This window comes from Acidovorax sp. GW835-FHT14B10 (genome assembly GCF_058793725.1).
In genome coordinates this window covers 1-43,860 of the sequence record NZ_JBXAGC010000033.1, presented here as the reverse complement: position 1 = coordinate 43,860, position 43,860 = coordinate 1, and the positions used below count along the sequence as shown (strand labels likewise).

42 protein-coding genes, 1 tRNA gene, 1 pseudogene and 2 riboswitches are annotated in these 43,860 nt (G+C 66.3%); of the genes and pseudogenes, 24 read left to right on the top strand and 20 right to left on the bottom strand.

Annotation, left to right across the window (positions count from 1 at the left end):
• Positions 1-205 precede the first annotated feature (205 nt).
• Complete coding sequence (locus tag AC1Q5S_RS19470; protein WP_492239264.1) at positions 206-1,237, top strand: integron integrase; 1,032 nt, start codon at positions 206-208, stop codon at positions 1,235-1,237.
• A gap of 70 nt (positions 1,238-1,307) precedes the next feature.
• Here AC1Q5S_RS19470 and gcvP read toward each other — a convergent pair whose 3' ends face one another.
• The 6 genes from gcvP to AC1Q5S_RS19440 form a co-directional block, all read right to left on the bottom strand.
• A complete protein-coding gene (gcvP, locus tag AC1Q5S_RS19465) occupies positions 1,308-4,196 on the bottom strand; it encodes an aminomethyl-transferring glycine dehydrogenase (protein WP_422206065.1) in 2,889 nt (962 codons plus the stop codon).
• 27 nt (positions 4,197-4,223) lie between these two features.
• Positions 4,224-4,598 carry a glycine cleavage system protein GcvH gene (gene gcvH, locus AC1Q5S_RS19460; protein WP_303838412.1) on the bottom strand — a complete coding sequence of 125 codons (375 nt, stop codon included), beginning with the start codon at positions 4,596-4,598 and terminating at the stop codon, positions 4,224-4,226.
• Between the two features lie 207 nt (positions 4,599-4,805).
• A complete protein-coding gene (gene gcvT, locus AC1Q5S_RS19455) occupies positions 4,806-5,939 on the bottom strand; it encodes a glycine cleavage system aminomethyltransferase GcvT (protein WP_422206063.1) in 1,134 nt (377 codons plus the stop codon).
• Positions 5,940-5,983: 44 nt separating this feature from the next.
• Positions 5,984-6,106: riboswitch (glycine riboswitch) on the bottom strand.
• A 13-nt stretch (positions 6,107-6,119) separates the two neighbouring features.
• Positions 6,120-6,218, bottom strand: a riboswitch (glycine riboswitch).
• Between the two features lie 10 nt (positions 6,219-6,228).
• A complete protein-coding gene (locus AC1Q5S_RS19450; RefSeq protein ID WP_422206061.1) occupies positions 6,229-7,506 on the bottom strand; it encodes a TRAP transporter large permease in 1,278 nt (425 codons plus the stop codon).
• A complete protein-coding gene (locus AC1Q5S_RS19445) occupies positions 7,503-7,997 on the bottom strand; it encodes a TRAP transporter small permease (RefSeq protein WP_422206059.1) in 495 nt (164 codons plus the stop codon). Before AC1Q5S_RS19445 ends, AC1Q5S_RS19450 begins: the two co-directional genes overlap by 4 nt.
• Positions 7,998-8,066: 69 nt before the next feature.
• Positions 8,067-9,038: a TRAP transporter substrate-binding protein gene (locus AC1Q5S_RS19440; RefSeq protein ID WP_303836831.1), complete on the bottom strand. Its 972-nt coding sequence runs from the start codon at positions 9,036-9,038 to the stop codon at positions 8,067-8,069.
• Positions 9,039-9,442: 404 nt separating this feature from the next.
• Between AC1Q5S_RS19440 and AC1Q5S_RS19435 the strand changes: the two genes are divergently transcribed.
• Entirely contained in the window at positions 9,443-9,898 is a 456-nt protein-coding gene (locus AC1Q5S_RS19435; protein ID WP_092698227.1) for an Lrp/AsnC family transcriptional regulator, read from the top strand.
• A gap of 64 nt (positions 9,899-9,962) precedes the next feature.
• Here AC1Q5S_RS19435 and AC1Q5S_RS19430 read toward each other — a convergent pair whose 3' ends face one another.
• The gene (locus AC1Q5S_RS19430; protein ID WP_492239263.1) at positions 9,963-10,250 is read right to left on the bottom strand and encodes a hypothetical protein; all 288 of its coding nucleotides are present in this window, start codon (positions 10,248-10,250) and stop codon (positions 9,963-9,965) included.
• Positions 10,251-10,310: 60 nt separating this feature from the next.
• Between AC1Q5S_RS19430 and AC1Q5S_RS19425 the strand changes: the two genes are divergently transcribed.
• Entirely contained in the window at positions 10,311-10,469 is a 159-nt protein-coding gene (locus AC1Q5S_RS19425) for a hypothetical protein (RefSeq protein WP_492239262.1), read from the top strand.
• A 29-nt stretch (positions 10,470-10,498) separates the two neighbouring features.
• On the opposite strand, the gene AC1Q5S_RS19420 is transcribed toward AC1Q5S_RS19425, so the two are convergent.
• The 4 genes from AC1Q5S_RS19420 to AC1Q5S_RS19405 form a co-directional block, all read right to left on the bottom strand.
• Complete coding sequence (locus tag AC1Q5S_RS19420; protein WP_092698223.1) at positions 10,499-11,293, bottom strand: ABC transporter ATP-binding protein; 795 nt, start codon at positions 11,291-11,293, stop codon at positions 10,499-10,501.
• 22 nt (positions 11,294-11,315) lie between these two features.
• Entirely contained in the window at positions 11,316-12,206 is an 891-nt protein-coding gene (locus tag AC1Q5S_RS19415; protein ID WP_303836838.1) for an ABC transporter permease, read from the bottom strand.
• A gap of 104 nt (positions 12,207-12,310) precedes the next feature.
• Positions 12,311-13,276 carry an ABC transporter substrate-binding protein gene (locus AC1Q5S_RS19410; protein WP_492239261.1) on the bottom strand — a complete coding sequence of 322 codons (966 nt, stop codon included), beginning with the start codon at positions 13,274-13,276 and terminating at the stop codon, positions 12,311-12,313.
• Positions 13,277-13,498: 222 nt separating this feature from the next.
• Entirely contained in the window at positions 13,499-15,205 is a 1,707-nt protein-coding gene (locus AC1Q5S_RS19405; protein ID WP_303836841.1) for an electron transfer flavoprotein-ubiquinone oxidoreductase, read from the bottom strand.
• Positions 15,206-15,354: 149 nt separating this feature from the next.
• Between AC1Q5S_RS19405 and AC1Q5S_RS19400 the strand changes: the two genes are divergently transcribed.
• Together AC1Q5S_RS19400 and AC1Q5S_RS19395 are read left to right on the top strand one after the other, a co-directional pair.
• Positions 15,355-16,137: an SDR family oxidoreductase gene (locus tag AC1Q5S_RS19400; RefSeq protein ID WP_303836843.1), complete on the top strand. Its 783-nt coding sequence runs from the start codon at positions 15,355-15,357 to the stop codon at positions 16,135-16,137.
• Positions 16,134-16,559, top strand: coding sequence for an acyl-CoA thioesterase (locus AC1Q5S_RS19395; RefSeq protein WP_492239260.1), 426 nt, complete (start codon positions 16,134-16,136; stop codon positions 16,557-16,559). Before AC1Q5S_RS19400 ends, AC1Q5S_RS19395 begins: the two co-directional genes overlap by 4 nt.
• Positions 16,560-16,643: 84 nt before the next feature.
• Here the strand turns inward: AC1Q5S_RS19395 and AC1Q5S_RS19390 are convergent, their stop codons facing one another.
• Positions 16,644-17,216 carry a peroxidase-related enzyme gene (locus AC1Q5S_RS19390; protein ID WP_303836845.1) on the bottom strand — a complete coding sequence of 191 codons (573 nt, stop codon included), beginning with the start codon at positions 17,214-17,216 and terminating at the stop codon, positions 16,644-16,646.
• Between the two features lie 61 nt (positions 17,217-17,277).
• Positions 17,278-18,069: an IclR family transcriptional regulator gene (locus AC1Q5S_RS19385; RefSeq protein ID WP_492239265.1), complete on the bottom strand. Its 792-nt coding sequence runs from the start codon at positions 18,067-18,069 to the stop codon at positions 17,278-17,280.
• Positions 18,070-18,225: 156 nt separating this feature from the next.
• On the opposite strand from AC1Q5S_RS19385, the gene AC1Q5S_RS19380 reads away from it, so the two are divergent.
• From AC1Q5S_RS19380 to AC1Q5S_RS19330, 11 genes are all read left to right on the top strand, one after another.
• Positions 18,226-19,233: a tripartite tricarboxylate transporter substrate binding protein gene (locus AC1Q5S_RS19380; protein WP_492239259.1), complete on the top strand. Its 1,008-nt coding sequence runs from the start codon at positions 18,226-18,228 to the stop codon at positions 19,231-19,233.
• Positions 19,234-19,287: 54 nt separating this feature from the next.
• Entirely contained in the window at positions 19,288-20,247 is a 960-nt protein-coding gene (locus AC1Q5S_RS19375) for an amidohydrolase family protein (protein ID WP_422206046.1), read from the top strand.
• 10 nt (positions 20,248-20,257) lie between these two features.
• A complete protein-coding gene (locus AC1Q5S_RS19370) occupies positions 20,258-21,280 on the top strand; it encodes a Bug family tripartite tricarboxylate transporter substrate binding protein (protein ID WP_303836851.1) in 1,023 nt (340 codons plus the stop codon).
• 53 nt (positions 21,281-21,333) lie between these two features.
• Positions 21,334-22,020 carry an RraA family protein gene (locus AC1Q5S_RS19365; protein WP_303836853.1) on the top strand — a complete coding sequence of 229 codons (687 nt, stop codon included), beginning with the start codon at positions 21,334-21,336 and terminating at the stop codon, positions 22,018-22,020.
• Entirely contained in the window at positions 22,017-22,955 is a 939-nt protein-coding gene (locus AC1Q5S_RS19360) for an NAD(P)-dependent oxidoreductase (protein WP_422206044.1), read from the top strand. The genes AC1Q5S_RS19365 and AC1Q5S_RS19360 overlap by 4 nt, the downstream gene beginning before the upstream one ends.
• Positions 22,956-23,064: 109 nt before the next feature.
• Positions 23,065-23,988 (top strand): Bug family tripartite tricarboxylate transporter substrate binding protein, encoded by a 924-nt coding sequence (locus AC1Q5S_RS19355; protein ID WP_422206042.1) that lies wholly within the window; start codon positions 23,065-23,067, stop codon positions 23,986-23,988.
• 89 nt (positions 23,989-24,077) lie between these two features.
• On the top strand, positions 24,078-25,034 hold the full coding sequence (locus AC1Q5S_RS19350; protein ID WP_422206040.1) for a tripartite tricarboxylate transporter substrate binding protein: 957 nt from the start codon (positions 24,078-24,080) through the stop codon (positions 25,032-25,034).
• 4 nt (positions 25,035-25,038) lie between these two features.
• Entirely contained in the window at positions 25,039-25,941 is a 903-nt protein-coding gene (locus tag AC1Q5S_RS19345) for an amidohydrolase family protein (RefSeq protein ID WP_492239258.1), read from the top strand.
• A 17-nt stretch (positions 25,942-25,958) separates the two neighbouring features.
• Positions 25,959-26,891 carry an SMP-30/gluconolactonase/LRE family protein gene (locus AC1Q5S_RS19340; protein WP_492239257.1) on the top strand — a complete coding sequence of 311 codons (933 nt, stop codon included), beginning with the start codon at positions 25,959-25,961 and terminating at the stop codon, positions 26,889-26,891.
• A gap of 169 nt (positions 26,892-27,060) precedes the next feature.
• The gene (katG, locus tag AC1Q5S_RS19335) at positions 27,061-29,220 is read left to right on the top strand and encodes a catalase/peroxidase HPI (protein ID WP_492239256.1); all 2,160 of its coding nucleotides are present in this window, start codon (positions 27,061-27,063) and stop codon (positions 29,218-29,220) included.
• Between the two features lie 121 nt (positions 29,221-29,341).
• The gene (locus tag AC1Q5S_RS19330) at positions 29,342-29,734 is read left to right on the top strand and encodes a carboxymuconolactone decarboxylase family protein (RefSeq protein ID WP_492239255.1); all 393 of its coding nucleotides are present in this window, start codon (positions 29,342-29,344) and stop codon (positions 29,732-29,734) included.
• Between the two features lie 141 nt (positions 29,735-29,875).
• On the opposite strand, the gene AC1Q5S_RS19325 is transcribed toward AC1Q5S_RS19330, so the two are convergent.
• Complete coding sequence (locus AC1Q5S_RS19325; RefSeq protein WP_287879849.1) at positions 29,876-30,421, bottom strand: PAS and helix-turn-helix domain-containing protein; 546 nt, start codon at positions 30,419-30,421, stop codon at positions 29,876-29,878.
• 76 nt (positions 30,422-30,497) lie between these two features.
• Between AC1Q5S_RS19325 and AC1Q5S_RS19320 the strand changes: the two genes are divergently transcribed.
• From AC1Q5S_RS19320 to AC1Q5S_RS19295, 6 genes are all read left to right on the top strand, one after another.
• A complete protein-coding gene (locus tag AC1Q5S_RS19320) occupies positions 30,498-31,199 on the top strand; it encodes a CoA transferase subunit A (protein ID WP_303837159.1) in 702 nt (233 codons plus the stop codon).
• A 67-nt stretch (positions 31,200-31,266) separates the two neighbouring features.
• Positions 31,267-31,905, top strand: coding sequence for a 3-oxoacid CoA-transferase subunit B (locus tag AC1Q5S_RS19315; protein WP_492239254.1), 639 nt, complete (start codon positions 31,267-31,269; stop codon positions 31,903-31,905).
• Between the two features lie 92 nt (positions 31,906-31,997).
• Positions 31,998-32,195, top strand: coding sequence for a hypothetical protein (locus AC1Q5S_RS19310; protein ID WP_492239253.1), 198 nt, complete (start codon positions 31,998-32,000; stop codon positions 32,193-32,195).
• Between the two features lie 119 nt (positions 32,196-32,314).
• A complete protein-coding gene (gene imuA, locus AC1Q5S_RS19305; RefSeq protein WP_492239252.1) occupies positions 32,315-33,172 on the top strand; it encodes a translesion DNA synthesis-associated protein ImuA in 858 nt (285 codons plus the stop codon).
• Positions 33,135-34,643 (top strand): Y-family DNA polymerase, encoded by a 1,509-nt coding sequence (locus AC1Q5S_RS19300; RefSeq protein WP_422206021.1) that lies wholly within the window; start codon positions 33,135-33,137, stop codon positions 34,641-34,643. The genes imuA and AC1Q5S_RS19300 overlap by 38 nt, the downstream gene beginning before the upstream one ends.
• 4 nt (positions 34,644-34,647) lie before the next feature.
• Complete coding sequence (locus AC1Q5S_RS19295; protein ID WP_492239251.1) at positions 34,648-37,872, top strand: error-prone DNA polymerase; 3,225 nt, start codon at positions 34,648-34,650, stop codon at positions 37,870-37,872.
• A 146-nt stretch (positions 37,873-38,018) separates the two neighbouring features.
• Here AC1Q5S_RS19295 and AC1Q5S_RS19290 read toward each other — a convergent pair whose 3' ends face one another.
• Positions 38,019-40,178 carry an AsmA family protein gene (locus AC1Q5S_RS19290; RefSeq protein WP_492239250.1) on the bottom strand — a complete coding sequence of 720 codons (2,160 nt, stop codon included), beginning with the start codon at positions 40,176-40,178 and terminating at the stop codon, positions 38,019-38,021.
• A gap of 102 nt (positions 40,179-40,280) precedes the next feature.
• Between AC1Q5S_RS19290 and AC1Q5S_RS19285 the strand changes: the two genes are divergently transcribed.
• Positions 40,281-41,195: a pseudouridine synthase gene (locus tag AC1Q5S_RS19285; protein ID WP_492239249.1), complete on the top strand. Its 915-nt coding sequence runs from the start codon at positions 40,281-40,283 to the stop codon at positions 41,193-41,195.
• Between the two features lie 119 nt (positions 41,196-41,314).
• Here the strand turns inward: AC1Q5S_RS19285 and AC1Q5S_RS19280 are convergent.
• From AC1Q5S_RS19280 to AC1Q5S_RS19265, 4 genes and pseudogenes are all read right to left on the bottom strand, one after another.
• Positions 41,315-41,388: transfer RNA gene (locus tag AC1Q5S_RS19280), tRNA-Gly, on the bottom strand.
• Between the two features lie 171 nt (positions 41,389-41,559).
• A complete protein-coding gene (locus tag AC1Q5S_RS19275; RefSeq protein WP_422206013.1) occupies positions 41,560-41,778 on the bottom strand; it encodes a DUF1059 domain-containing protein in 219 nt (72 codons plus the stop codon).
• A gap of 11 nt (positions 41,779-41,789) precedes the next feature.
• Positions 41,790-42,021 (bottom strand): annotated as a pseudogene (locus tag AC1Q5S_RS19270) (SAM-dependent methyltransferase); the annotation flags it as partial.
• Between the two features lie 135 nt (positions 42,022-42,156).
• Entirely contained in the window at positions 42,157-42,447 is a 291-nt protein-coding gene (locus tag AC1Q5S_RS19265) for a hypothetical protein (protein WP_492239248.1), read from the bottom strand.
• Between the two features lie 21 nt (positions 42,448-42,468).
• Here AC1Q5S_RS19265 and AC1Q5S_RS19260 point away from each other — a divergent pair, with 21 nt between their 5' ends.
• Positions 42,469-42,975 (top strand): helix-turn-helix transcriptional regulator, encoded by a 507-nt coding sequence (locus AC1Q5S_RS19260; protein WP_492239247.1) that lies wholly within the window; start codon positions 42,469-42,471, stop codon positions 42,973-42,975.
• A 39-nt stretch (positions 42,976-43,014) separates the two neighbouring features.
• On the opposite strand, the gene AC1Q5S_RS19255 is transcribed toward AC1Q5S_RS19260, so the two are convergent.
• Positions 43,015-43,860: aldehyde dehydrogenase family protein (locus AC1Q5S_RS19255; RefSeq protein ID WP_492239246.1), on the bottom strand; the 846-nt coding region annotated here is incomplete at its 5' end.

The following is a 43,860-nucleotide window of genomic DNA, read 5'->3' as shown; positions in this document are numbered from 1 at the left end:
GTCGTCATAATCTGGTCGTCCTGCCTGGGGGAATTTGGGGTGGCCAAGGGTGGGGGAATTTGACCTGGCCATCGGGGTATTGATGCCCAACTAGAAATAGACGACACAAATGGTAACCCGATCAGTCCGCCAAGACAACCACGGAACGTTCAGCCTAACGTAAACCCCATCATCCAGAAAATTAGCCAAACCTAAAATTTCGCGGATGACAGAGCGCCCCGGTCAACCCCCACAGCCCGCCAGCGACCCCGCTGCACCCCGACCGCTCAAGTTGCTGGAGCGCATGCGCATTCACCTGCGCACGCGGCATTACAGCATTCGTACCGAAGAGGCGTATATCGACTGGGCGCGGCGTTTTATCGTGTTCCACGGCAAGCGCCACCCGCAAGAGATGGGTGCGGCCGAGGTGGAGGCGTTTTTGAGCCATTTGGCGATTGATAGGCAGGTTTCTGCCTCCACGCAAAACCAGGCCAAGGCGGCGCTACTGTATTTGTACAAGCAGGTGCTGGAGACGGATTTGCCCTGGCTCAATGAGGTGGTTCAAGCCAAAACACCCAAGCGCCTACCAGTGGTGCTGACGCCCACAGAGGTGCGCGAGCTATTGCTGCACATGGATGGCACCACGGGCCTGATTGCGCAGTTGCTCTATGGCACGGGCATGCGCCTGTTGGAGGCGCTGCGCCTTCGCGTGAAGGATGTGGAGTTTGCCCGCCGCGAAATCGTGGTGCGCGAGGGCAAGGGCAACAAGGACCGCGTGACGGTGCTGCCTGAGAACTTGATAGCGCCCATGCAGGCGCAATTGCAAAAGGCCCGCGTCTTGCACGAAAAGGACTTGGCTGCTGGTTTGGGCCGGGTGTATCTGCCACATGCGCTGGCCGTCAAATACCCCCAGGCGGATCAGAGCTGGGCCTGGCAATGGGTGTTCCCGTCGCCGGTGCGCTCGGTCGATCCGCGCCCCGATGCCCGCACGGGCGAGCTACTGGAGCGGCGCCACCATGTGTACCCCGAATCGGTGCAGCGCGCCGTGCGCGAGGCGGCGCGGCGTACGCAGATCGCCAAGCCGGTGTCGCCCCATGTGCTGCGGCATTCGTTTGCCACGCATTTGCTGCAGGCGGGGTATGACATTCGCACCGTGCAAGAGCTGCTGGGCCATGCCGATGTGAGCACCACCATGATTTACACGCATGTGCTTAACAAGGGCGGGCGCGGCATTTTGAGCCCGCTCGACGCCTTGTAAAACACAAAGGCCCGTCACCGGGCCTTTGTTTTCATATAACAGCGCCATCACAGCGCTGCACCATCATGCTTTACGCGTAGTCGCTCACCGGGATGCAGCTGCACGACAGGTTGCGGTCACCCCAGACGTTGTCCACGCGGCCCACGGGCGCCCAGTACTTGCTGCTGCGCAGGGCGGCCACCGGGTAGGCGGCGGCTTCGCGGGTGTAGGGGCGGGTCCATTCGCTGCCCAGCAGGCTTTCGGCCGTGTGCGGGGCATTCTTGAGCGGGTTGTTGTCCTGCGGCCAGGCGCCGGATTCGATCTGGCGGATTTCGTTCCGGATGGCGATCATCGCGTCGATGAAGCGGTCGATCTCGAACAGCGTCTCGCTCTCGGTCGGCTCCACCATCAGCGTGTTGGGCACTGGGAAGGAGAGCGTGGGCGCGTGAAAGCCGTAGTCGATCAGGCGCTTGGCCACGTCCTCGGCCATCACGCCGCTGGTGTCCTTGAGGCCACGCAGGTCCAGGATGCACTCGTGGGCCACATGGCCATTGGCGCTCGCGTACAGCGTGGGGTAGTGGTCCTTGAGGCGCGCGCTGATGTAGTTGGCCGAGAGGATGGCAGCTTCGGTGGCGGCCTGCAGGCCTTCGGCGCCCATCATGCGGCAGTACATCCAGCTGATGGGCAGCACGGCGGCATTGCCCAGGGGCGCAGCCGACACGGCACCGACGCCACCGGCCACGCCGGCCGTGGCATGGCCGGGCAGGTAGGGCACGAGGTCTTCCACCACGCAGACGGGGCCCACGCCGGGGCCGCCACCGCCGTGGGGGATGCAGAAGGTCTTGTGCAGGTTCAGGTGGCTCACGTCGCCGCCGAACTCGCCGGGCGCGGCCACGCCCACCATGGCATTCATGTTGGCGCCGTCCACGTAGACGCGGCCGCCGTGGCGGTGCACCAGCGCGCACAGCTCCTTGACCTGCGTCTCGAACACGCCATGCGTGCTGGGGTAGGTGATCATCACGCAGGCCAGGTGCGCGCTGTACTGCTTGCACTTGGCCTCCAGGTCGGCCATGTCCACATTGCCGTTGGCATCGCAGGCCGTCACCACCACCTGCATGCCGGCCATCTGGGCGCTGGCCGGGTTGGTGCCGTGCGCGCTGGCCGGGATCAGGCAGATGTGGCGGTGGCTGCCGCCTTGGGCTTCATGGTAGGCCTTGATGGCCAGCAGCCCGGCGTATTCGCCCTGGCTGCCCGCGTTGGGCTGCAGGCTGATGCCGGCGTAGCCCGTGGCCTGGCAGAGCCAGGCGCGCAGCTGCTCGTCCAGCTCCTTGTAGCCCTGGAGCTGGTCAGCGGGGGCAAACGGGTGCACGTTGGCGAACTCGGGCCAGGTGATGGGGATCATCTCGCTGGTGGCGTTGAGCTTCATGGTGCAGGAGCCCAGCGGGATCATGCTGCGGTCCAGCGCCAGGTCCTTGTCGGACAGCTGGCGGATGTAGCGCAGCATGCCGGTCTCGCTGTGGTGGGTGTTGAACACCGGGTGCGTGAGGTAGCTGCTGGTGCGGCGCAGTTCGGCGGGGATCAGCGGCTCCACGCCTTTCTCGAACGCGTCAAACGTGGGCAGTGTCTGGCCATCCTTGGCGAAGATGTTCCACAGCAGCTCGATGTCGGCGCGCGTGGTGGTCTCGTCCAGCGAGATGCACAGGTAGTTTTCGAAGTAAACCCGCAGGTTGGCACCCATGGATACTGCGCGAGCGGCTATGGATTGGGTAGCGCCATCGGTTTTCAGCGAGAGGGTGTCGAACGCGGCTTGCGGGCGCACGGGTGCTCCCAGCTGCTCCAGCCCTTTCGCCAGGATGGCCGTGTAGCTGGCCACGCGCCGGGCAATGCGCTGCAGGCCCTCGGGACCGTGGTAGACGGCGTACATGCTGGAGATCACGGCCGGCAGCACCTGGGCCGTGCAGATGTTGGAGGTGGCCTTTTCGCGGCGGATGTGCTGCTCGCGCGTCTGCAGGGCCAGGCGGTAGGCGGGCTTGCCATGCACGTCCACGCTCACGCCGACCAGGCGGCCGGGCAGGGAGCGCTTGAACTCGTCGCGGCAGGCCATGTAGGCGGCGTGCGGGCCACCGGCACCCATGGGCATGCCAAAGCGTTGCGTGGTGCCCACCACGATGTCGGCGCCCCATTCACCGGGCGGGGTGATCAGCGTGAGGGCCAGCAGGTCGGCGGCTGCGATGAAGGCGGCCTGTTTGGCATGGGCTTTTTCCACGTCGGCGCGCAGGTCGTCGATGCGGCCGCTGGTGGCGGGGTACTGGGCCAGCACGGCGAAATAGTCGCCATCGAGCGCGGCATTCCACTCCTCGGCCGAGTTGGCCAGACGCACCTCGATGCCCAGCGGTTTGGCGCGGGTCTGGATCACCTCGATGGTCTGCGGGTGCGCGTCACCGGCCACCACGAACACGTTGCTCTTGGATTTGACCGAGCGCTTGGCCAGCGTCATGGCCTCGGCGGCGGCCGTGGCCTCGTCGAGCATGGAGGCGTTGGCGATCGGCATGGCCGTGAGGTCGCAGACCATGGTCTGGAAATTGACCAGGGCTTCCATGCGGCCCTGCGAAATCTCCGCCTGGTAGGGCGTGTAGGCCGTGTACCAGGCGGGGTTTTCCAGGATGTTGCGCAGGATGACGCCGGGAATGTGCGTGTCGTAATAACCCTGGCCGATGAAGCTCTTCAAGACCTTGTTTTTGGATGCAATCGCCTTGAGTTCGGCCAGCGCAGCGCTTTCCGTGACCGGCAGCGGCAGGTCCATGGCGCGGCTGCGGGCAATGGAGCGCGGCACGATGGAGTCGATGAGGGCGCGGCGCGAGGCCTCGCCGATCACCGACAGCATGTGCGCTTCGTCGGCCGCGTCGATACCGATGTGGCGGGGCAGGAATTCGGTGGCGTTTTCAAGCGCGCCGAGCGGCAGGGCGGATTGCATCAACATGGGGCAGTCTCGAAGAAGGAAACAGGGTCAGGCGTTCTTGGCGAACTCGGTGTAGTCGGTTTCGCTGAGCAACGCGTCGAGCTGGCTGGCATCGCTGAGCTTGACCTTGAAGAACCAGCCCGCATTGAGCGGGTCGGAGTTGGCCAGCGAGGGGTCGGCACGCAGGGCTTCGTTCACTTCGACGATCTCGCCCGAGACCGGCATGTACACATCGGCCGCGGCTTTGACCGACTCGACCACGCCCGCCACGTCGCCCTGGGCAAACGTGGTGCCCACGGCGGGCAGGTCGACAAACACCACATCGCCCAGGGCATCCTGGGCATGCACGGTGATACCGACCACGGCCGAATTCGTGTCGGCGGCGTTGATCCATTCGTGGTCTTTGGAGAATTTGACGGTCATGGGAAAGCTCCTCAAGCAACTAAAAAAAGAAAGGAATCTGCAATGTAAGCGGATTAGCGAAGCCAGCGGCTACATGCCAAACTGCGGCCTTCGCTCTGTGCGCGGGCGCATACCAGTGCCACCGCGCAAGGGCCGCCCCGCCGCGCTGGAGGCGTCCCCCTTCCAGGGGGAAGGCGCCGCAGGTGACTCAGGGGGTAGGTCATTCCGTCAGCCGCGGAAGTAATTGGCAGGCACAAAAGGCATGGCGCGCACTTCCATGGGCACGGCCTTGCCGCGCACCATGGCATTCACCCGCGTGCCGATGGCGGCAAAGGCGGGAGCCACATAGCCCATGGCCACGGGTTCGTTCACCGTGGGGCCCAGCAGGCCGCTGGTCACTTCGCCAATCTTCTGGCCGTCGGTGCTCTGCAACTCGGTGTGCTCGCGCACGGGCACGCGCTCCAGCGCGACCAGGCCGACGCGTTTGCGCGCGAGGCTGGCGGGGTTGTCGAGCTGCGCCAGCACCTTGTCGGCCCCTGGGAAGCCGCCCGCGCGCGCGCCGCCGGTGCGGCGCACCTTCTGGATGGCCCAGTTGAGTGCCGCTTCGGGCGGGGTGGTGGTGGTGTCGAGGTCGTTGCCGTACAGGCACAGGCCGGCTTCCAGGCGCAGCGAGTTGCGCGCGCCCAGGCCGATGGGCTTGACTTCGGGCTGGGCCAGCAGGGCGCGTGCCAGGGTCTCGGCCTGGGCGGCGGGCACCGAGATCTCGAAGCCGTCTTCACCCGTGTAGCCGCTGCGGGTCACGAAGCAGTCGCAGCCTGCGATGGAAAAATCGCCACCCGTCATGAACACCAGCTTTTCAATGCCCGGAGCCAGGCGCGACAGGGCGGTGACGGCCTGGGGGCCCTGCAGCGCCAGGAGCGCGTGGTCGGGCATGGGCACGACGTCGCAGCGCTGACCGATGCGGGCCTGGATGTGCGCCATGTCACCCACCTTGCAGGCGCCGTTGACGATGACAAAGAGTTCGTTGTCGGCCACGCGGAAGAACATCAGGTCGTCGATGATGCCGCCCTCGTCGTTGAGCAGCAGGCCGTAGCGCTGCTTGCCCACGGGCAGGTCGATCACATCGACGGGCACCAGGCTCTCGAACGCGGCGGCGGCATCGGGGCCGACGAGCTTCAGCTGGCCCATGTGCGATACATCGAACAGCCCGGCGGCCTGGCGTGTGTGCAGGTGCTCGGCCATCAGGCCTGCAGGGTACTGCACGGGCATGGAATAGCTGGCAAACGGCACCATGCGGGCGCCCAGTTCAATGTGCAGGGCGTTCAGGGGCGTGGCGAGCAGGGCGGTGGCAGGTGCGGACATAAGAGCTCCAGGGCAAATGGGGGGCGTGGCACGAATGCCACGCGATTTGCCCTGCTGTCCGCTTTACCTGAGAGATTCACCGCGGCGCCCTGGCTGGCCGCGCGGCTTGCTCCTTCGGTGGATGGCCTGCACCTGCAGTGCGGACATCTCTCTCCAGCAAGGGAACGCCCGCATCGCTGCGGGCGGCTGCCAGTCCTTTTGCCTGAGCGTTCGGCTGCTGCCTGCGCCTTCGGCGGCCCTTTTGCATGGTGCTGCGGGGCTCTCTCCTGACAATCGGGCGATTCTACCGTTACTTGGCGTACACCAGATCGCGCAGGAACAGCGAAAGCGAGGGCATGTAAGTGATGACCATCAGGCATACCAGGATCACGCCGACGAACGGCAGCAGATGCTTGACGATGCGGTCCAGCGAGATGCGCGCCACCGTGCAGGCCGCAAACAGGTTCACGCCAAAGGGCGGCGTGATCATGCCCAAAGCGAGGTTCACCACCATGATCAGGCCGAAGTGCACCGGGTCCACGCCGAAGTGCATGGCCACGGGTGCCAGGATGGGCGCCAGCACGATGATGGCCGCGCTGGTCTCGATGAACATGCCGATCAAGAACAGCGCGGCGTTCACGCCCAGTAAGAACAGGGCAGGGGATTGCAGCACCGCCTCCAGCCAGCGGCCAATGGCATCGGGCACGCCGGCGCGCGTGATGAGGAAGGCAAACAGCCCGGCGTTGGCAATGATGAACATGATCACCGCCGACGAGAGGGCCGACTTGCGCAGGATGGCGAAGAGGTCCGCCAGGCGGATCTCGCGGTAGATCACCACGCCCACCACCAGCGCATAGAACACGGCCACGGCCGAGGCCTCGGTGGGCGTGAACACGCCGCCATAGATGCCGCCCAGGATGATCACGGGCATCAGCAGCGCCCAGCCGGCTTGCAGCGTGGCACGGCCCATGGGCATGCGGCCGTCGCCATCGTTCTTGCCCCAGCCCTTCCACTTGCAGTACCCCCACACGAAAAGCATCAGTGCGGTACTGATCAGCAGGCCGGGGCCAAAGCCGGCGATGAACAGCTCGCCAATCGACACCTCGGCACTCACGCCGTACAGGATGAGCGGAATGGAAGGCGGGATGATCACGCCCAGCTCGGCGCTGGTGGCCTGCAGGGCGGCCGCGTAGCTGGTGGGGTAGCCGTGCTTGATGAGCGCCGGGACCAGGATGGCGCCAATGGCGAACGTGGTGGCCACCGACGAGCCCGACACGGCGGCAAAGATCATGCAGGTGAGCACGCAGGTCATGGGCAGGCCACCCTGCACGCCGCCCACGATGCTCTTGGCGAATTCGACCAGGCGGCGCGAGATGCCGCCGGTTTCCATGAGGTTGCCCGCCAGGATGAAGAAGGGAATGGCGGCCAGCGGAAACTTGTTGATCGAGGCGAACATCTCCTTGACGGAAATGAGCATGTTCGCGTTGGACGCCTGGATGCCCAGGATGGACGCAAGGCCGATGGAAACGGCCACGGAAACGGTGAGTGCAAAGCACAGCACCATGGTGGAAATCATCACGGCGCTCATTGGGCTGTCTCCAGTTCCATGCGCAGGGGGTCGATGAGGTTGCCGATGATGCCGACGACGCAGAAAAGGCCGCCCACCGGCATGGCCAGATAGGCCCAGAACATCGAAACCGACTCCAGCCCGGCCATGCTCTGCACGCCGCCGCGCTGGGCGTAGTCCCAACCCCACCAGACGATGACGCCGATCAGTGCCAGCGCGGCCAGCGCCACCACCCAGTCGAGCACGCGGCGAATGCGTGGCGGGCTCCAGCGGTACAGCACGTCCACGCTCACCATCGCCCCCTGGCGGAAGGCCGCGGGGATGGCCAGAAACACCATCCAGATCAGGCTGAAGCGGATCAGCACCTCGGTCCATTCGGCGGGCTGCTCGAACACGAAGCGCATCAAAATCTGGAACATACCCAGCGTGGACGCCACGGCCAGCATGGCGCAGGCGGCCAGCATGGCGCTGAACGTGGTCCAGCGCTCAAAGGTTAGAAAAGTATTTTTCATGAATGAAAACGCCCGCTGGCGCAATGCCGGCGGGCGTTAATAGCTATTGAAAATAGAGCGGCAAGAAGATTATTTGTAATTGCGGATCTTGTCGAGCGCGGCCTTGCCGAACTGTTTTTCAAATTCGGCGTTGACCGGGGCCAGCGTCGCCACGAACTTGGCCTTGTCGATGGTGTCGATCACCGTCATGCCCTTGGCGCGCAGGTCGGCCACGCCCTTGGCATCGTCCTCGTCCACGCGGGCGCGGTTGGCCTTGGTGCCTTCCTTGGCGGCATCCAGAAAGGCCTGCTTGTCGGCGGCGCTGAGTTTGTCAAAAGCCGCCTTGTTCATCACGAAGATGCAGGGCGAATACACATGGCCGGTGAGTGTGAGATGCTTTTGCACCTGGTCGAACTTGGCCGAGATGATGACGGGCAGCGGGTTCTCCTGCCCGTCCACGGTGCCTTGCTGCAGGGCCGTGAACACCTCGGGAAACGCCATGGGCGTGGTGATGATGCCAAAGCCCTTGTAGGCGGCGATGTGCACCGGGTTCTCCATGGTGCGCATCTTCAGGCCCTTGAGGTCGCCCGGCTCCTTCACGTCGCGCTTGCTGTTGGTCATGTGGCGAAAGCCGTTTTCGGCCCAGGCCAGTGCCTTGAAGCCCTTGGCGTCGAACTTGGTCAGCAGGTCCTGGCCGATGGGGCCGTCGAGCACCGCGCGCGCATGGGCCTTGTCGCGGAACAGGAAAGGCACGTCCAGAATCTTGGTTTCGGGGACAAAGTTGGGCACCGGGCCGGTGGAGCTGAAGGCCAGTTCCTGCGTGCCCAGTTGCACGGCTTCAATCGACTCGCGCTCGCCGCCCAGGGCGCCGTTGTAGAAGGTCTGCACCTTGTAGCGGCCGCCCGTGCGCTTTTCCACTTCTTTGGCGAAGGTGTCGATGGCCACGCCCTGGTGCGAGTTCTGCGCCACCGAAATGCTGATGCGCATGGTGGTCTGCGCGGCGGCGCTGGCCATGAAGCCAAGGGCAAGGCCGAGGCCAACGACGAGTCGGGTCAATTGCATGGTGTCTCCTGAAGGGGAAATGTTGGCGTGCTGCTTGCGCTGCAGGTTGCGGCGCAGACAAGCGCTGCAGCCTGCCAAAAATTATGGCGCTGCAACACCTGGCTGGGCATCGGGGTTTGTGCGGGTCAGCGTGCTGATCCGCGGCGCGCGGGGCTGATGGCAGGGCGCCGGGGTCGCGTGCGCGACAGTGCCATGCGGGTGGACTGGGGGGAAGCTGCTTGCCAAGTGCCCCGTGCGGGCGGTAACCCGCCGGGGCCTTGTCAGTTTGTGCACTCCGGTAAGAGCGCCTTGATGCAAACAAGTATGCCGCCGGGGTAGTGGATGGTTCTTCTGAATTTGCGATGATTTTCGAAATTTGCAGAAAAATATTCTGAAAAATTCAAATTTAGAAAATAATACGATGCATGGACCGTCTTGACAGAAAAATTCTCTCCGTTTTGCAGGCCAACGCCCGCGCCAGCCTGCAGGAGATCGGCCAGGCCGTGGGCCTGAGCCCCTCGCCATGCTGGGGGCGCATCAAAAAAATGGAGGAGGCCGGTGTGATCGAGGGCTACACCGTGCGCCTCAATCCGCGCGCGCTCGATCTGTCCGACACGGTGCTGGTGATGGTCACGCTCGACAGCCATTCCGACAACACGCTGGAAAAATTTGGTGAAACCCTGGCCAGCATTCCCGAGGTGATCGAGGCGCACCTGGTGTCGGGCGACTACGACTACCTGCTGCGCGTGGTGGTGAAAGACACGCGCGACTACGAGCGCCTGCTGCGCGAGAAGCTCTACAAGATCAAGGGCATACGCCACAGCCGCTCCAGCTTTGTGTTGCGCACGCTGAAAAAGGCGGATCTGCCCCTGGGGGTGTAATTTCGGGGTTTATGAATAAAAGCAGCAGCCATTGCTTGCTGGGTAAGCGCTGGCAGCTGTCAAATCAGCCGTCAACCTCGGTGCGAAAGCGTCCCAAGGCTGTCGACAATGCCGCCTCCACGCGCAGCGCAGCGCCCATGGGGGCCGAGGACAGCGGCGAGGCCACGTAGGCCACCATGTTGGCGACTTCTTCTCGCTGCGCCGCGCGGCCGAGGGTGGACGAGGGGTGGTTGTGCTGGACGAAAGCCACGCCGGTTTCCTCCAGCGTCTGGCCGGGCAGCACGCTGTTGACGGCCGGCTCTGACGCAATGAACACCGCACGGCCCCAGTTGCGCTCCCGCATCTGCGGCATGCAGGCGCGCGACCTGCGCAGCCCCGGTGCCTGGGCATCATCCTGCAGCCCGCGCCGCTGGTGGCCGCCGACCTGCGCGCACGGCGTCGGGTCCCGGTGCTGTCGGGTTATGCGCCGCTGTCGCTGCCGGTGCATCCGCTGACGGCACCGGGGCGGCTGCGCGCCCAGAAGCTGCAGCGCTTTGTGGACTGTGTGGTGGAGGTGCTGGGGATCGATTGATCGTGCGCGCTGCACGCCGCCGCGGGAATTCAGCCCAGCAGCAGCGCGTCGTCGGCCAGCTTTTCGCCGCGCACCTTCTCGAACATGTGCAGCAGATCGGGCACGTCCAGGCGCTTGCGTTCTTCGCCCGACACATCCAGCACCACCTGGCCCTGGTGCAGCATCACGGTGCGCTCGCCCACATCCAGGGCCTGGCGCATGCTGTGCGTGACCATCATGGTGGTGAGTTTGCTTTCGGCCACGATGCGCTCGGTCAGGCGCAGCACGAAGTCGGCGGTGCGTGGGTCGAGCGCGGCGGTGTGCTCGTCGAGCAGCAGGATGCGGGACGGCTGCAGCGCTGCCATGAGCAGGCTCACCGCCTGGCGCTGGCCGCCCGAGAGCAGGCCGATGCGGTCGGTGAGGCGGTTCTCCAGCCCCAGGCCCAGCGTGGCCAGGCGTTCGCGAAAGCCTTCGCGCATCGATGCCTTGACGGCGCGGCCGAGGCCCCGGAAGGTGCCGCGGCGCTGCGCCAGTGCCATGTTTTCCTCGATGGTGAGGTCTTCGCAGGTGCCGGCCATCGGGTCCTGGAACACGCGGGCCACGCGCTCGGCGCGGGCCCACACGGGCATGCGCGTGACATCCACGCCGTCGATGGCGATGCGGCCGCTGTCCACCGACTGGTCGCCCGAGATGGCGTTGAGAAAAGTGGATTTCCCGGCGCCGTTGGAGCCGATGACGGTGACGAACTGGCCGGCCGGAATGTCCAGCGACATGCCGCGCAGGGCGCGCGTTTCGATCGGCGTGCCGGGGTTGAAGGTGATTTCGAGGTGTTGGGCGCTCAGCATGGGGCTCTTTCGGTGCGCGGGTTCAGGACGGCTTGCGCTTGGCGAACTTGCGCTTGAGCTGCGGAATCACCAGCGCCACGGCCACCAGCACGGCGGTGACCAGGTTCAGATCCTGCGCCTTGAGGCCGATGAAGTCGCTGTTGAGGGCCAGCGCAATGAAGAAGCGGTAGGCAATGGCGCCGATGACCACGGCCAGCGTGGCATAGACCAGGCGGCGCGAGGGCAGGATGCTCTCGCCCACGATCACGGCGGCCAGGCCGATCACGATGGTGCCGATGCCCATGGAAATGTCCGAGCCGCCCTGCGTCTGCGCAAACAGCGCGCCGGCCAGGCCCACCAGGCCGTTGGAAACCGCCATGCCCAGCAGCAGCATGGCGCCGGTGTTCACGCCCTGGGCGCGGGCCATGCGGGCATTCGAGCCAGTGGCGCGGATGGCCAGGCCCCGTTCGGTGGCAAAAAACCAGTCCAGCAGCAGCTTGGCGGCCAGCACGATGACGACGAGGATCAGCGGGCGCGCGATGTAGTCTTCCATGCCTTCGGGCTGCAGCAGCACGAACAGCGTAGGGTCGTTGATGAGGGGCACGTTCGGGCCGCCCATGATGCGCAGGTTGATCGAGTACAGCGCAATCATCATCAGGATGCTGGCCAGCAGGTCCATGATCTTGAGCCTGACGTTGAGCCAGCCGGTGATCAGCCCGGCCACGGCGCCTGCCGCGGTGGCGGCCAGCGTGGCAAGCCAGGCGTTGGTGCCGGTGGAGATCAAAATGGCGCAGACGGCGCCGCCCAGCGGGAAGCTGCCATCCACTGTGAGATCAGGAAAGCGCAGCAGCCTGAACGAGATGAACACGCCCAGCGCCACCAGGCTGAAGATCAGGCCGATTTCGACGGCACCGAGCAGGGAAAAGAAGGACATGGGGCAGCGGGGCGAGGGATTGAAAAACAAAGCAGGAGCCACGCGGGGCATGGCTCCTGCCGGAGGGGCCGGGCGGTAGCCCGGCCCTGCAGCGCCGGTAGCGCTTATTGCACGATTTGTGCGGCCGACTTGACCAGTGCGTCAGACAGCTTCACGCCCTGCTTTTCGGCAGCGCCGGGGTTCACGAACAGCTCCATCTTGGTGCTGATCTCGGGCTTGATGTCGCCGGGCTTTTCCCCCTTGAGGATGCGCACCACCATGCGGCCGGTCTGCTCGCCCAGGTCGCGGTAGTTGATGCCGAAGGCGGCGATCGCGCCACGCTTGACGCTGTCGGTGTCCGACGCCACCAGCGGGATCTTGGCCTCCTGGCCCACCTTCACCAGCGCTTCGTAGGCCGACACCACATTGTTGTCGGTGCTGGTGTAGATCACATCGACCTTGCCGATCAGGCTGCGCGCGGCGCTGCTGACGTCCACCGAGCGGGGCGCTGCGGCCTCGACCAGCGCCATCCCCAGCTTGGGCAGCAAGGTCTGCAGCTGCTTGACCACGACGACCGAGTTGGCTTCGCCAGGGTTGTAGACCACGCCCACGCGCTTGGCACCGGGCACCACCTGCTTGACCAGGTCCATCTGCTTGTCCAGCGCCAGCAGGTCGGACACGCCGGTCACGTTGGTGTGCGACGGCTCCCAGTTCTTCACCAGCTTGGCGGCGACGGGGTCGGTCACCGCGGAGAACACGACGGGCACCGTCTTGGTCGAGGCAATCACGGCCTGGGCCGAGGGCGTGGCAATCGCCACGATGGCATCGGGCTTGTCACCGACGAACTTGCGGGCGATCTGCGCTGCGGTGCCGGTGTTGCCCTGGGCGCTCTGGTATTGCCACTTGAGGTTCTTGCCGGCTTCGAAGCCGGCGTCCTTGAGGGCCGCCTGCACGCCGTCGCGCACGGAGTCGAGGGCGGGGTGTTCGACGATGGCGGTCACTGCGACGGATTTTTGCTGGGCGCTGGCAGGTGCCACGGCGGCCACGGCCAGGGCCAAGGCGCCCAGGGACATCCAGGGCAATTGCTTCATGTTCATCTTCGCGGTCTTTCTGATGGGGGATGGATACCACCGGCCTGGGCAGGCTGCTTTGGGGCCAGCCGGCAAGTTTACTGCGCTGGGGCTGGTTGCCGACTGGCGGGGCCCGCCGTCCCGCGCGAGGGCCGGGTTTTCAGCAGCGCAGGGCTGGAATATTCATGAAAAAGGCCTGCAATGCAGGCCCGTAAAGCATCATGCGCTATTGATTTTGATAGCTTACATGCCAGAGTAGTTGGGGCCGCCGCCGCCTTCGGGTGTGACCCAGACGATGTTCTGCGTCGGGTCCTTGATGTCGCAGGTCTTGCAGTGCACGCAGTTTTGCGCGTTGATCTGCAGGCGCTGCGCGCTGCCGCCCTGGGCTTCGTCGGGCACAAACTCGTACACGCCAGCCGGGCAGTAGCGGGCTTCGGGGCCGGCGTATTTGGCCAGGTTGATGTTCACCGGCACGCTCGCATCCTTGAGCGTCAGGTGCGCCGGCTGGTTCTCGGCGTGGTTGGTGTTGCTCACGAACACGCTGGAGAGGCGGTCGAAGGTGATCTTGCCATCGGGCTTGGGATAGACGATGGGCTTGCACTCGGCTGCGGGCTTCAGATAGGCGTGGTCGGGCTTGTCGCGGTGCAGCGTCCATGGGATGTGGCCCTTGAGCGCGAACTGCTCGATACCGTTCATCACCGTGGCCACCGTCAGGCCCTTCTTGAACCAGGCCTTGAAGTTGCGCGCCTTGTTCAGCTCGGTGTAGAGCCAGCTGGCCTCAAAGGCCTGGGGGTAGGCGGTGAGTTCGTCGTGCTGGCGTCCTGCGGTGATGGCGTCGTAGGCCGCCTCGGCGGCCAGCATGCCGGTCTTGATGGCGGCGTGGCTGCCCTTGATGCGGCTGACGTTGAGGTAACCGGCATCGCAACCCACCAGCGCACCACCCGGGAACACGGTCTTGGGCAGGCTCATCAGACCACCGGCCGTGATGGCGCGCGCGCCGTAGCTGATGCGCTTGGCCGGCTTGATGCCCTTGGATTCGTCGCCTTCCAGGTAGTAACGGATGTTGGCGTGCGTCTTCCAGCGCTGGAATTCCTCGAACGGGCTCAGGTACGGGTTGGCGTAGTCCAGGCCGGTGATGAAGCCCAGCGTGACCTTGTTGTCTTCCATGTGGTACAGGAAGGCGCCGCCATAGGTGCTGTTGTCCATGGGCCAGCCGGCCGTGTGCAGCACGAAGCCGGGCTGGTGGCGGGCGGGATCGATTTCCCACAGTTCCTTGATGCCCAGGCCGTAGGTCTGCGGGTCGCTTTCCGCATCAAGCTTGAAGCGGGCAATGACCTGCTTGCCCAGATGGCCGCGCGCGCCCTCGGCGAAGATGGTGTACTTGGCGTGCAGCTCCATGCCCAGCTGGAAGTCGCCCGTGGGCTCGCCTTCCTTGCTCACGCCCATGTTGCCCGTGGCCACGCCCTTGACGCTGCCGTTGTCGTTGTAGAGCACTTCGGCGGCGGCAAAGCCGGGGAAGATCTCCACGCCCAGGTTCTCGGCCTGCTGGGCCAGCCAGCGCGTGACGTTGCCGAGGCTGACGATGTAGTTGCCGTGGTTCTGAAAGCAGCCTGGCAGCAGGAAGTTGGGGGTGCGGAACGACGATTTCTCGCCCAGGAACACCATGGCATCGTCGGTGACGGGCTGGTTCAGCGGGGCACCCTTTTCCTTCCAGTCGGGGATCAGTTCGCTGAGCGCCTTGGGGTCCATGATGGCGCCCGACAGGATGTGCGCGCCCGGCTCGGAGCCTTTTTCGAGCACCACGACCGACACATCCTGGCCTTTTTCGGCGGCGAGCTGCTTGAGCCGGATGGCGGTGGACAGGCCGGCGGGGCCGCCGCCCACCACGACCACGTCGTATTCCATGGCTTCGCGGGGACCATACTGGGCAAGGATTTCCTGGTTTGTCATGGGTGTCTCGTCGGGCATTTGATAATGAAGGAATGTTCTACAGGCCGTGCCGCACGGCACTGTCTGGCCAGCGACTGATTGTATTCATGCGAACACGCACAATCGGACGCGCATATTTCCTCTGTTTCTGATTTGTGGAGAAACTCTCAATGGCTTACAGCATCGATTTGTCCGGCCGCGTGGCTCTGGTGACGGGCGCATCCAGCGGCCTGGGGGCCCAGTTTGCGCGCACCCTGGCCCGTGCGGGCGCCGGGGTGGTGCTGGCCAGCCGCCGGCTGGAAAAACTGAAGGAACTGCGCGCCCGCATCGAAGGCGAAGGGGGCGACGCCCATGTGGTTGAGCTCGATGTGACCGACCACGCTTCCATCAAGGCCGCAGTGGCCCATGCCGAGACGGAAATGGGCTCCATCGACATCCTGGTCAACAACTCGGGCGTGAGCACCACGCAGCGCATCCAGGATGTGACACCCGACGATTACGACTTCATCTTCGACACCAACGTCAAGGGTGCGTTCTTTGTGGCGCAAGAGGTGGGCAAGCGCATGCTGGCGCGCTCGCGCGGCGCGGCGCCGGGCAGCTTCACGGGCGGGCGCATCATCAACATCGCCTCGATGGCCGGGCTCAAGGTGCTGCCGCAGATCGGCGCCTACTGCATGAGCAAGGCCGCCGTGGTGCAGATGACCCGCGCCATGGCGCTGGAGTGGGGGCGTTTCGGTATCAACGTGAATGCCATCTGCCCGGGCTATATCGATACCGAGCTCAACCACCACCATTGGGACACCGAGCAGGGCCAGAAGCTCATCGCCATGCTGCCGCGCAAGCGCGTGGGGCAGCCGCAGGACCTGGATGCCCTCATCGTGATGCTGGCCAGCGACCAGAGCCACTTTGTCAATGGCGCGGTGATTGCCGCCGACGACGGTTTTGCGGTATGAAGATTGAAATCCCCGAGGCCAAGAAGCTGGTTTTTGAAATGCGCTTTCCCGTGCGCTGGGGCGACATGGACGCCATGGGCCATGTCAACAACACCGTTTACTTTCGCTACCTGGAGACGGCGCGCATCGAGTGGATGGTGTCGGTGGGCTGCAACCCCGACCCGAAGGGCCAGGGCCCGGTGATCGTCAATGCGTTCTGCAACTTCTACCGGCAGCTGGAATACCCGGCCGATGTGCTGCTCAAGCTGTATGTGAGCGACCCGGCGCGCACCACGTTCGAGACCTGGGGCACGATGGAGCGGGTGGACCAGCCCGGTGTGGTCTGCGCCGCCGGTGGCGCCACGACCATCTGGGTGGATTTCCCGCAGCAGAAGGCCGCACCCTTGCCCGACTGGCTGCGCGCATTGGTCTCGGCGGACTGAAGCTTGGGTGAAATAAGGCTCAAGTGCTTATGAATTAAGTGCTTGAAGCTATCAAATAAGTAGTAATCCTGCGGGGCCTGACTTTTATTTCTGCCTGGGCACCCGCCCCATCAGATAGAACTCTGGGTTGGGCTGCATGTCCGCAAAGCTGGCCATGCGGTTGGAGAGGCCAAAGAACGCCGTGATGGCGGCAATGTCCCAGATGTCCTCGTCATCCAGGCCGTGCGCGTGCAGGGCGGTGAAGTCGGCGTCTTCCACCTCGTGCGCGCGCTGGCAGACCTTCATGGCGAAGTCGAGCATGGCGCGCTGGCGCGGCGTGATGTCCGCCTTGCGGTGGTTCACGGCCACCTGGTCGGCCACGAAGGGTTTCTTTTCGTAGATGCGCAGGATGGCGCCATGCGCCACCACGCAGTACAGGCACTGGTTGGCCGCGCTGGTGGCGGTGACGATCATTTCGCGCTCGCCCTTGGTCAGGCTGCCTTCTTCCTTGAGCATGAGCGCATCGTGGTAGGCAAAAAACGCCCGCCATTCGGCCGGGCGGCGCGCAAACGCCAGGAACACATTGGGAATGAATCCGGCTTTTTCCTGCACTTCCAGGATGCGTGCGCGGATGTCTTCGGGCAGGGTGCTCAGGTCGGGAAAAGGGTAGCGGCTCATGCGGTCTCCTGTGTGTGGTGTTGTCTGGCGGGTTGACGGTAGGACAGCAGTGTGGCCCGGATTACGGATGCCATTGGGTGGCACGCACCGGACTCTGTGATGGCGCGGCCGTGTTGCCTGCCAGAGCGTACGACAGGCGGGTGGCGGCAGCGACCACGGTCTGGGCGAGGGCTTCGAGTTTATTGGCGGGCAGGCGCGACGCCGGGCCCGAAATGCACACCGATCCCATCAATCGCCAATGCATGCCGAACACCGGGGCCGACACCGTGGCCACGCCCTGTTCGCGCTCGCCGATGGACCAGTGGTAGCCCTTCTTGCGGATATCTTCATAGGCCTTGCCTGGCTCGCCCGAGAAGGCCAGGATCACGCGGCCTGGCGAGCCCTTGTCCAGCGGCAGGCCCTCGCCCATGCGCGCATGGTGGCGCAGGGCCTGCGGGCCTTCCACGCGCACCAGGCAGGTCCGCACATGGCCCTCGCGCACGTAAAAGGCGGCGCTTTCGCCTGTGGCGTGGGTGAGTTCGCGCAGCGCCGGTTCCAGCACGTTCTGCACATCAAAGCCCGCCTGGTAGCGCGCGCCCAGCCAGCCTGCGGCCGGGCCCAGGCGCCAGTCACCGTCTTCGCGTTGCACCATGAAGCCCGAGTGCGCCAGTGTGCGCGCCAGGCGCAGCACCGTGGTCTTGTGCAGGCCACAGCGGCGGCTCAGTTCGGCCAGCGGCAGGCTGGATTCACCCAGCGCAAAGGCCTCCAGCACCTGCAGGGCGCGCGTGACGGCGATGACGCCACCGGTGTCTTTGGCTGCCGCCGCAGCGTCTGTGGCGGGTGGCTCCGGGGCCTTGGGTGGCGCAGGGCGCAGGGGTTGTGCAGGGCTGTTGCTCACGGCGGAATTCGTTTCGTTGTATGCAACTGCATTGTATGGGTTGAAACGTCTGCGTAAAGTTGCACCCACGGCGCTGGGCTTGAGGAACTCTTGCACAACGGCGTGACGAACCACCATAACGGAGACAAATCCATGCCAGTGCTTTCATCGCTTTCGCGTTCCTTCGGTGCACCGCTGTGCGCTGCCTTTCTGGGCCTTGCCTCTGCTGCCATACCCACCGGCGCCGCCCTGGCACAGGCTGCCTATCCAGCCAAGCCCATCCGCCTGATCGTTCCGTTCCCGCCCGGTGGCGGTACCGACATGATTGCGCGCACCGTGGCGCAAAAGCTTGCCGACCAGAACAAATGGAATGTGATCGTGGACAACCGGCCCGGTGCGGGCGGCAACCTGGGTGTGGACGCTGCAGCCAAGTCGCCGGCCGACGGCTACACCCTGGTCATGGGGCAGACCAGCAACCTGGCCATCAACCCCACGCTGTACCCCAAGCTGCCCTACGACCCTCTCAAGGACCTGGTGCCCGTGGCGCTGGTGTCGTCCTCGCCCATCGTGGTGGCAGCACCGGCCAATTCGCCTTTCAAGACCTTCGCCGATGTGGTGGCGGCCTCCAAGGGCAAGCCCGATGCGCTGACGCTGGGCTATTCGGGCAACGGCACGGTGGCCCACCTGGCGGGCGAGCTGGCCGAGAACGCCGCAGGCATCCAGCTGCGCCACATTCCCTACAAGGGCGCGGCCCAGGCCATGACGGACCTGGTGGGCGGGCAGATCGACCTGTACATGTCGTCCGTGCCCACGCTGCTGGGTCAGGTGCGCAACGGCAAGCTCAAGGTGCTGGCCATCACCTCGGCCAAGCGCTCATCCCAACTGCCCGACGTGCCCACGCTCGCGGAGTCGGGCTACAAGGGCTTCGAGGCCGTGACCTGGTTTGGCATCCTTGCTCCCGCCGGCACCCCCGCGCCTATCGTGGCGCAGCTCAACAAGGCCATCAACGCGGCCCTGCAGCAGCCTGAGGTGGCCGACAAGCTGCGCTCCGAGGGCGGCGACGTGCTGGGCGGCTCGGCCGAGCAGTTCGGCCAGCTGTTGCGCGCCGAGGTGCCGCGCTGGGCCAGGATCGTCAAGGACTCGGGCGCCAGCCTGGACTGACTGACGCCACCGCCAGGCACCACCGCCCCTTTTCACGCCCACCGAGCCCTCGCCATGCCCAGCGAAAGCACTGCTGCGCCCGTACGTTTTTCGGCCGGCACCGCAGCGCCCCGCACCGCAGTGCCGGCAGGGGCCTGCGACTGCCACGTGCATGTATACGACAGCCGCTTTCCCACGGCACCGGGCGCCAAACTGCTGCCACCGGATGCGTCCGCGCAGGACTACCGCGCGCTGCAGCAGCGCACCGGCACCACCCGCGTGGTGCTGGTCACGCCATCCACCTACGGCACCGACAACCGCAGCATGCTCGGCGGTCTGGCGGCATTGGGCGCGATGGGGGTCGAGGCGCGCGGCGTTGCCGTGATCGATGGTACCGAGAGCGATGCCGAACTGCTGCGCCTGCACGCTGCCGGCGTGCGCGGCGTGCGGCTCAACCTGTCGCTGGGTGTGTCGGGTACGGTGAATTCGCTGGAGCCGCTGGCGCACCGTATTGCACCACTGGGCTGGCACCTGCAACTGTTGATGGCGCCCGACCTGCTGGTGGCGCGGGCCGACGTGCTGCGCCTGCTGCCCGTTGCGCTGGTGTTCGACCATTTTGGCCGCATACCGCCCGCGCAGATGGGGCAGGTCGCGCATGCGTTGCTGCTGGAGCTGCTGCAGAGTGGGCGTGCGTGGATCAAGCTCTCCGGTGGCTATATCGTGAGCGCCAGCCACAGCGTGGACGACCCTGCACTCGACCCGTTGGCCGCCAGCTACCTGCGCTGCGCGCCCGAGCGCGTGGTGTGGGGCAGCGACTGGCCCCATGCCACGGCCACCGCCGGTGTGCACCCGCTGCCCGACGACGCCTTGCAGATCGACCGCCTGGCCGACTGGGCCCGGCAGTCGCCCCAGGCGGGCGGTGCCACCACGCTGCAGCGCGTGCTGGTGGACAACCCCGCCACGCTGTACGGCTTTGCACCCGTGGAGTCCATTGCACGGGCCCCATCGATTTCCCTTCCCCTTTCGACGACCTGAGAGACAAGCCATGACTGCATCGACCACCCCATTTCCATCCTGCAGCCGCGCGCGCCGCCACCTTCTCGCTGCTGTGGCAGGCGCAGTGCTGCTGAGCCCGCTGTGGAGCGGCCCTGCACGGGCCCAGGGCGACTGGCCGGCCGGCCGGGTCATCACCTGGGTCGTGCCCTACCCACCGGGCGGCAGCACCGACGTGCTGGGCCGCAATGTGGCGCAGCGCGTCGAAGCGGCGCTGTCCACCAACGTGATCGTGGACAACAAGGCCGGCGCCACCGGCACCATTGGCGCGGCCTTTGTCGCCAAGGCCGCGCCCGATGGCTACACGCTGCTGGGCACCTCCATCGGCCCGCAGGCGATCGCTCCGCACCTCATGGGCAAGCTGCCGTACAACCACATCACGGCCTTCGAGCCCGTGGTCACCATCGGCACCATTCCGCACATCCTGGTGGTGGGCGCGAACCAGCCCTTCAAGACCCTGGCTGATTTATTGGCCGCTGCCAAGGCCCAGCCCGGCAAGCTGGCGTTTGCCTCGGGCGGCAACGGCACCATCCTGCAGATGCAGGGCGAGCTGCTGCAGCAGCAGACGGGTGCGCGCTTCATCCACGTGCCCTACAAGGGCGACACCCCGGCGCTTCAGGACACGCTGGCCGAGCAGGTGCAGTTCATGTTCGCGCCGGCCGCCGCCGCGTTGCCCCATGTGCAGGCCGGCAAGCTGCGTGCGCTGGCCGTCACCTCGGGCCAGCGCCTGAAGGCCTTGCCCGCTGTGCCCACGATGGGCGAGGTCGGCATGAAGGACTTCGTGGTCGAACAGTGGCAGGCCGTGTTCGCACCTGCCAAGACACCCGCCACCGTGGTGCAGCGCCTGAACCAGGAAATCAACAAGGCCCTGAAGGACCCGGCCGTGGTCGCCCTGGCCGACAAGCTGGGCGTGACGCTGGTGGGCGGCACGCCCCAGCAGTTGGGCGACCTGCAAAAGGCCGACTCGGTCAAGTGGGCCAAGGTCATCAAGGACGGAAACATCAAGGCCGATTGAGCGCGGTCCGCCCACACCCTCCCATTTCTTCTCACACCAACCGGACGAAACCCATGAGCCAACTCCCTGAAATCATCCGCACCATCGACCGCGTGAGCGCCGATGTGGTGCAAAAAGCCGCCACCTTCCAGGCTGCCATCCTGGCCGACGTGGCCGGCCGCCGCGGCACCCTGCACAGCCGCGTGGCGCCCGTGCACCAGGCCATGAAAGTGGCCGGCCCTGCCTTCACCGTGGAGGTGCGCCCTGGCGACAACCTCATGATCCACGCCGCTATCGCGCTGGCCCAGCCGGGCGACGTGCTGGTGATCGACGGCAAGGGCGACCAGACGGCGGCCCTGATGGGCACGCTGATGCTCAGTGCCTGCAAGAAGCGCGGCCTGGCCGGCGTGATCGTGGACGCCGCCATCCGCGACAAGCTGGAGCTCCTGGAGCTGGACTTCCCAGTGTTCAGCGCCGGCTTCAACCCCGCGGGCCCCACCAAGTACGTGCCCGGCCGCATCAACCACCCCATCAGCGCCGGTGGCGCCGTGGTGAACCCTGGTGACCTGGTGGTGGGCGACGCCGATGGCGTGGTCGTCATCGAGCGCGCAAAAGCCCCCGCCATGCTGGCCCTGGCCGACAAGAAGGTGGCCGACGAAGCCGCCCGCATCGAAGCCATTGCCCGTGGCGACACTGCATCGAAATGGCTGCCCGCCGCCCTGCGCGCTGCGGGCGTGCTGAAGGAAGGGGAATCGCTGTGAGCCACACCATCATCGTGACGGGCGCTGACCTGGCGCAACAAGCCCTGGATTTGCTCACGGGCTACGCGATCGTCTACGCGGGCAAGACGCCCACCGAAGACGACCTGGTGGCCCTGTGCCGCGCGCACAACCCCGTGGCCATCATCGTGCGCTACGGCAAGGTGGGCGCGGCGGTGATGGACGCGGCCCCCGCGCTCAAGGTCATCTCCAAGCACGGCAGCGGCACTGACACCATCGACAAGGTGGCCGCGAAAGCCCGTGGCATCGAGGTGGTGGCCGCCGTAGGCGCCAACGCTGCGGCCGTGGCCGAGCAGGCCCTGGCCCTGCTGCTGGCCTGCGCCAAGTCGGTTGTGGCGCTGGATGCCCGCATGCATGCCGGCCACTGGGACAAGGCCACGCACAAGAGCCTGGAACTGGGCGGCCGCACCGTGGGACTGGTAGGTCTGGGCGCCATCGGCCTGCGCTTTGCCAAGATGGCCGACGCACTGGGCATGCGCGTGATCGGCTTCGACCCCTTCGCCAAGAACCTGCCGGACTATGTCCAGAGCGTTCCGCTAGAGACCATCTGGCGCGAATCCGATGCGGTCTCTTTGCACTGTCCGCTGACGGATGACAACCGCAACCTGCTCAACGCCGTCACCCTGGCGCAGTGCAAGCGCGGCGTGATCGTGGTGAACACTGCGCGCGGCGGCCTCATCGACGAGGCCGCGTTGCTGGCTGCTGTGCGCTCGGGCCAGGTCATGGCCGCCGGGCTGGACAGCTTTGCGGTGGAGCCCATGACGGCGGGCCACCCCTTCCAGGGCGAAAAGAACTTCATCCTCAGCCCCCACATCGGCGGTGTGACGAGCGACGCCTACGTGAACATGGGCGTGGGCGCAGCGAAGAACCTGCTGGCAGTTCTTCAGCGCAGCCCGTGCGCGGCCATACCGAGCTGACGGGCGACAGACTTTCAACCAAGGAGACAATGCGATGCGACATGAACTCAAAATAAACCGGTCTTTGGCGTTTGTTCATGCAGCGCTATCGGCTATTGCATTCACGGCGATGAGCAGCGCCATGGCGCAATCAGCCTACCCCGCCAAGCCCGTGAAGCTGGTGGTCGGTTTTGCGGCCGGTGGCCCCACCGACGTGGTGGCACGCGCCTTTGCTGACCACGCCAGCAAGGCGCTGGGCCAGCCCTTCATCATCGACAACAAGCCCGGTGCAGGCACCATCATTGCCGCGCAGGCCGTGGCCAGCGCCCCGGCCGATGGTTACACGCTGCTGTTTGGTGCCACCAACCACACCATGATTCCGGCGCTGTACCAGGGCCGCGTCAAGTTCGATGCGGTGAAGTCGTTCCGCCCGCTGTGCACGGTGGCTGGCAGCCCCACGGTGCTGGTCGTGGCCCTCAGCCTGCCCGTGAAGACGCTGGCCGACTACCAGGCCAAGGCACGCGCCGAGCCCGGCCGCGTGACCGCCGGCACGGCCGGGGTGGGCAGCTCGGGCCACTTCGCCACCGAGGTGTTTGCCCGCGCCCAGGGTCTGCAGCTCAACCATGTGCCCTACAAAGGCGCCGCGCCGGTGGTGACGGACCTGATGGGCGGCCAGCTCGACAGCTCGTTCGCCACCCTGGGCTCGGTGCTGCCGCAGATCAAGAGCGGCAAGCTGCGTGCGCTGGCCGTGGGCGCCTCCCAGCGTTCTGCCCTGGTGCCCGATGTGCCCACGTTTGCCGAGGCAGGCGGTGGCAACTATGCCGCCGACGTGTGGTACGGCGTGCTCGCCCCTGCGGGCCTGCCAGAGCCCATTGCTCAGGCGCTGGAGCGCACGGCGGCCGACTTTGCCAAGAGCGAACCGGTGGCCGAGAAGCTGCGCAGCATGGGCATGGAGCCCGAATCCGTCTGCGGCAACGCCTTTGCGGGCCGCGTGGCGCAAGAGGTGACCACGTACAGCCAGATTGCCAAAGCGCTGGACCTCAAAACAGATTGATAGAGACCTCCCCCTGAGGCGCCACGGCCGTGAAACACCGCTACCGCCTTTCCTCGTTTGTTGATTGAATCCCACCCAAGGAGATACCCATGTTCCGCTTCCTCAAACCTCTGATCGCTGCCTGCGCCCTGGCTGCTGGCGTCGCCCATGCTGCCTTTCCTGAGCGGCCCGTCACCATCGTCGTGCCCTATGCCCCTGGCGGCGCGGCCGATGCCGTCGCCCGTGTGCTCGCCACCCGCCTGGGCGCCAAGCTGGGCGGCAGCGTGATCGTGGACAACAAGGCCGGCGCCAGCGGCACCATTGGCGCCAGCTTTGTGGCCAAGGCCCCGGCGGACGGCTACACCATGCTGTACGACGCGACGCCGCACTCCATCAACCCGCACCTGTTCCCCAAGATGCCCTACGCCAGCACTGCGCTGCAACCGCTGTCGCTGGTACTGCTGGCGCCCAACGTGTTGATCGTCAAGAGCGATGCGCCTTACAAGAACGTGGGCGAGCTGATCGCCAAGGCCAAGGCCCAGCCCGGCAAGATCAACTTTGCCTCGGGCGGCAGCGGCACGGTGCAGCGCCTGGCGGCCGAGCTCTTCCGCCAGCAACTGGGCCTGGACATGGTGCACGTACCCTACAAGAGCGGCGGCCCCGCCATCACCGACGTGATGGCCGGCCAGGTGGACTTCATGTTCGGTACCGTGGCCGCCACCTACCCGCATGTGTCGGGCGGCAAGCTGCGCGCGCTGGCCGTGTCGGCGCCCGAGCGTTCCAAACGCCTGCCCGATGTGCCCACGGTGGCCGAGGCGGCCATCCCCGGCTACGAGGCCTACGAGTGGAACGGCATGTTCCTGCCCGCAGGCGTGCCCGCCCCCATCGCCACCAAGCTGCAGCAGGCCCTGCAAGAGGTGCTGAAGGAAGACGAAGTGAAGCAGCGCTTGTCCGACTTGGGCGCGCAGCCCGTAGGCTCCACGCCCGCAGACTTTGCCGCATTCCTCAAGAAGGAGGACGCGAAGTGGGGCGAGGTGGTGCGCAAGGGCAATATCAAACTGGATTGAGCCGATGGCATTGCCTGCGCTGACCACGCCCGTGCCGCACTCGGTGGGGGTGAACCGTCCGCAGCGCCAGCTGCCGCCCGGTGCGTGCGACAGCCACATGCACATCTTCGACCCGCGCTTTGCGCCGTCGGCCCACTGGCCGCGCACGCCGCCGGTGGCGCCCGTGGCGGTGTACCGGCAGCTGCAGGCACGCCTGGGCACCACGCGCACGGTGGTGGTCACGCCGTCCACCTACGGCACCGACAACGCCTGCACGCTGGATGCGCTGGACCAGCTGGGCGATGCTGCGCGCGGCGTGGCCGTGGTGGGCGAGGACGTGAGCGCCGACGAGCTGGCCCGCCTGGCCGCGCACCGTGTGCGCGGGTTGCGGGTCAACTTTGTCTCGCCCCAATCGTGGGGTACCACCACCCCCGACATGCTGGCCACGCTGGCCCGCAAGCTGGCCGAGCACCCGGCCTGCGCGGGCTGGCACATCCAGATCTTTGCGCACCCCGAGCAACTCATCGCGCTGGCGCCCCGGCTGCGGGCTCTGCCCGTGCCCCTGGTCATTGACCACCTGGGCCGCATCGACCCAGCCGAAGGCCCTGCGGCCCAAGCGCACGGCGTGGTGCGCGGCCTGCTGGATGGGGGCAACACCTGGGTCAAGCTCTCGGGTGCCTACATGCGCTCCACGGTGCATGGCCCCAGCTACGCCGATACGTTGCCTCTGGGCCGCGCCCTGGTGCAGGCCGCGCCCGAGCGGCTGGTGTGGGGCAGCGACTGGCCCCACACCACCGAGGCGCCCGGCACCGTGAACGATGCCGACCTGGTGGACTTGCTGCAGGCCTGGGCCGGCAGCGACGCGGCCATGGACGGCATCCTGGTCGACAACCCGGCGCGGCTGTATGGTTTCGATGCCCTTCCTTGAACACGAAAGACCCCACCATGTTTTTGCTGCAAGCCCCCCAGGTCCGTGAACTCGATGTGTTCACCACCATGCCCGAGCACTTTCGCCGCCGTGAGCGCAGCGACTGGGCCGACGCCAACCGGGGCGGCACCATCACCGATTCGTTCCTCGAAGGCCCGGTGTTCGATGACGCTGGCCACCTGTATGTGAGCGACATTCCCTGGGGCCGCGTCTTCCGCATCAACCCGCAAGGCGAATGGGCGCTGGTGGCCGAGTACGACGGCGAGCCCAACGGCATGAAGTTCCTGAAGCCCGGCACGCTGCTCATCACCGACTACAAGAACGGCCTGATGCAGCTCGACGTGGCCACGGGCCGGGTCACGCCCTACCTGCTGCGCCGCAACAGCGAGCGCTTCAAGGGCGTGAACGACCTGATCTTTGATGCCGAAGGCAACCTCTACTTCACCGACCAGGGCCAGAGCGGCCTGCACGACCCGAGCGGCCGCCTGTACCGCCTGCGCCCCAGCGGCCAGCTCGACTTGCTGCTGGCCAATGTGCCCAGCCCCAACGGCGTGGCCCTGTCGCCCGACGGGCGCGTGCTCTACCTGGCCGTGACGCGCGGCAACTGCGTGTGGCGCGTGCCGCTGCTGCCCGATGGCAGCGTGGCCAAGGTGGGCCAGTTCTTCACCTCCTACGGCCCCAGTGGCCCCGATGGGCTGGCGGTGGATGGGGCGGGGCGCCTGCTCGTGGCCAACCCGGGCCTGGGCTATGTGTGGGTGTTGAACCACCGGGCCGAGCCGGAATGCGTGTTGCGCGGCCCCGCCGGGGCCTCCACCACCAACCTGGCTTTCGGCGGGGAGGGGCGAAAGGTGGTGTACGTCACCGATTCGACGCACGGCAATATCCTGCACGCGGACCTGGGCACACCGGGCCTGCAAACGGGTAAGGCCGCAGATGGCTATCGAAAATAGCGCAATCACGGGCGTACTGCCGCGCTCTTTCTGGCTATCTTCTTGGGGGTAAGTTAATAAAAACTATCGATGAATTTGTATTAATTGACTTTTTGATTCGGAGGTCACTCCCTATCATTTGGCTTGCAACTCGCCATAACGGCCTCACACGCAAGACAAGGAGCGCTCCATGACCGAAGAATCCAAATGCCCATTCCATGCCGCCGGTGCCAGCAGCAGCCGAACCAGCCGTGACTGGTGGCCGAACCAGTTGCGCGTGGATTTGCTGAACCAGCATTCCGAGCGCTCCAACCCCCTGGGCGGGAAGTTCAACTACGCCGAAGAATTCAAGAAACTCGACTACTCCGCGCTCAAGGCCGACCTCAAGGCGCTGCTGACCGATTCGCAGGACTGGTGGCCCGCCGACTGGGGCACCTACGCTGGCCTGTTCATCCGCATGGCCTGGCACAGCGCGGGCACCTACCGCACGGTGGATGGCCGTGGCGGTGCCGGGCGTGGCCAGCAGCGCTTTGCGCCGCTCAACAGCTGGCCGGACAACGTGAGCCTGGACAAGGCGCGCCGCCTGTTGTGGCCCATCAAGCAAAAATACGGACAAAAGATCTCCTGGGCCGACCTGATCATCCTGGCCGGCAATGTGGCGCTGGAAAACTCCGGCTTTCGCACCTTTGGCTTTGGTGCCGGCCGCGAAGACGTGTGGGAGCCCGACATGGACGTGAACTGGGGCGACGAGAAGGCCTGGCTCACCCACCGCAACCCCGAAGCCTTGGCCAAGAACCCCCTGGCCGCCACCGAGATGGGGTTGATCTATGTGAACCCCGAAGGCCCCAACGCCAGCGGCGACCCCGCATCGGCCGCTGCAGCCATCCGCGCCACCTTTGGCAACATGGCCATGGACGATGAGGAAATCGTGGCGCTGATCGCCGGTGGCCACACGCTGGGCAAGACCCATGGCGCCAGTTCCGCCAGCCATGTGGGCGCCGACCCCGAGGCCGCAGCCATCGAGCAGATGGGGCTGGGCTGGGCCAGCAGCCACGGCAGCGGCAGCGGCAGCGACGCCATCACGTCCGGCCTGGAAGTGGTGTGGACCCAGACGCCCACGCAGTGGAGCAACCACTTTTTCGAGAATCTGTTCAAGTACGAATGGGTGCAGACACGCAGCCCGGCCGGGGCCATCCAGTTCGAGGCCAAGGATGCGCCCGAGATCATTCCCGACCCCTTCGATCCCGCCAAGAAGCGCAAGCCCACGATGCTGGTCACCGACCTGACGCTGCGCTTCGACCCCGGGTTCGAGAAGATCTCGCGCCGTTTCCTGAACGACCCGCAGGCCTTCAATGAAGCCTTTGCCCGCGCCTGGTTCAAACTCACCCACCGCGACATGGGGCCCAAGGCGCGCTACATGGGCCCTGAAGTGCCGAAGGAAGAGCTGGTCTGGCAAGACCCGCTGCCCGCGCCGCTGCACAAGCCCACGGCCGCAGACATTGCCGAGCTGAAGGCGCAGATCGCGGCCTCGGGCCTGTCGGTCAGCGAGCTGGTGTCCGTGGCCTGGGCTTCGGCCTCGACGTTCCGCGGCGGCGACAAGCGCGGCGGGGCCAACGGTGCGCGCCTGGCGCTGGCACCGCAAAAGGACTGGGCGGTGAACGCCATCGCCGCGAGCGTGCTGCCCCGGCTGCAGGCCATTGCGCAGGCATCGGGCAAGGCCTCGCTGGCCGACGTGATCGTGCTGGCCGGCGTGGTGGGCGTGGAGCAGGCCGCGCGGGCTGCGGGTGTGGCGGTCGAGGTGCCGTTTGCCCCGGGCCGGGTGGATGCCCGCCAGGACCAGACCGATGTCGAGTCTTTCGCCCTGATGGAGCCGGTGGCTGACGGTTTCCGCAACTACCGCCGCGTTGCCAGCAGCACCGCCACGGAAGAACTGCTGCTCGACAAGGCCCAGCAGCTCACGCTCACGGCGCCCGAGCTGACGGTGCTCATTGGCGGCCTGCGCGTGCTGGGCGCCAACCACGATGACAGCCAGCATGGCGTGTTCACCGACAAGGTGGGCGTGCTCAGCAATGACTTCTTCGTCAACCTGCTGGACATGGGCACCGTCTGGAAGGCGTCGGACAGCAGCGCAGAGGTGTTCGAGGGCCGGGACCGCAAGAGCGGCGCGGTGAAATACACCGCCACCCGCAACGATCTGGTGTTTGGCTCCAACTCGGTGTTGCGTGCCCTGGCCGAGGTGTATGCCAGTGCGGACGCGCACGACAAGTTCGTTCGGGACTTCGTTGCAGCCTGGACCAAGGTGATGAACCTGGACCGTTTTGACATGGCTGCAGCGGCTATCAAGGCCTGAGCATCTTGATAACGCCACCTGCCTGGCCCGTTGTGGGGCAGGCAGGTGGCGTTTTCCTTTCTGAAGTACTTGGGCGGCTAACATGGCGGCTCTGTTCCTCAAGCACCCACGGAGAGTCCGCATGGCACAACCCCCATCCACCAAGGACTTCGACCAAGGCCTGGCCACGCGCAAGCAGGTCATGGGCGAGGACTTCGTGGCCCAGGCCTTTGGCAATGCCACGGCGTTCACCCAGCCCATCCAGGAGTTCATCACCCGCAATGCCTGGGGCGATGTGTGGCAGCGCCCGGGGCTGGACATGAAAACGCGCAGCCTGATCACGGTGGCATTTCTCACGGCACTGGGCCGACAGCATGAGCTCAAGGGCCATGTGCGCGGTGCGCTCAACAATGGCGCCACGGCCCAGGAGATTCAGGAGGTGCTGCTGCACGCCAGCATCTACTGCGGCCTGCCGGCAGCAGTGGAGGCTTTTCGCACGGCGTCCGAAGTGGTGGACGCTTCTGGAAAGGGCTAACGGTGCGCTCTTCCGCTTGGACTGCTTCCTGTCGTTGGTAGAACTGGCATGCACCAAGCCAGCGCCACCGTGGAACTGGCTTTGCCAGGCCAGTGGTGGCGTCCCCCTCAGGGGGAAGGCGCGAAGCGACTCAGGGGGAGCCTATGCTCCCGCCACCAGCTTGTGCACCAGATCGGCCGCGGTGGAGGCGTTGTACTTGCGCATCAGGCGGGCGCGGTAGATTTCCACGGTGCGGTGGCTGATCTCTAGGGTCTTGCCGATTTCCTTGGAGGTCAGGCCTTCCAGCAGCTTGGCGGCCACTTCGCGTTCGCGCCCCGTGAGTTCGGCCTTGACGGTGCGCTGCGAGCTGAGATCTTCAAAGCTCCAGATGCCCGATTCGTGGGGGGCTTCGCGGTTGAGGGCGCGGCCCGACACATGGCACCAGAACACTTCGCCGTTGGCCCGCTTCATGATGCGGCTGTCGGCATAGTGGCCCTTGGCGTTCAAAATGGGCTCCATGTGCGCCCCCAGGCGTTCGTACTCGTCGGTGCTGGGGTAGAGCACCTCGAACGATTGCCCGATCAGCACTTCGCGCGAGGCGCCAAACATTTCACAGACAAGCCGGTTGCAGTCCACCATGGTGCGGTTGCGCGAGAGCACCAGACCCACGGGGGCAAATTCGAAAGCCAGTCTGTAATCAACGTCCATAGTGCAAATCTTTACGGGGTACTACTTATCTATCTACGTAGTATCGTAACGCATCAAAACTATCAAGGAGATCGTGGTGAAAAAGTTATTTCCTTCCGCAGCCAAGGCCCTTGAAGGCGTGGTGGCCGATGGTCAGTTGCTGGCCGTGGGCGGCTTCGGCCTGTGCGGTATTCCCGAGGCACTCATTGATGCGCTGCGCGATTCGGGGGCGAAGAACCTCACCGTGATCTCCAACAACGCGGGCGTGGACGGTTTTGGCCTGGGCAAGCTGCTCGAAACGCACCAGATCAAGAAGATGATCTCGTCCTATGTGGGCGAGAACAAGGAGTTCGAGCGCCAGTTCCTGGCGGGTGAACTGGAGCTGGAATTCACGCCCCAGGGCACGCTGGCCGAGAAGCTGCGTGCGGGCGGCGCGGGCATCCCGGCCTTCTTTACCAAGACCGGCGTAGGCACCGTCGTGGCCGAGGGCAAGGAGCTGCGCGAGTTCGATGGCGAAACCTATGTGATGGAGCGCTCGCTGGTGCCCGAGGTGTCGCTGGTCAAGGCCTGGCGCGCCGACCAGTCGGGTAACCTGCAGTTTCGCCTGACGGCACGCAACTTCAACCCGGCCGCCGCCATGGCCGGCAAGATCTGCATCGTGGAGGTGGAAGAGGTGGTGGAGACGGGCGCGATCGACCCCGACCAGATTCACCTGCCCGGCATCTATGTGCACCGCATCGTGCTCAACGCCCACCCTGAAAAGCGCATCGAGAAAAGAACCATCACCGAAACGAAATAACCTTGCGGGACAGGCCGCAGCCGCGAAGCGGCAAGCCCTGTCCTCAATCGATTAGAAAGGCTTGAACATGTCCTGGACCCAAGACCAGATGGCCGCCCGTGCGGCCCAAGAACTTGAAGACGGTTTCTATGTGAACCTGGGCATCGGCATTCCCACGCTGGTGGCCAACTTCACCGGCGACAAGGAAGTGTGGCTGCAGTCCGAGAACGGCATGCTGGGCATCGGCGCCTTCCCCACCGAGGACAAGGTGGATGCCGACCTCATCAACGCCGGCAAGCAGACCGTCACCACCATCGCGGGCTCGTCGATCTTCAGCAGCGACCAGTCGTTCGCCATGATCCGGGGCGGCAAGATCAACCTGTCCATCCTGGGCGCCATGCAGGTCAGCGAGCAGGGCGACCTGGCCAACTGGATGATCCCCGGCAAGATGGTCAAGGGCATGGGCGGCGCCATGGACCTGGTGGCCGGCGTCAAGCGCGTGATCGTGCTCATGGAGCATGTGGCGCGCAAGAAGGATGGCACCGAGGACATGAAGATCCTGCCCAAGTGCACGCTGCCCCTAACGGGCGTTGGCGTGGTCGACCGCATCATCACCGACCTGGCCGTGATGGACGTGACGCCTCTGGGCCTCAAGGTGGTCGAGCTGGCGCCGGGCGTCACGTTCGATGCCCTCCAGGCCAAGACGGGTGCCACGCTGCTGCGCTGAAGGCACTGCTTGATTTGCCACAGCACGGGCCCGCGCAAGCGGGCCTTTTGCTGGCGGATGCCTTGGCGCCGTGGGAGCCGTTCAAGGCAGGCTTGCCCGCCTCCACCAGGCAGGAGCCCGGCCGCGCGCTCGCCTTTGCCGACACTCGGCTGCAGGCATGGCAAAAGGCGTTGATCGAGGCCGGCTCCCACCCTGGACAGCAGGGCGACCTGCTCCAACCGTGGCAAGGCGAGGCCGTGGGTCTGGCCGCAGTGGCCTGGTGGCGTGAAGCGCTGTGGCCGATGGGATGATGCAGATGTTGTAGCGGCCCCAAAGCGTCCCTTTTCTTCTGTCTGGGCGGTTTGCGGTGGAAGATAGAAATACTGTGTATATTCACAGTATTTCTATCTTCTGAGCCCTTGCCACCACCATGATTGCGCCACGCCCCACTTTGCGGGTTGCGTTCGATTTTCCGTCCGCCATGCCCGGTGTCTGGCATGCAGACGCATTGGGCGAGGGCTCGCAGCCCGCGCAGCCCACCGGATACGCGCTGCTGGATGCGCAACTGCCGGGCGGTGGCTGGCCCGTGGGGGCGCTGAGCGAAGTATTGCAACCCATGGTGGGCCTGCACGAATGGCAACTGGTGCTGCCCGCGCTGGCACAGGCGACTGCCCGGCGCGTGGGGGCCGTGGTCGTGGTGGCTCCACCGTGCGAGCCCTTTGGCCCGGCGCTCAGGGCGCAGGGGTTGCAGGCGCAGCGCTTGTGCGTGGTGCGGCCCGACAACGCCAGGGCGGCGCTCTGGGCGGCCGAGCAGGCGCTGCGGTGCCGCGATGTGCTGGCCGTCATGGCCTGGCTGCCGCAGGCACAAGCAGCGGCCTTGCGCAGGCTGCAACTGGCGGCCGCGCAACAACAGCAGTTGCTGTGGGTGTTTCGCCCGGTCAGTGCCGCCCAGCAGGCGTCGCCGGCCTTGCTGCGGCTGCAGGTGCAGGGGCTGGCCCTGCCGGGGGATGCCGTCCTATCGCCTGGCATGCAGGTGCGCATCCTCAAGCGCCGGGGGCCGCCTCTGGTGCAGGGGCTGGATCTGCCGGGCTGTCACCCCCGTCTGGCCCAGGCGCTGGCGGCGCAGGCCGCGCAGCGGCGCGCTGCGCAGGGGGTGGCCGGTGCAACAGCGGCGCGTCACAGTGCGGCGCAAGCGTTGACTATGCGCCCGGCGCTGGCGCCGTTGATGGCTGTGCCAGAGAGGAGGGGCCATGCACTGGATCGCACTGCCGTTGCCATGGAGCGATGAGTCTGCGGCACCTCCGGGCGCCGCGGTGCCAGCCGCGGCGTCGGGCTGGTGGGCTTTGCGCTTTACGCCGCGCGTGGCGCTGGTGGATGGCGAAGCGGTGCTGCTGGAGGTGTCCACCACCGAGCGGCTCTGGGGTGGGCGCGATGCCTTGCGGGCGCAGGTGCTGCAGGCCTGGGCCGACGCATCCGGCGGGCCGCCTGCGCACAAGGCCACCCGGGAAGTGCGGGTGCAAACGCCTGGCACACAGACGGCGTGGGGCTGCGGGCCGACAGCCCTGGTGGCGCAGGCCTGGTTGCGCATGGCGCAGGCAGGTCGTGTGCCGCCAGGGCAGGGCGTGGCGCCGGGTGTGGACGGCTTGCCCTTGCACACGCTGACCGCCCTGCGCCCGCATGGGGCCAGCCTGGAGCGCATGGGTTGTCGTACCTGGGGGGCGTTGCGGTCGCTGCCGCGTGCCGGGGTGGCCAGGCGTTTTGGTGCCCAGGTGTTGCGGGTGCTGGACCAGGCCCTGGGCGATGCCCCCGAAGCCCATGCCTGGCTGGAGCTGCCCGAGCAGTTTGTGCTGACCGCCGAGCTGCCCGCACTGGCCGATTCGGCCGATGCGCTGCTCTGGAGTGCCAGCCGCTGCCTCACGGCCCTGCAGGGCTGGCTGCAGGCGCGGCAGCAGGGCGCGCTGGCGCTGGAGCTGGCCTGGCGCCACGACCTGCGGCGCATCGATGGCGTGGCCATTGCCCCCACGCAGGCCTTGTCGGTGCGCACCGCCCAGGCCACGCAGGACATGGCGCACCTGCGGCGCCTGCTGTCGGAAAACCTGGCGCGCACGGCCCTGGCGGCACCGGTCAACCAGATCACGCTGCGCCTGCTGGAGGCCGCCCCATTGCCGCATCGCAGCGCGAGCCTGCTGCCGCCCGGTGATCTTGTGGGCGGTGGCTGCGGCGACCCGGCTTCAGCGCCGGGCGAGGCCTTGCACCAGTTGCTGGAGCGCCTGTCGGCCCGCCTGGGGGCCAGCCAGGTGGTGTCCCCCGTGCTGCAGGCCGACCACCGGCCCGAGCACATGCAGCAATGGCGCCCGGCGACCGAGGCGCTGAACCATGACCGCGCCCACCCCGGCACCCCTGCCGCCGACACGCAAACCCCTGACGCCACCCTGTGGCCCACCTGGCTGCTGCGCCCACCCCGGCGGCTGGCGGTGCAGGGCAACCGCCCTTGCCACCATGGCTTGCTGCGCCTGCTGGCGGGGCCGCACCGGTTCGAGGCGGGCTGGTGGTCGGCCGCAGACGAGGGCGCTGGCGACCCGGGCCATCCCTGTGCGGGGCTGGCGCTGCGCGATTATTTTGTGGCGCACAACGATGTGGCGGGACTGGTGTGGGTGTTCCGCGAGCGGTGGGTGCCGCCCGCTGGCAGCGCGATGCAGGAGGGCGCGGTGACCACCGCGCAGCCGCACCGCTGGTTTCTGCACGGCCTCTTTGGGTGAGGCCATGGCGTCTGTCGCGGTGCCGTCCCCTGCGCCCTTGCCGGGCTATGCCGAGCTGCATTGCCTGTCCAACTTCAGTTTTCAGCGCGGCGCCTCCCATCCGAAGGAGCTGGTGGCGCGTGCTGCCCAACTGGGCTACCAGGCCCTGGCGCTGACCGACGAATGCTCGGTGGCAGGCGTGGTGCGCGCCTGGGAGGCCACCAGGGAATGGGGCTTGCACCTTATCGTGGGCAGCGAGTTTGCGTGGGGCAAGCTGCGCCTGGTGGCCCTGGCGCGGGATGGCGAGGGCTGGGGCAATCTGTGCGAGTTCATCACCGCAGCGCGCGCGGCGGCACCCAAGGGGCAATACCACGTCGGCCCCGGCAGTCCGTTCAACCTCCTGGAGGGATGCGAGCTGCTGCTCGTTCCCCGCCGCGAGTGCTTTGATGCTTCTGATTTTGCAGCTGTTAGCGTTTGTATATCAAGCGCCATGGGTCAATTGGGTTCAAATTTTGATGCCCACCTCTGGCTGGCGGTGGAGCTGCACCTGGCCCCTGGCGACAGCCTGTGGCTGGCCACGCTGCAGCGCGTGGGCACGGCGCTGGGCCTGCCGCTGGTGGCCGCGGGCGATGTGCACATGCACGCCCGCTCGCGCAAGCCGCTGCAGGACGTGATCACCGCCGTGCAGCGGGGCTGCAGCGTGGCCGAATGCGGCTTTGCGCTGCAGCCCAATGCCGAACGCCATTTGCGCCAGCGCGTGCGCCTGGCCGGCATCTACCCGCCCGAACTGCTGGCCGCCACGCTCACGGTGGCCGCGCGCTGCAGCTTCAGCCTGGATGAAATCAAATACCGCTACCCGCAAGAGACCGTGCCCGCCGGCATGACGCCTCCCCAGGCCTTGGCGTGGCTGGCACAAGAGGGGGCCAGAGGCCGTTATCCCCAAGGGGTGCCCGACGGGATTGCCGCGCAGATCCACAAGGAGCTTGCGCTGATTGCGCACTGCCAGTACGAGATGTACTTCCTGACCGTGCACGATATCGTGCGCTTTGCGCGCAGCCGGGGCATCCTGTGCCAGGGGCGGGGCTCCGCCGCCAACTCGGTGGTTTGCTTTGTGCTGGGCATCACGGCGGTCAACCCCGAGGATTCGCACCTGCTGTTCGAGCGCTTCATCAGCAAGGAGCGCAGTGAGCCGCCGGACATCGATGTGGATTTCGAGCATGACCGGCGCGAAGAAGTCATCCAGTACATCTATGCCAAATACGGCCGCGAGCGCGCCGCCATCACCGCCGTGGTCGCCACCTACCGCACGCGCAGTGCCCTGCGCGACGTGGGCAAGGCGCTGGGCGTGGCACCGGCACTGGTCGATGCCTTTGCCAAAGACCACCACTGGTTTGACGAAGACATGGCCGCCGACCGCCTGCAGCAACTGGCGGACGATCGGGGCGTGCCGCTGTCGGCGCACCAGGCCGCGCTGTGGCTGGAGCTGGCGGCGCAGCTCAAGGGCTTTCCGCGCCACCTGGGCCAGCATGTGGGCGGCTTTGTGCTCACCCAGGGCAAGCTCACGCGGCTGGTGCCCGTGGAGCCCGCCAGTATGAAGGGGCGCAGCGTCATCCAGTGGGACAAGGACGACCTCGATGCCATGGGTTTGCTCAAGGTCGATGTGCTGGCGCTGGGCATGCTCAGCGCGTTGCGCCGCTGCCTGGATCTGCGTGCTGCGCTGCGCGGCGAGCGCTGGGGCCTGGCCGACATCCCGCGCGAGGACGCCGCCACCTACGACATGATTTGCGCCGCCGACACCGTGGGCGTGTTCCAGATCGAAAGCCGTGCGCAGATGAGCATGCTGCCGCGCCTGCAGCCGCGCGTGTTCTACGACCTGGTGGTCGAAGTGGCCATCGTGCGGCCCGGGCCCATCCAGGGTGGCATGGTGCACCCCTACCTGCAGGCGCGCGAGCGCCGGCGCAGGGGCGAGGCGCTGCAGCTCGAAAAGCCCGAGCTCGAAGCCGCCCTGGCGCGCACGCTGGGCGTGCCGATCTTTCAGGAGCAGGTGATGCAGATCGCCATGATTGCGGCGGACTTCACGCCGGGCATGGCCGATGACCTGCGCCGCTCCATGGCGGCCTGGAAGCGCAAGGGTGGCGTGCACCGGTTCGAGGAACCCCTGGTGAAAGGCATGCTGGCCAAGGGCTACCGCCCCGCGTTTGCGCAGGCCATCTTCCAGCAGATGCTCGGCTTTGGCGAATACGGTTTTCCCGAAAGCCATGCCCACAGCTTTGCCCTGCTGGCCTATGCCAGCAGCTGGCTCAAGTGCCACGAGCCCGCGTGTTTTCTGGCGGCGCTGCTCAACGCGCTGCCCATGGGCTTTTACACCGCCTCGCAACTGGTGCAGGACGCGCGCCGCCACGGCGTGCGCGTGTTGCCCATCGACGTGACCTGCAGCGACAGCGATTGCACGCTCGAAGGCCCGGCCGAACGCCTTCGGCCCGCCAGGGGGCTGCCCACGCCGCCACTGCCGCAACCGGCCGTGCGCCTGGGCCTGTGCCTGGTCGCTGGCCTGCAGGCCAGCGCCACGCAGCGCCTGGTGCAGGCCCGTGCCGCTGCGCCGTTCACCAGCACCGAAGACCTCGCACTGCGCGCCCGGCTGGGCCCGCCGGATCTGCAGGCCCTGGCCGCCGCCGATGCGCTGGTCAGCCTGTCGGGCCACCGGCGCCAGCAGATGTGGGAGGCGGCCGCGCAGCACACCGCCCCCGCCCTGTGGCGCGAGGTACCGGTGCACGAAGCGCCGCTGGCCCTACCCGCCGCGCCCGAGGGGGAGGAAATTGTGTTCGACTACGCCGCCACCGGCCTCACGCTGCGCCGCCACCCGCTGGCCCTGCTGCGTCCGCGCCTGGCGCGCTGGCGTTTGCAGACCGCACTGCAACTGCACAACATACCCCACGGCCGCAAGGTGCGCGCCTGCGGCATCGTCACCGTGCGCCAGCGCCCCGGCACGGCCAAGGGCACGATGTTCGTCACGCTCGAAGACGAGACCGGCCCGGTCAACGTGATCGTCTGGCCCGCGCTGGTCGAGACCTGGCGCCAGGCGCTGCTCGGCTCGCAACTTCTGGCGGTGGAGGGGCTGTGGCAATGCAGCGCCCATGGCCCCGGCGGCCAGACCGTGGTGCGCCACCTGGTGGCCCAGCGCTGCAAGGACCTCACACCGCTGCTGGGCCGCATGGCGCAGGCGCTGCAGGGCAGCCGGGATTTCCATTGAGCCCGGCCTCCGGTGGCGTGCCGTTCCGTTGGCGGAAATGGCGTAAGAATGGCATGGAGCGCTTGTCCAGAAAACGCTTCAGGCGATCCAAACAAGAGGGATCGGATCGCGCAAATACGGCCGCACCACCGTAGCGCAGCCACTTTTCAGCGCGCTGCCGGCTTGCCCGCCCGGCCCGCCTTCACCGGCTGCGTGGCCTGCGCCAGCAAAGGCGCGCACTGCGCATCGTCGTCGGCGCCTGGCACGGTCACGGGCAGCAGCGCCAGGGCTGCAGGGGCCGCCACCACTGCGGCAAGCGCAGCGCCGGCGCGCAGCAGCAGGGGGCCGGGTTCCACGCCCACGTCGGGCTGGGCAAAGCTGCCGCGCACATAGAGAGGGGTGCGCAGCGAGAAGAACTTCCACTGCAGCGATTCGGGCTGGATGTGCAGGTTCAGGCGCTCCTGCGCCATGTCGATGGTGCCGCTGGCGTCCACAATGGCCTCGCTGGTGCTGAGCTTGGCGGTGCGCACGGTGGCCACGCCTTCGCGCACGGCCAGGTCGGCCACGGCGCAGCGCAGTTGCACCTCCTTGTCTTGGCCAAACAGTTTGCCCACCACGATGCTGCCCACGTTGAGCGCTGCGCGGTTCAGCAGTTCGCGGCTCAGGGTGCCGTCGCGCACATACAGGCGCGCCTCGCCGCTGCTGGTGCCCAGCCATTGCGCCACCGAGTTGCCCCGGCCGTTGAGCGCCAGCGCGCCATCGAGCTGGCCCAGGCTTTTTCTGGTGAGTTCGACCTCGGGAAAGAGCGAGGCCAGCCGCAGGTTCTGCACCCGCGTGTCCATGCGCGCGGTCAGCGGTTTGCTGCGGCTGTCCAGTACCACCCTGGATTCGATCTGGCCCCTGGCCACGCCGAAACGCAGGGGATCCAGGCGCAGCACCGCATCGCCCAGCAGGGCATGCACGCTGAGGTCTTCGAGCGGCAGGCTGTCAGGCCGAATCACGCGCTGGCCCGAGAATTTCAGGTCCATGTCCATGGCGCTCCAGCGGTCGGTGGCAAATGCGGCATCGGGCAGCACCTTGCCCCTGCGGCCCGCCTTGGAGGAAGGCGTGGAGGCCGTGCCCAGCACGGGGCCCAGGTCCGCCAGGCGCAACTGCCGGGAGGTGACGCTGCCCGACAGCTTGCCGCGCGGGGCGCCCGAGACAAAGCGCAGGTTGCCCTGCAGATCGCTCTGGCCCAAGGTGCCGGTGAAGTCGCGGTAGTCCCATACCGCCTGGCCTGGTTGCAGGCTGCCCTGCAGCCGGCCCCGGGTCTGAAACGCGGGCGTGTTTGGCAGCACCAGGCCGGTCAGCGCATACAGGTCGGCCATGCTGGCGCCCTTGAGCATCACCTGCAGATCCATGCCCGACAGCGCGCCAGGGTTGGCCAGAATGCCTTGCACGGCGGTCTCCACGCTGCCCGCTCTGGCGGTGAATTGCAGCGGGTAGTTCACTTCCTTGTCGCGCAGCGTGAGCACGGGGCCTGCCTTACCCTGGCCCGCGATGCGGGCCTTGCCCAGGGTGCCTTTCAGATCAAAGCGCACGCCGTAGATCGGTGCGGTGGCTGCGCGGGCGGTGGCCGAGGCGGGCATTGCCGGGCCGCCGGCTTCGGGGGGCGGCGCTGCTTCGTCGATGGTGTCGATGTGCGCTTGCAGGTCCAGGCCCCTGCCGGCATCCGCGTAGGCCAGCTGCCCCTGGTGCACCACCAGCTGATCGATGTGGACCGTCCAGCGTGGCGTGAGGTCGTCCGGCGCGCGCTGGCGCTCCAGGGTCCAGTTGTTGCGGCCATTGCCGAGGCGGGCCAGGGCGATGTCAGGGCCGGTGAGTTCAAGGGTGTCAATGGCCACTTCGCGCGCCAGCAGGGGCCAAAGGCGCAGCGATGCCCGTGCCATCTCGGCGCGGGCCATCGGCCGGGGGGCGGCAGCCTTGCCGGGGCGGGTAAAACCGGGCGGATCTTGCAGGACCAGCTGCGTGCCTTGCAGCGTGATGCCTGGCACCCAGCGGCGCCAGCCCGTATCGAGTGGCTGCGGCCATTGCCAGGAGGCGGTGAGATCGCCTTCCACGGCAAAGTACCGGCCCGTGGCGTCGCTGATCGTCTGGTTGAGCCAGGGTCTGGCATGGTTCCAGTTCAACTGGCCGAGCACGATGGCGCCGATCAGCAGCAAGCCCACCAACGCCCCGGCCATGCCCACTGCCGTGCGCAGCCTGCGCCGATGCGGCGGCGGCGCTGACAAGGACTGTGCGGGCACGGGGGCCTGCGCGGTGCGGGAATCCGTCGGGAGTTCTGTCATGGAACCGTCATGCTAGCCCGCGGCGTGCGGTTTTTGGCCGATCTTGCGCGCCAAAGGGCCCGTTGGCGCAGTTGTCCTACAGCCTCCTAAAATCCGCACGCCATGCACAACCCCCACCACCCCCATGTTCTGCCCGTGCGCGACGGCGTGAGTCCCAGTTGCGTGGTGCTGCCCTCGCGCGGTCAGGGCAGCATGCTGGATTTTCTGGCCCAGCGCCTGCCGGTGGTGGCGCGCGATGCGTGGTGCCAGCGCATGCTGGCGGGTGAGGTGGTGGATGAGCGCGGGCAGGCGGTGGCGCCCGAGCGGCCATTCGAAGGCGGCCTGCGCCTGTATTACTACCGCAACCTGCCCGCGGAGCCCGTGCTGCCGTTCAGCGAAGCGGTGCTGTACCAGGACGAGCACCTGGTGGTGGCCGACAAGCCGCACTTCATGCCCGTGACGCCCTCGGGCCGCTATCTGCACAACACGCTGCTGGTGCGGCTCAAGCGCCAGCTCGAGCTGCCGCAGCTGTCACCGCTGCACCGCATCGACCGCGACACCGCCGGGCTGGTGCTGCTCTCGGTGCAGCAGCGCACGCGCGGTGCCTACCAGGCGCTGTTTCGCGACCGCCAGATCACCAAGCACTACGACGCGATTGCCCCCTGGCGGGCGGACCTGGCCTTCCCGCGCGAACACGCCAGCCGGCTGGCGGAAAGCCCCCAGTTCTTTCGCATGCAGGAAGTGCCCGGCGAGCCCAACAGTCACACCCACATGCAGCTGCTGGAGGTGGCAGGCGACTGGGCGCGCTACCGCCTGTCGCCCATCACGGGCAAGCGCCACCAGCTGCGCGTGCACATGGCCGCCCTGGGCCTGCCGCTGCGCAACGACCCGTTCTACCCGGTCGTCAACGACCCGCCCGAGGGGGACTACTCGCGCCCGCTGCAGCTGCTGGCGCGCTCGCTGGAATTTGTCGATCCGCTCACTGGAGAACCGCGGGCGTTTGCAAGCCAGCAGCGCCTGGTGCTGCCCGCGGCTTGAGCGACAGCGGCCTCATCGGCGGGAAATTGCGGGAAACGAGAAGGGGAGCGGAAGGGGTGCAGTTTTCAGCGAAATATGCTGGCAGCCCTTGCAGGGAGAGTGCTGGAAGCCATGAAAACTGGAGCGGGTGAAGGGAATCGAACCCTCGTATGAAGCTTGGGAAGCTGCCGTTCTACCATTGAACTACACCCGCAGCAGGCGCAATTATAGGGACCTGGCAGGGTCCAAGTCAGAACGGTGCATCCCCCCGCCTGGAAACCACCTTGACCGGTTGCGGTCAAGGTGGAGTCTGCCGGGTGGAGGCGCTGACTGCAATGGCCCAGCGATTTTTCAGGCCATCGCAGCCTGCAGTCCTGCAAGAAGGTCAGGCCGCCGTGGCGCTCGGCAAGCTCACGGGCGGCGTGCCCGACTTGAACATCTGGGCGAGTTGTTGGCGCAGTTCGGGCGAATCCTGGTGGCCGTGCACGGTTGTGGCGTGTTGCACGGCTGCCTCCAGCAACTCCTTGGGTGTGTCGGCGCTGATGGCGACGCTGCAGTGCATGGTGCTGGGGAATTCGCGGCAATCAATATATTGGCGTGACATGGTGTTTCCTTTCAGAGACGAGCCTCATAAACCAGGTTGAAGGGCGTTTGTGCTGCGCGCTGGAACCGCTAGAAACCATCCTTGGCGCGCCACCTTGCGCAGGCGCGCTTCTGCGGCCATCGCGCCCAGCCGCAAACCCACTTCCTGCGCCCTTGAGGCGGGAGTGCAGATGAAGGCGAAAGCGAAGACGGAATGGAACACCCGTCCGACGGAGTGGAGCCTGTCTTTCAGTCGGTCGTTGGCGTTGATGGCCGTGCTTTGCATCTTTGCGCCACTGGTGCGGGGGAGTGCTTATACTGGTTTGCTCTGGACACCCGCAACGCAATGGTCCAACCAAACGGGGCAGGGCGCCAATACGCAGCAATGCGTATGCACCATTCAGAACGCCGCGTGATGCAACATCTCACCCGCAATGACTATGCCGCTGCCCTGAGGCTGCTGGCGTGCATTGAAGCGCAGGCCGACCATGTGGAAGGTTTCGCGCGCGCTGCGGTCGTTGCGCTGAATGGCTACGTCGCCTCGGAACTCACGACGCTGTCGGTATGTGACCTGCGAACCGGTCATCGCCAGGTGCTGGGTCTGCCCAGTGACTGCATGGGGGCGCAGGAGAGCGCGTGCTTCGACCCGCATTTTTTTGAACATCCGCTCGTGTGTCTTGATGCACGGCATGGCGGGTGCATCATGCAAAACATGTCCGATGTCGTCAGCCGCGTGGACTTCGAGCGCAGTGCGCTGTATGCCGACGGTTGTCGGCGCATCGGTCTGGAGCACGCCCTTGCCGTGCGGCTGTGCCGGGATGCAGACTCGCTCGTGGGCTTTGTGCTGCACCGGCACGGGCTTGATTTTTCGGAGCGCGATCGCGAGCGGCTCGCACTGTTGCGGCCACACCTGGCCTTTCTGTATGGCCATGCCTGCCGGGCAGCGGTGCAAGTGGCGGGTGATGCGCCTGCGCCGCCGCCCCTGTGGGGGTTGCCTGACCCCGCGCCCAGCGACTTGACGGCGCGCGAGCGCGACGTGCTGCAATGGCTGGCTAGTGGCAAGACCGATGCAGACATTGCCGCGCTGCTGTCCATCAGCCCGCGCACCGTGCACAAGCACCTGGAGCACATCTACGTGAAGCTTGGCGTGGAAACGCGCACGGCGGCGGTCATGCGGTTCCTGGCCTTGCGGAAATCCAGCACAGTGGCTGCAGCATGACGCGCGGCAGTGGGCCGCGCTATCGTGCCGAGGCAAACTTCACTTCTGGATGTCCCCCAGGCACAGGTACTTGATCTCCACATAGTCATCCATGCCATGGTGCGAGCCCTCGCGGCCCAGGCCGGACTGCTTGACGCCGCCAAAGGGCACATGCTCGGTGGCCAGGATGCCCACGTTGATGCCGACCATGCCGTATTCGAGCGCCTCGCTCACGCGGAAGATGCGGCCCACGTCACGGCTGTAGAAATAGCTGGCCAGGCCAAACTCGGTGGCGTTGGCCGCGTCGATGGCTTCCTGCTCGGTCTTGAACTTGAACACCGGGGCGAAGGGGCCGAAGGTTTCCTCGCGTGCGCACAGCATGTCGGCCGAGGCATTGGCCACCACCGTGGGCTCGAAGAACTGGCCCGAACCCAGGTTTTTGAGGCGCTGGCCCCCGGCCACCACCTGGCCGCCCTTGGCCACGGCATCGTCCAGATGGCGCTGCACCTTCACGAGGGCCGCCTCCTCGATCAGCGGGCCCTGGTTCACACCGTCCTCAAAGCCATTGCCCACCTTGGCCGTCTTCACCTTGGCAGCGAACTTGGCCACGAACGCGTCGTACACGCCTTCCTGCACGTAAAAGCGGTTGGAGCACACACAGGTCTGGCCCGCGTTGCGGTACTTGCTGGCAAAGGCGCCTTCCACGGCCGAGTCGATGTCGGCATCGTCAAACACGATGAAAGGCGCGTTGCCGCCAAGTTCGAGCGACATCTTCTTGACCGTGGGGGCCGACTGCGCCATCAGGATACGGCCCACCTCGGTGGAGCCCGTGAAGCTGATGTGGCGCACCACATCGCTGGCGCACAGCACCTTGCCGATGGCAATGGAGTTGGCGGCATCGGCCGA

Bases quoted from the DNA above. Each gene is read 5' to 3' on its own strand.
- AC1Q5S_RS19470 (WP_492239264.1), top strand. From the start codon at position 206: ATGACAGAGCGCCCCGGTCAACCCCCACAGCCCGCCAGCGACCCCGCT.
- AC1Q5S_RS19405 (WP_303836841.1), bottom strand. From the start codon at position 15,205: ATGACAAACCAGGAAATCCTTGCCCAGTATGGTCCCCGCGAAGCCATG.
- AC1Q5S_RS19295 (WP_492239251.1), top strand. From the start codon at position 34,648: ATGGCGTCTGTCGCGGTGCCGTCCCCTGCGCCCTTGCCGGGCTATGCC.
- AC1Q5S_RS19435 (WP_092698227.1), top strand. From the start codon at position 9,443: ATGGACCGTCTTGACAGAAAAATTCTCTCCGTTTTGCAGGCCAACGCC.
- AC1Q5S_RS19430 (WP_492239263.1), bottom strand. From the start codon at position 10,250: ATGCCGCAGATGCGGGAGCGCAACTGGGGCCGTGCGGTGTTCATTGCG.
- AC1Q5S_RS19290 (WP_492239250.1), bottom strand. From the start codon at position 40,178: ATGACAGAACTCCCGACGGATTCCCGCACCGCGCAGGCCCCCGTGCCC.
- gcvH (WP_303838412.1), bottom strand. From the start codon at position 4,598: ATGACCGTCAAATTCTCCAAAGACCACGAATGGATCAACGCCGCCGAC.
- AC1Q5S_RS19450 (WP_422206061.1), bottom strand. From the start codon at position 7,506: ATGAGCGCCGTGATGATTTCCACCATGGTGCTGTGCTTTGCACTCACC.
- gcvP (WP_422206065.1), bottom strand. From the start codon at position 4,196: ATGTTGATGCAATCCGCCCTGCCGCTCGGCGCGCTTGAAAACGCCACC.
- AC1Q5S_RS19285 (WP_492239249.1), top strand. From the start codon at position 40,281: ATGCACAACCCCCACCACCCCCATGTTCTGCCCGTGCGCGACGGCGTG.
- AC1Q5S_RS19445 (WP_422206059.1), bottom strand. From the start codon at position 7,997: ATGAAAAATACTTTTCTAACCTTTGAGCGCTGGACCACGTTCAGCGCC.
- katG (WP_492239256.1), top strand. From the start codon at position 27,061: ATGACCGAAGAATCCAAATGCCCATTCCATGCCGCCGGTGCCAGCAGC.
- gcvT (WP_422206063.1), bottom strand. From the start codon at position 5,939: ATGTCCGCACCTGCCACCGCCCTGCTCGCCACGCCCCTGAACGCCCTG.
- AC1Q5S_RS19350 (WP_422206040.1), top strand. From the start codon at position 24,078: ATGTTCCGCTTCCTCAAACCTCTGATCGCTGCCTGCGCCCTGGCTGCT.
- AC1Q5S_RS19420 (WP_092698223.1), bottom strand. From the start codon at position 11,293: ATGCTGAGCGCCCAACACCTCGAAATCACCTTCAACCCCGGCACGCCG.
- AC1Q5S_RS19315 (WP_492239254.1), top strand. From the start codon at position 31,267: ATGTCCTGGACCCAAGACCAGATGGCCGCCCGTGCGGCCCAAGAACTT.
- AC1Q5S_RS19365 (WP_303836853.1), top strand. From the start codon at position 21,334: ATGAGCCAACTCCCTGAAATCATCCGCACCATCGACCGCGTGAGCGCC.
- AC1Q5S_RS19440 (WP_303836831.1), bottom strand. From the start codon at position 9,038: ATGCAATTGACCCGACTCGTCGTTGGCCTCGGCCTTGCCCTTGGCTTC.
- AC1Q5S_RS19415 (WP_303836838.1), bottom strand. From the start codon at position 12,206: ATGTCCTTCTTTTCCCTGCTCGGTGCCGTCGAAATCGGCCTGATCTTC.
- AC1Q5S_RS19340 (WP_492239257.1), top strand. From the start codon at position 25,959: ATGTTTTTGCTGCAAGCCCCCCAGGTCCGTGAACTCGATGTGTTCACC.
- AC1Q5S_RS19345 (WP_492239258.1), top strand. From the start codon at position 25,039: ATGGCATTGCCTGCGCTGACCACGCCCGTGCCGCACTCGGTGGGGGTG.
- AC1Q5S_RS19410 (WP_492239261.1), bottom strand. From the start codon at position 13,276: ATGAAGCAATTGCCCTGGATGTCCCTGGGCGCCTTGGCCCTGGCCGTG.
- AC1Q5S_RS19370 (WP_303836851.1), top strand. From the start codon at position 20,258: ATGACTGCATCGACCACCCCATTTCCATCCTGCAGCCGCGCGCGCCGC.
- AC1Q5S_RS19375 (WP_422206046.1), top strand. From the start codon at position 19,288: ATGCCCAGCGAAAGCACTGCTGCGCCCGTACGTTTTTCGGCCGGCACC.
- imuA (WP_492239252.1), top strand. From the start codon at position 32,315: ATGATTGCGCCACGCCCCACTTTGCGGGTTGCGTTCGATTTTCCGTCC.
- AC1Q5S_RS19265 (WP_492239248.1), bottom strand. From the start codon at position 42,447: ATGCCGTGCATCAAGACACACGAGCGGATGTTCAAAAAAATGCGGGTC.
- AC1Q5S_RS19260 (WP_492239247.1), top strand. From the start codon at position 42,469: ATGTCCGATGTCGTCAGCCGCGTGGACTTCGAGCGCAGTGCGCTGTAT.
- AC1Q5S_RS19400 (WP_303836843.1), top strand. From the start codon at position 15,355: ATGGCTTACAGCATCGATTTGTCCGGCCGCGTGGCTCTGGTGACGGGC.
- AC1Q5S_RS19395 (WP_492239260.1), top strand. From the start codon at position 16,134: ATGAAGATTGAAATCCCCGAGGCCAAGAAGCTGGTTTTTGAAATGCGC.
- AC1Q5S_RS19275 (WP_422206013.1), bottom strand. From the start codon at position 41,778: ATGTCACGCCAATATATTGATTGCCGCGAATTCCCCAGCACCATGCAC.
- AC1Q5S_RS19330 (WP_492239255.1), top strand. From the start codon at position 29,342: ATGGCACAACCCCCATCCACCAAGGACTTCGACCAAGGCCTGGCCACG.
- AC1Q5S_RS19355 (WP_422206042.1), top strand. From the start codon at position 23,065: ATGAGCAGCGCCATGGCGCAATCAGCCTACCCCGCCAAGCCCGTGAAG.
- AC1Q5S_RS19380 (WP_492239259.1), top strand. From the start codon at position 18,226: ATGCCAGTGCTTTCATCGCTTTCGCGTTCCTTCGGTGCACCGCTGTGC.
- AC1Q5S_RS19390 (WP_303836845.1), bottom strand. From the start codon at position 17,216: ATGAGCCGCTACCCTTTTCCCGACCTGAGCACCCTGCCCGAAGACATC.
- AC1Q5S_RS19300 (WP_422206021.1), top strand. From the start codon at position 33,135: ATGCACTGGATCGCACTGCCGTTGCCATGGAGCGATGAGTCTGCGGCA.
- AC1Q5S_RS19325 (WP_287879849.1), bottom strand. From the start codon at position 30,421: ATGGACGTTGATTACAGACTGGCTTTCGAATTTGCCCCCGTGGGTCTG.